General features: G+C 41.1%; 48 protein-coding genes (2 of these 48 cut by a window edge). 41 read left to right on the forward strand and 7 right to left on the reverse strand.

The features are described 5' to 3' along the window. On the reverse strand, positions 1 to 826 hold the 5' portion of the coding sequence (gene nadA / locus JMX50_RS05385) for a quinolinate synthase NadA (protein ID WP_201628746.1). Its footprint begins 314 nt before the window's first position; only the first 826 of its 1,140 coding nucleotides appear in the window; it begins with the start codon at positions 824 to 826; its stop codon lies off the left edge, out of view. 354 nt (positions 827 to 1,180) lie between these two features. Here nadA and JMX50_RS05390 point away from each other — a divergent pair, with 354 nt between their 5' ends. The 4 genes from JMX50_RS05390 to JMX50_RS05405 all read left to right on the forward strand — a co-directional run bounded on the left by JMX50_RS05390 (position 1,181) and on the right by JMX50_RS05405 (position 5,903). Further along, positions 1,181 to 2,281: an NUDIX hydrolase gene (locus JMX50_RS05390; protein ID WP_201628747.1), complete on the forward strand. Its 1,101-nt coding sequence runs from the start codon at positions 1,181 to 1,183 to the stop codon at positions 2,279 to 2,281. A gap of 203 nt (positions 2,282 to 2,484) precedes the next feature. Continuing rightward, a complete protein-coding gene (nadC, locus tag JMX50_RS05395; RefSeq protein ID WP_201628748.1) occupies positions 2,485 to 3,345 on the forward strand; it encodes a carboxylating nicotinate-nucleotide diphosphorylase in 861 nt (286 codons plus the stop codon). 249 nt (positions 3,346 to 3,594) lie between these two features. Further along, complete coding sequence (locus JMX50_RS05400; protein WP_183621221.1) at positions 3,595 to 4,236, forward strand: MarC family protein; 642 nt, start codon at positions 3,595 to 3,597, stop codon at positions 4,234 to 4,236. A 284-nt stretch (positions 4,237 to 4,520) separates the two neighbouring features. Continuing rightward, positions 4,521 to 5,903, forward strand: a complete 1,383-nt coding sequence (locus tag JMX50_RS05405; protein ID WP_201628749.1) for an NAD(P)-binding domain-containing protein — start codon at positions 4,521 to 4,523, stop codon at positions 5,901 to 5,903. Positions 5,904 to 5,996: 93 nt separating this feature from the next. On the opposite strand, the gene JMX50_RS05410 is transcribed toward JMX50_RS05405, so the two are convergent. Beyond that, the gene (locus tag JMX50_RS05410; protein WP_201628750.1) at positions 5,997 to 6,599 is read right to left on the reverse strand and encodes a LysE/ArgO family amino acid transporter; all 603 of its coding nucleotides are present in this window, start codon (positions 6,597 to 6,599) and stop codon (positions 5,997 to 5,999) included. Positions 6,600 to 6,825: 226 nt separating this feature from the next. On the opposite strand from JMX50_RS05410, the gene JMX50_RS05415 reads away from it, so the two are divergent. The 3 genes from JMX50_RS05415 to JMX50_RS05425 all read left to right on the forward strand — a co-directional run bounded on the left by JMX50_RS05415 (position 6,826) and on the right by JMX50_RS05425 (position 9,108). Beyond that, positions 6,826 to 7,584, forward strand: a complete 759-nt coding sequence (locus tag JMX50_RS05415) for a hypothetical protein (RefSeq protein WP_227670926.1) — start codon at positions 6,826 to 6,828, stop codon at positions 7,582 to 7,584. 232 nt (positions 7,585 to 7,816) lie between these two features. Continuing rightward, positions 7,817 to 8,512, forward strand: a complete 696-nt coding sequence (locus JMX50_RS05420; RefSeq protein WP_201628751.1) for a hypothetical protein — start codon at positions 7,817 to 7,819, stop codon at positions 8,510 to 8,512. 38 nt (positions 8,513 to 8,550) lie between these two features. Then, complete coding sequence (locus tag JMX50_RS05425) at positions 8,551 to 9,108, forward strand: hypothetical protein (RefSeq protein ID WP_201628752.1); 558 nt, start codon at positions 8,551 to 8,553, stop codon at positions 9,106 to 9,108. 125 nt (positions 9,109 to 9,233) lie between these two features. Here JMX50_RS05425 and rluB read toward each other — a convergent pair whose 3' ends face one another. Next, the gene (gene rluB, locus JMX50_RS05430; RefSeq protein ID WP_201628753.1) at positions 9,234 to 10,160 is read right to left on the reverse strand and encodes a 23S rRNA pseudouridine(2605) synthase RluB; all 927 of its coding nucleotides are present in this window, start codon (positions 10,158 to 10,160) and stop codon (positions 9,234 to 9,236) included. 410 nt (positions 10,161 to 10,570) lie between these two features. Here rluB and JMX50_RS05435 point away from each other — a divergent pair, with 410 nt between their 5' ends. The 19 genes from JMX50_RS05435 (at position 10,571) to JMX50_RS05520 (ending at position 33,812) form a co-directional block, all read left to right on the forward strand. Next, on the forward strand, positions 10,571 to 11,632 hold the full coding sequence (locus JMX50_RS05435; protein WP_227670927.1) for a polysaccharide biosynthesis/export family protein: 1,062 nt from the start codon (positions 10,571 to 10,573) through the stop codon (positions 11,630 to 11,632). 19 nt (positions 11,633 to 11,651) lie between these two features. Then, positions 11,652 to 12,083, forward strand: a complete 432-nt coding sequence (locus JMX50_RS05440; protein WP_201562491.1) for a low molecular weight protein-tyrosine-phosphatase — start codon at positions 11,652 to 11,654, stop codon at positions 12,081 to 12,083. Between the two features lie 45 nt (positions 12,084 to 12,128). Next, positions 12,129 to 14,393 carry a polysaccharide biosynthesis tyrosine autokinase gene (locus tag JMX50_RS05445; RefSeq protein ID WP_201628755.1) on the forward strand — a complete coding sequence of 755 codons (2,265 nt, stop codon included), beginning with the start codon at positions 12,129 to 12,131 and terminating at the stop codon, positions 14,391 to 14,393. A 51-nt stretch (positions 14,394 to 14,444) separates the two neighbouring features. Continuing rightward, positions 14,445 to 16,406, forward strand: a complete 1,962-nt coding sequence (locus JMX50_RS05450) for a polysaccharide biosynthesis protein (RefSeq protein WP_201628756.1) — start codon at positions 14,445 to 14,447, stop codon at positions 16,404 to 16,406. A 64-nt stretch (positions 16,407 to 16,470) separates the two neighbouring features. Then, positions 16,471 to 17,748, forward strand: coding sequence for a Vi polysaccharide biosynthesis UDP-N-acetylglucosamine C-6 dehydrogenase TviB (tviB, locus tag JMX50_RS05455; protein ID WP_201628757.1), 1,278 nt, complete (start codon positions 16,471 to 16,473; stop codon positions 17,746 to 17,748). Positions 17,749 to 17,771: 23 nt separating this feature from the next. Then, on the forward strand, positions 17,772 to 18,806 hold the full coding sequence (locus tag JMX50_RS05460) for an NAD-dependent epimerase/dehydratase family protein (RefSeq protein ID WP_201628758.1): 1,035 nt from the start codon (positions 17,772 to 17,774) through the stop codon (positions 18,804 to 18,806). A gap of 48 nt (positions 18,807 to 18,854) precedes the next feature. After that, positions 18,855 to 20,174 carry an oligosaccharide flippase family protein gene (locus JMX50_RS05465; RefSeq protein ID WP_201628759.1) on the forward strand — a complete coding sequence of 440 codons (1,320 nt, stop codon included), beginning with the start codon at positions 18,855 to 18,857 and terminating at the stop codon, positions 20,172 to 20,174. Then, the gene (locus JMX50_RS05470; RefSeq protein WP_201628760.1) at positions 20,171 to 21,388 is read left to right on the forward strand and encodes a polysaccharide pyruvyl transferase family protein; all 1,218 of its coding nucleotides are present in this window, start codon (positions 20,171 to 20,173) and stop codon (positions 21,386 to 21,388) included. The genes JMX50_RS05465 and JMX50_RS05470 overlap by 4 nt, the downstream gene beginning before the upstream one ends. 92 nt (positions 21,389 to 21,480) lie before the next feature. Beyond that, positions 21,481 to 22,569: a glycosyltransferase gene (locus JMX50_RS05475; protein ID WP_201628761.1), complete on the forward strand. Its 1,089-nt coding sequence runs from the start codon at positions 21,481 to 21,483 to the stop codon at positions 22,567 to 22,569. A 368-nt stretch (positions 22,570 to 22,937) separates the two neighbouring features. After that, a complete protein-coding gene (locus JMX50_RS05480) occupies positions 22,938 to 23,990 on the forward strand; it encodes an EpsG family protein (RefSeq protein WP_201628762.1) in 1,053 nt (350 codons plus the stop codon). A 108-nt stretch (positions 23,991 to 24,098) separates the two neighbouring features. Continuing rightward, positions 24,099 to 24,323 carry a hypothetical protein gene (locus JMX50_RS13180; protein WP_320157651.1) on the forward strand — a complete coding sequence of 75 codons (225 nt, stop codon included), beginning with the start codon at positions 24,099 to 24,101 and terminating at the stop codon, positions 24,321 to 24,323. A 39-nt stretch (positions 24,324 to 24,362) separates the two neighbouring features. Continuing rightward, positions 24,363 to 24,935 carry an IS630 family transposase gene (locus JMX50_RS05485; RefSeq protein WP_227670928.1) on the forward strand — a complete coding sequence of 191 codons (573 nt, stop codon included), beginning with the start codon at positions 24,363 to 24,365 and terminating at the stop codon, positions 24,933 to 24,935. Positions 24,936 to 25,240: 305 nt separating this feature from the next. After that, entirely contained in the window at positions 25,241 to 26,365 is a 1,125-nt protein-coding gene (locus tag JMX50_RS05490; protein WP_201628763.1) for a glycosyltransferase family 4 protein, read from the forward strand. A gap of 12 nt (positions 26,366 to 26,377) precedes the next feature. Next, positions 26,378 to 27,724: a phenylacetate--CoA ligase family protein gene (locus JMX50_RS05495; RefSeq protein ID WP_201628764.1), complete on the forward strand. Its 1,347-nt coding sequence runs from the start codon at positions 26,378 to 26,380 to the stop codon at positions 27,722 to 27,724. A gap of 162 nt (positions 27,725 to 27,886) precedes the next feature. After that, positions 27,887 to 29,017, forward strand: coding sequence for a glycosyltransferase family 4 protein (locus JMX50_RS05500; RefSeq protein WP_227670929.1), 1,131 nt, complete (start codon positions 27,887 to 27,889; stop codon positions 29,015 to 29,017). A 24-nt stretch (positions 29,018 to 29,041) separates the two neighbouring features. Beyond that, positions 29,042 to 30,577, forward strand: a complete 1,536-nt coding sequence (locus tag JMX50_RS05505) for a hybrid nucleoside-diphosphate sugar epimerase/sugar transferase (RefSeq protein ID WP_201628765.1) — start codon at positions 29,042 to 29,044, stop codon at positions 30,575 to 30,577. 38 nt (positions 30,578 to 30,615) lie between these two features. After that, the gene (locus JMX50_RS05510; protein WP_201628766.1) at positions 30,616 to 32,070 is read left to right on the forward strand and encodes a capsule assembly Wzi family protein; all 1,455 of its coding nucleotides are present in this window, start codon (positions 30,616 to 30,618) and stop codon (positions 32,068 to 32,070) included. 249 nt (positions 32,071 to 32,319) lie between these two features. Then, entirely contained in the window at positions 32,320 to 33,225 is a 906-nt protein-coding gene (folD, locus tag JMX50_RS05515) for a bifunctional methylenetetrahydrofolate dehydrogenase/methenyltetrahydrofolate cyclohydrolase FolD (RefSeq protein ID WP_201628767.1), read from the forward strand. Positions 33,226 to 33,329: 104 nt separating this feature from the next. Then, on the forward strand, positions 33,330 to 33,812 hold the full coding sequence (locus JMX50_RS05520; protein ID WP_201628917.1) for a phosphate-starvation-inducible PsiE family protein: 483 nt from the start codon (positions 33,330 to 33,332) through the stop codon (positions 33,810 to 33,812). Positions 33,813 to 33,942: 130 nt separating this feature from the next. Here the strand turns inward: JMX50_RS05520 and corA are convergent, their stop codons facing one another. Next, the gene (corA, locus tag JMX50_RS05525; RefSeq protein WP_201625275.1) at positions 33,943 to 35,166 is read right to left on the reverse strand and encodes a magnesium/cobalt transporter CorA; all 1,224 of its coding nucleotides are present in this window, start codon (positions 35,164 to 35,166) and stop codon (positions 33,943 to 33,945) included. Between the two features lie 109 nt (positions 35,167 to 35,275). Beyond that, the gene (locus JMX50_RS05530) at positions 35,276 to 35,665 is read right to left on the reverse strand and encodes a DUF2237 family protein (protein ID WP_201562997.1); all 390 of its coding nucleotides are present in this window, start codon (positions 35,663 to 35,665) and stop codon (positions 35,276 to 35,278) included. A 590-nt stretch (positions 35,666 to 36,255) separates the two neighbouring features. Between JMX50_RS05530 and JMX50_RS05535 the strand changes: the two genes are divergently transcribed. The 12 genes from JMX50_RS05535 to JMX50_RS05590 all read left to right on the forward strand — a co-directional run bounded on the left by JMX50_RS05535 (position 36,256) and on the right by JMX50_RS05590 (position 52,726). Beyond that, positions 36,256 to 37,572: an ATP phosphoribosyltransferase regulatory subunit gene (locus tag JMX50_RS05535; protein WP_201628768.1), complete on the forward strand. Its 1,317-nt coding sequence runs from the start codon at positions 36,256 to 36,258 to the stop codon at positions 37,570 to 37,572. A gap of 197 nt (positions 37,573 to 37,769) precedes the next feature. Then, positions 37,770 to 39,059, forward strand: coding sequence for an adenylosuccinate synthase (locus tag JMX50_RS05540; protein WP_183619033.1), 1,290 nt, complete (start codon positions 37,770 to 37,772; stop codon positions 39,057 to 39,059). A 379-nt stretch (positions 39,060 to 39,438) separates the two neighbouring features. Next, positions 39,439 to 39,870 (forward strand): nucleoside-diphosphate kinase, encoded by a 432-nt coding sequence (ndk, locus tag JMX50_RS05545; protein ID WP_193011877.1) that lies wholly within the window; start codon positions 39,439 to 39,441, stop codon positions 39,868 to 39,870. A gap of 377 nt (positions 39,871 to 40,247) precedes the next feature. Beyond that, positions 40,248 to 41,477: a 23S rRNA (adenine(2503)-C(2))-methyltransferase RlmN gene (rlmN, locus tag JMX50_RS05550; RefSeq protein WP_201628769.1), complete on the forward strand. Its 1,230-nt coding sequence runs from the start codon at positions 40,248 to 40,250 to the stop codon at positions 41,475 to 41,477. A gap of 277 nt (positions 41,478 to 41,754) precedes the next feature. Beyond that, complete coding sequence (pilW, locus tag JMX50_RS05555) at positions 41,755 to 42,699, forward strand: type IV pilus biogenesis/stability protein PilW (RefSeq protein ID WP_227670930.1); 945 nt, start codon at positions 41,755 to 41,757, stop codon at positions 42,697 to 42,699. Next, positions 42,696 to 43,514, forward strand: coding sequence for a helix-turn-helix domain-containing protein (locus tag JMX50_RS05560; RefSeq protein ID WP_201628770.1), 819 nt, complete (start codon positions 42,696 to 42,698; stop codon positions 43,512 to 43,514). The genes pilW and JMX50_RS05560 overlap by 4 nt, the downstream gene beginning before the upstream one ends. Positions 43,515 to 43,755: 241 nt before the next feature. Further along, a complete protein-coding gene (gene ispG / locus JMX50_RS05565) occupies positions 43,756 to 44,871 on the forward strand; it encodes a flavodoxin-dependent (E)-4-hydroxy-3-methylbut-2-enyl-diphosphate synthase (protein ID WP_201618878.1) in 1,116 nt (371 codons plus the stop codon). A gap of 104 nt (positions 44,872 to 44,975) precedes the next feature. Beyond that, the gene (gene hisS, locus JMX50_RS05570) at positions 44,976 to 46,274 is read left to right on the forward strand and encodes a histidine--tRNA ligase (RefSeq protein ID WP_201628771.1); all 1,299 of its coding nucleotides are present in this window, start codon (positions 44,976 to 44,978) and stop codon (positions 46,272 to 46,274) included. An 80-nt stretch (positions 46,275 to 46,354) separates the two neighbouring features. Next, positions 46,355 to 47,155 (forward strand): YfgM family protein, encoded by an 801-nt coding sequence (locus JMX50_RS05575; protein WP_201628772.1) that lies wholly within the window; start codon positions 46,355 to 46,357, stop codon positions 47,153 to 47,155. Between the two features lie 278 nt (positions 47,156 to 47,433). Further along, complete coding sequence (gene bamB, locus JMX50_RS05580; protein WP_201628773.1) at positions 47,434 to 48,642, forward strand: outer membrane protein assembly factor BamB; 1,209 nt, start codon at positions 47,434 to 47,436, stop codon at positions 48,640 to 48,642. 393 nt (positions 48,643 to 49,035) lie between these two features. Continuing rightward, positions 49,036 to 50,478 carry a ribosome biogenesis GTPase Der gene (der, locus tag JMX50_RS05585; protein WP_201546843.1) on the forward strand — a complete coding sequence of 481 codons (1,443 nt, stop codon included), beginning with the start codon at positions 49,036 to 49,038 and terminating at the stop codon, positions 50,476 to 50,478. Between the two features lie 241 nt (positions 50,479 to 50,719). Then, entirely contained in the window at positions 50,720 to 52,726 is a 2,007-nt protein-coding gene (locus tag JMX50_RS05590; RefSeq protein ID WP_201628774.1) for a sensor histidine kinase, read from the forward strand. Positions 52,727 to 52,872: 146 nt separating this feature from the next. On the opposite strand, the gene JMX50_RS05595 is transcribed toward JMX50_RS05590, so the two are convergent. Beyond that, positions 52,873 to 54,039, reverse strand: coding sequence for a D-alanyl-D-alanine carboxypeptidase family protein (locus JMX50_RS05595; protein WP_201562979.1), 1,167 nt, complete (start codon positions 54,037 to 54,039; stop codon positions 52,873 to 52,875). A gap of 749 nt (positions 54,040 to 54,788) precedes the next feature. Then, the gene (locus JMX50_RS05600; RefSeq protein ID WP_201562977.1) at positions 54,789 to 55,226 is read right to left on the reverse strand and encodes an MCR_0457 family protein; all 438 of its coding nucleotides are present in this window, start codon (positions 55,224 to 55,226) and stop codon (positions 54,789 to 54,791) included. Between the two features lie 470 nt (positions 55,227 to 55,696). Between JMX50_RS05600 and surE the strand changes: the two genes are divergently transcribed. The 3 genes from surE to JMX50_RS05615 all read left to right on the forward strand — a co-directional run. After that, positions 55,697 to 56,533, forward strand: coding sequence for a 5'/3'-nucleotidase SurE (gene surE, locus JMX50_RS05605; RefSeq protein WP_201628775.1), 837 nt, complete (start codon positions 55,697 to 55,699; stop codon positions 56,531 to 56,533). A 173-nt stretch (positions 56,534 to 56,706) separates the two neighbouring features. Further along, the gene (locus JMX50_RS05610) at positions 56,707 to 57,513 is read left to right on the forward strand and encodes a peptidoglycan DD-metalloendopeptidase family protein (protein ID WP_201628776.1); all 807 of its coding nucleotides are present in this window, start codon (positions 56,707 to 56,709) and stop codon (positions 57,511 to 57,513) included. Between the two features lie 145 nt (positions 57,514 to 57,658). Further along, positions 57,659 to 57,671, forward strand: partial view of a lytic murein transglycosylase gene (locus JMX50_RS05615; RefSeq protein WP_201628777.1) — the 5' end (the start) only. The gene runs 1,292 nt beyond the window's last position; 13 of the gene's 1,305 nt are visible here — the first part of the coding sequence; it begins with the start codon at positions 57,659 to 57,661; its stop codon lies off the right edge, out of view.

Here is a 57,671-nt window from a genome sequence, read left to right on the forward strand (position 1 = left end):
CGGTAGCGACAATAAAGGTATCGGCATCCATCTCATAAGTGGATTGCAACAGCTTACTGGTCGAGCCAACCACGTCGGCAAGCGCGACTACGCTATCAGGCGACTCAGGATGTACCAATACTTTAGCGTTTGGATGCTCTTCTTTTAATTGCAGCAGCTCAGTTGCTTTAAACTCGTTATGAACCAAGCAAGACCCTTGCCAAAGCAGCATATCGGCGCCAGTCTCTTGCGCGATGTATTTACCCAAATGACGGTCAGGGCCCCAAATGATAGGCTCGCCTTGCGCATGCAGATGACGCACGATATCGATACCAACGGACGAGGTCACAACCCAATCAGCACGAGCTTTGACCGCAGCACTAGTGTTGGCATAAACCACCACGGTACGCTCAGGATGGGCATCACAAAATGCGGAAAACTCATCAGCAGGGCAGCCTAAATCAAGCGAACACTCAGCTTCCAAGTCTGGCATGAGTACTGTCTTTTCCATGCTTAGTATTTTTGCCGATTCGCCCATAAAGCGTACGCCAGCGACGACCAAGGTTTGCGCGCTATGCGCTTGCCCAAAGCGTGCCATCTCAAGCGAATCCCCAACACAGCCGCCTGTAGCTAATGCTAAGTCTTGGATAAATGGGTCGACGTAGTAATGAGCAACTAATACGGCATTATTATCTTTTAATAGCTGCTTAATATTATCTTCAACTGCGAGACGTTCGGCACGTGGCAGGTCTGCCGGTATTTTAGCTTTGGCATATTCGATGTTCATTTGAGTTGCAATGCGATTGTCATTGCTCATGATGGGCGCGTCATAGGGATAAGTTTTCATAAGTGCAACCTTTAGTACATTAACGACAAATGAGGTGTCGTTAGGAATGAGACAGTTAAATATGGGAAATGAATAAAGTGTTTTAATTATGCTCATTTTGAGCATAAATACAAGTATTTTTTATAATTAACTTAAAAATTGAACTAGATGTGTGTGGGTGTTTTCTAAATAGCGCCGTTTCTTATACTGTTGTTCTCGCATTTATTTTCTAGTATTTATCACAGTGCCATTGGTGTATTTACAACGCCAGACTATGATAGTTTTAGATTCACGCTATACTAAGGCGTGTTATAAAAGTCATAATTTATAGCTTTTTCACTGCATTCTTCAAGATAAAGGATATTTACTAAAGCCATGACGTTGTCTTACTCACATGCACATCAACAGGGTAGTGGCACCACAGAAGTGGTCGCCGTGTTAGTGGCGATTACTGAGCATACCGCTCGGGTCTTAACTGTCGATCAAGGTAAGCTATTGCCCAATGGACCCCTGATGCCATTGCACCGCTCGTTGCAAGCTGGGGTGCGCCAGTGGGTTGAAGAACAAACCCAGCAGCCGCTCGGTTATTTAGAGCAGCTATATACCTTTGTCGATACCAATAGACGCAATGTCGATGGCCATGCGCTGGTGTATGTCAGCTACTTAGGATTGGTGCAAGAGACGCAAACGCAGCAGCTACAAAGCCAAGCGCTCTGGCGGGATTGGTATGATTATTTTCCTTGGGAAAATCACTTAGAGGGTAGGCCAAGTATCATCATGGATTTTATTGTGCCAGCACTATTAGAGTGGGCGAATAAAACAACAGATGCCATCGTTCAACAGCGTCGTCGTCAGCGCATTGGCTTGTGCTGGGGATTGAGTGAAGCGTTCTTAGCGGGCAATGATTTTGGAAATTGCGAAAATAAAGATGCTGGTATTGATAAAGCTATTGATAATAATCAGGACAATCGAGAGTGGGTTGCCGAACACGTACTGCTACGTTATGAGATGCTATATGAAGCGGGGCTGATCCCTGAAGCGCCGACCTATCCACCCAGTTATTCAGCCAATGCTCAAATTAGTACCCAAACCAGTACCCAAACTAGTGCTCAGACCAGACCTTTACCTGAAAATTGGTCGCAGCTGATAGGTGTGCCCATGTATTATGATCATCGCCGCGTGATTGCTACCGCCATTTCACGTCTGCGCGCCAAGATTGAATATCGACCGCTTATCTTTGGTCTGATGCCAGATGTTTTCACCTTATCGCAGTTACAGCAAAGCGTTGAGGCATTGTCAGGCGTGCGCTTGCATAAGCAAAACTTCCGTCGTTTGCTAGACTCACAAAACCTTGTCATGGAGACGGGGCAGAGTAGTAGCGCTCAACGCGGTCGACCTGCCAAGCTCTATCGCTTTCGCCACGACATTGAGCTACAAAGCCTACTCATGGATAGTAAATTGCCCAAACGCAAATAGTGCCGATAGTATTAATGCCTGCATAACGCTTCCCCCATTAGGTTTAAATATAAATTGTTAAATAAATAAAATAACGCCCTTTTCTTGCGAGGCTAGGCGCTTTACGTTATATTTATGCTCATTTTGAGCTTAATAAAATAAAGCTCGGATTAATAATGCGCATTTACCATGTAAAAGCCATCACACAAAAATAAGGGTAAAATATGACAGTTAAACAAGAGCCAGCATTGGATGAAGTATTACTTAAGCCCTTAGTGGAAGCCGCTTTAACTGAGGATTTGGGTAGACGCGGTGATGTCACCTCGCAAGCAACCATCCCAGCTACTATGCAAGCACAACTACAAATCAAAGCGCGCCAAGCAGGTGTGATTTGCGGTATAGATTTGGCACGACTGTCTTTTGCTTTGGTTGATGCGCAGATAGAGTTTATTGCTCAGGTTGTTGATGGCGAAACGGTTGCAGCGGGTACGGTATTGGCGATTGTCAGCGGCAATGCGCGTCATCTATTGACAGCGGAACGTACCGCTCTAAACTTTATGACCCATCTCAGTGGTATTGCGACGGCAACACGGCAAATTGTCGATAGTGTGGCAGAGTATCCCGCGCAAATTACCTGCACGCGTAAGACTATCCCAGGTCTACGTACGGTACAGAAATATGCGGTACGCTGCGGCGGCGGGCGCAATCATCGTTTAGGGTTGGACGATGCGATTTTAATCAAAGACAATCACATTGCCATTGCAGGTGATATAAAGACAGCTATTCAGCAAGCGCAAGACTTTGCAGGTCACCTGATTCCGATAGAAGTTGAAGTCGATACCTTGGAGCAATTAGAGCAAGCCTTAAAGGCTGGCGTGAGCTTGGTGCTGTTAGATAATATGTCGCCTGAGACATTATCGAAAGCGGTTACCATGTGCAAAGGTCGCGCCAAGACCGAAGCATCAGGTGGTATCACGCCTGAAACTGTGCAAGCCGTAGCAGAAACCGGTGTTGATTTTATTGCGATGGGTTATTTGACTCATAGCACAACGGCGCTAGATATCGGGCTTGATTTTAGCGCCTAACGTCAGCGCTTAGTCTGAGTTTATATCTGCTTTTATAGGTTAAATCTCGGACTAATAGTCTATTAAAAGGGCAGATTTGTATGGATATCCTATGGATTTGGTAAGGCGTAAGGATTAAGCGAAGTTAATGATTTAATTGGCTTATCTGCCTATGCTACAATGCCGCTGCTACCGACTATAAGGTCATCGTACACGCGCACGACGACCTTATCTTTTGCCTGATTTGCCCAATAGATAAGCGAGCGCTTAGTGAATACTGAAATCATCAAGATAATCTTAGCTTTTTTGGTATTGATTAATCCCTTTGGCGCATTGACGTTATTTTTGGATTCAACTCGCGGTTATTCGATGAATAATCGCCGTAAAGTGGCGCGCGTAGCTTGTTTAACCATTTTTATCACCATCAGCTTCTTCACCATAGTAGGCGAAACGCTACTAAAAGCTTTGGGTATCTCGATTGGCTCGTTCCAGTTGGCAGGCGGTATTTTAGTATTTTTGATCGCCTTAAACATGATGAATGGTGAAGGCAATCCTGTTAAACCGGATCAAGAAAATTTCGATGTTGACCATCTGCACGGTGCACCGCCAACAATGGCAGCAGCAGTCGTGCCTATAGCCATTCCTATGATGATTGGACCTGGCGGTATCTCAACAGTTATTATTTACTCCTCGCAAGTCTCTGGTATTTTGCAAGTCTCTGCTATTTTGATTGCGGGTTTGTTTATCAGTTTATTTTGTTATTTAGCCTTGATGGCGGCAGGTCGTATCAGTCGTTTATTAGGCGATACAGGCTTAAACATCATGAGCCGAATCATGGGTATGTTACTCGCGGCAGTTGCTATCGAAATCATCGTTAATGGGCTACGCACCTTATTTCCTGATTTAGTGTGATTAATTCCTAAGTGCTCATTGCTTTTATCTGGCTTTTTAATAACGGCTATTACAAGCTATATTCTATCAAAATTACAGCCTAGCACTCGCCAAAAGATAGTATTCATCAAAAACCTCCTGTCTATTTCCTAAAAAACTGCCTCCTAAAAGCTTATCTCCTAAGCAAATTTTAAAATTAATTGCTGATTTTAAGACCTACGATCAATTACCAAAAGTATTAGCAAAAAACGTCAATTATAAAATTATGTTATAATAAGGGTACGATAATTTCATAGGAGTTAGTTTTGAGTAAGAAAAGGATTGCTATTTTAGGTGCAGGTCCAAGTGGTTTGGCGCAGTTGCGCGCTTTTGAAGCAGCTCGTTTGGCTGGGGCAAAAAACTTGCCTGAGATAGTTTGTTATGAAAAGCAAAACGCTATCGGCGGTATGTGGAATTACAGCTGGCGCACAGGTTTAGATAGAAACGGTGAGCCTGTCCACGGTAGTATGTATCGCTATTTATGGTCAAACGGCCCTAAAGAGTGCTTAGAGTTTGCCGATTATTCATTCGATGAGCATTTTGGTGAACCTATCCCATCATATCCACCCCGTGAAGTCCTAAAAGACTACATCATGGGTCGTATCGATAAGCAAGATATTCAAAAATACATCCGCTTTGAGTGCCCAGTACGTTGGGTGTCATTTGATGATGAAACGCAAAAATTCACCGTGACGGTGATGAATCATAAAACCGATGAGCAAGAAGTGGAAGAGTTTGATTATGTCGTGGTTGCGACCGGTCATTTCTCAACGCCAAATATGCCATACTTTGAAGGTTTAGAAGCGTTCCCCGGTCGTATCCTACACGCTCATGATTTCCGTGACGCGTTAGAATTTAAAGACGAAGATATCTTACTTATCGGTAGCAGTTATTCTGCCGAAGACATTGGCACCCAGTGCTACAAGTATGGCACCAAATCAGTCACGATTAGCTATCGCACACAAGCGCTTGGCTACGACTGGCCAGAAGGTATTAAAGAAGTGCCATTAGTGACACATTTTGAAGATGATGTGGCACACTTTGCTGACGGTACGAGCCAAAGCTTTGACGCCATCATCATGTGTACGGGTTACTTGTTCCATTTTCCATTTATGCCAGATGAGCTGCGTTTGCAGACGCACAACTGCTTGTATCCAGCCAACTTATATAAAGGTATCTTTTGGCAGCCGAATCCAAAGCTGATTTACTTAGGCATGCAAGATCAGTACTTCACCTTTAATATGTTTGATGCGCAAGCGTGGTATGCACGTGATGTGATGCTGGGGGATATCGACTTGCCTGATTTGGCGACTCGTGAAGCAGATGAGCAAAAGTGGTTGGCGACTTATGCTAAGTGCGTGACGGTCAGTGATTCTATTGATTTTCAGGCTGCTTATATCCGTGACTTGACCAATGGCACCGATTACCCAGAGTTCGCGGTAGAAGAGCAGGGCGAAATCTTAAAAGAATGGCAAAAAGATAAAGCCGAGAATATCATGACCTTTAGAGAAAAGGCTTATCGTTCTACTTTAACTGGAACGCTATCTCCTGAGCTACCAGAGCCATGGTTGGATATTCTTGATGATTCGCTAGAGCACTTTTTAAACTTAACCTTTGTGAAGCCTAAAAAGCGCAAAAAAGCGTCCTAATAAGAAGTCATTAGTTTCAAAGTAATAAAAAACCAAACACGTAATGTGTTTGGTTTTTTCGTTTTATAAGCTGCGTTTATTTATTACGCTTCATTAACTTTGATATAGATGCCAAGCCAAATACAGCATTAAAATACCGACCAAGGCATCGAGTATATTCCACGCTTTTGGTTTGGCAAATAAGGGTCGAAGTAATCGCGCACCATAACCAAGCGCAAAGAAGAAAAAGAATGAAGCGCTTACCGCACCAGCGGCAAATACGACTTTGCTAGTTGCTCCTGTTGAAACCATGCCGACGAGCACCAATGTATCTAGGTAGACGTGCGGATTGAGCCAAGTAAAGCCAAAGCATAATAACAGTGCTTTTTTTAAGCTGGTGACGACTTGTCCATCGACGGTAAGCGCATGCGATACGCGTACACTGGCGTATAAGCTTTGCAGTCCATAGCCAAGTAAAAATACTACGCCTGCAAATTTGGCAATATTGACGGCTTGCGGATAACGTGCTGTCACTGCGCCAAAACCGCCAACGCCAGCGGAGATTAGCAGCGCATCACTGACCGCGCAAAATAAGCAGACGAAAAATATGTGCTCGCGTTTCAGTCCTTGTTTGAGGACAAAGGCATTTTGTGAGCCGATGGCAATGATGAGCGATAGCCCAAGTAAGAAGCCAGAAATATAATCAGGAGCATTCATAATAGTGCGCTTATAATTTTTTAAGATTTGGTGTTTTTAGGGTTTTGTCTTTCACATGATTTGAGAGGTTGCGATGTGAGAATCTTGACATTTTGCTTACTGGCAGCGCCGTAAAAAGCTGTTAAGATACGCTATTGAATAAATCGATGCAATATGAAAAAACGCAGTATGAATAAACGCACTATGAGCAAAATATGAATGCACTGGAAGAGAGGCAGAAGCGGTCATGGTCGTAAGTTTGACAAGAATGCTACAGTCATTTGGGCAAGCTCAAGACCTGCCAACACTCGCGGCTAAAAATGCTCAGAAAATGGCAAGTAGTGATGACGCGACTGCTAATGATAAAGAAGCAGCCGATAATGAGCAGACTCAAGCGAGCAGCCAACGTTCTACGCTTACGCCGCCTGAGCGTGCCGATCTTATTTGCGCTGCGTTAGCACAAGTAAACGATATCCGCTCGGCAACGCCATTGACCGATCGCTATTTAGCCAATCGTGCTCAGATGCGCCCGACCAATCGCCCTCCTTTTGACCCTGATACGTTATGGTATCTCAAACATGGACGCTGTCCGATTATGACTGAGCTTGTTGATGTGGTCGATGAAGCCACCCTAAATGCCATGCCTATTGAGGCCGTTGCGATACTAGACCGGATTAATGGTAAGTTAAAGCGTTACCGTGAGTGGAGTAGCGAGCTCAATGCTGAGCAACAGCAACAACATAATGAGCGTCAGTTTGTCATTGATAAGCTGGTGTCCGAAAGTATCCCTGAGGCCCTACATCACTATGAGCAGCTGCAACGCTTTAGTCCGCACCGTACCAAAAATAATATGGTGCAAGGAAAAATGACCGCAGGCGATATGTTGACCGATTTGTTTTTAGAGATTGATTATGAGCTTGATGAATTACTAGATGAGCTACACCAAACGGTGATGAATAAACTGGCTTCAACGCACCGTTATGTTAAAAGCCGCACCCAAAGCTAGTGGTTGCTTGCTTTTTAATTATGGGCTTTTACTCATGGACTTTCACTCATGAACTTTGAATTGGCGTTATAAAAGTTATATAAATCAGCATGATTAAACACAATTGATTCAATGTATAACAATATAGGGCTTTTATAGAGCCTTATTTTTTTGTTTAATGATAGCTATCGATTTTTATTTAGAATAATAAGAAATTTGCCAAACAATTTTGCTAAGCAATAAGGACAACCTAATGACCCAATTGACTGCGATGTTCGTAATGTTTGTTTTATATGGTGTGCTGCCAGCCGCCGGGTTGTACCTAGGATATCGTGGTATTAAAAAAGTGACGGCGCCCAAAATGCTTGAGTATAAAGCGATGCCGCAGTTGGGCTATATTCCTGAAAAGAGCTTACCAGTTGAGGTCAAAACAGCGCTCGACCAAATCAATGACAAAGGCGAAAAGCTGCGCATTATTTATGGCGATACCAATAATGATGGCAAAATCGATGATAAAGATACCGTCAACGAAACCTATGTCATGATTCAAAACCTAATGGATAGGCATGTTCCGCTAGCAGTAGCAGACTATCGCCGTTTGCATGACTTAGATGTGGGGGACGGCGCGCTTGCCGATAGTACTAAAATCAAACACTCCAATGTCACTGGTAAAGAAGCATTGCTAGATGTGTTGAGCACGATTAATACTCAGTTTGATGACTTATTGAATGCTTCCTATCATCAAGATGGGCAAAAGCTACTTGCAACCAACCGATATTTACAAAAACGTTTTAACAATCCTGCCGTTAATGCGGATATTCAAGAGGTTCAAAAGCTTACCAACAGTGAGGATACTGTTAATAGTAATGTAGATATCGAAGCGCTTGAAATTCCAACTGATGCAAGTGGCAAAAGCGCGAATACGAATGCTAAAGATATTAAATTGTAATTACCCAATCGTATGAGCTAAATAAAGGTTAGGCGTATATGAGTGTTTTAATTGGCGTTGGCATTGTGACGACGGTCACTACTATTTATTTAGGTAGAAAAGGCTGGCACGCATTGCATAAAGCGGTCGGCATTACCCCAGGTGTGCTTACGTATCAAGATAATAATACGCCATTGGCACTATCTGCGGTAAATTGGCAGCAGCTAACTTTAAATAAAAAGCACTTAAAGGTATTGCCAGATAACCAACTACGTCAATTGCAGCGTATCGATGAAAAGGTCAGCAACTATCAATCTTATCAAAAAACACGACAAGCTCAGAATAAAATGCCTGCGGTCACAGAACAGCAGTTTGTGTTAAATAAAATGTTGCATACCCGTTTACCTGAAATGTTGGTTAGTCATTATCAGCTAGTAAATATGAATAGAAGTAATAATGAGATGAATCAGCAAAAAAAAGCTGAAGCTAGGGAGTTATTACAAGATGCATTAAATAATATAGAGCACCGTCTAGATGAACTATTAAAGCAAATAGAGGTTCAGCAGTTGCAGGAATTACGAGTCATGAAGAACTATATTAATAGTCATGATAGCTAAGCTTTGGGGTAATAACGTTATTAAGAAAACGCATAAAAAAGCGGTCAATGAATGAATCATTGACCGCTTTTTTTATTAACTACTTCAAATTTATAAAAACTCAAAGTAAGGTTAAATTAATCCGATTAACGCTTGTTGTTACGGTCACGGGTATTACGGGTGCCGCGACTGGCAGGGCTAGCACTGCTCTTAGGTTTTGCGCTGCTAGGACGGCTATCGCTACGAGTGTCCGTACGACGTGCCTTAAGCGGTTTATTTTTAATACGTTCTTGCTTCTCTTTAGCTGCACCATGCAGACCTGTACCGTGACGGGGACGTAAGCTCACCAAATCCGTCAAGGTATTAATTTCTTTTTTATCAAGCTCTAAGAAACGACCGGTACGTAGCTCTTTTGGTAAGATAATCGTACCGTAACGTGTACGCAGCAGACGGCTAACTTTAAGACCTTGCGACTCAAATAAACGACGTACTTCGCGGTTACGACCTTCTTTTAACTTGACGTGATACCATTTATTGACGCCTTCACCGCCGCCTTCTTTGATATCTTCAAACTGTGCCATACCATCTTCTAACATGACGCCAGACGTTAACGTACGAGCGATATCTGGTGTCACTTCACCAAGCACGCGCACTGCATATTCACGTGTCACTTCGCTAGAAGGGTGCATTAAGCGATGCGCCATTTCGCCATCATTGGTAAATAATAGCAGACCAGTCGAGTTGATATCCAAGCGACCAACCATTACCCAGCGGTCATGAGTCAATTTTGGCAACCGCTCAAAAACGGTTGGACGGCCTTCTGGATCATTGGCAGAACACACTTCGCCTTCAGGCTTGTAATAGGCTAAAACGCGACGACGCTTTTCATTTTCGGCAGTGTATTTGATCTGACGACCATCAACACGAATCTCATCGCCTTGTTCAACACGGTCGCCGATAGTCGCTGGACCATTATTAACGGTCACGCGACCTGCCTTGATCACTTCTTCCATCTGCCGACGTGAACCAAGTCCCATACGGGCGAGGGCTTTTTGGAGTTTTTCATCTTTCATAACGATATCCTTGAGTCGGTGGGTTTACATTTCTCAATGTATAAATTTGGACTGACTATTATACGCTATTTATCAAGGCTTTGTTTAAGATAAAATTTTTAAGGCTATTATTATTTATAATAAGTCATGTTTTATTATATAGTTATGAGTTTAAACAAGGTCTCTATATTTGGCGAAAGCGAATATAAATTGATTGTTACTCTTACGTAATTTTTGCTAAAAACGACCTAATATTATTCAATATTTAACCACCTATGTTATTATGGCTTTGTTTTTTTGTGGCTAATGTAGCCATTTAGTATAGTTGTCTTAATTGGTTTAATCAGCAGGCGCTACTTATACCTATGATTTATAAAGGTTTTTCTATGTTTTTCAATTCATCAAAGTTATTAAGTGTAGCGTGTCTACTCATGATTAGCCTATTATCAGGTTGCTCAAGCATCAATTCGGGCCTACAATCTGGCGACTTACCACCTAGTGGATCGTTCTTGGCTGCAAGTGGTATACAGTTCAATGTTCAACCTTTAAGTCTAGCAACGCTGCCACCTAAAAAAACTATAGCTCCTAGTAGTGAATTAGCACGTTTGATAAAGACATCTGGTCGAGTGGATTATCGTATTGCTGAAGGGGATATTTTGGGTATTACGTTAGTAGGGTATCCTGAGATTGCACCTCCTTTAACGAACAGTAGTAATACTGCTAATCCTTATGCATTAGGTTTTCCTGTCGACCAACAGGGTTTCGTTCAATTTCCACTAATTGGGCGTATCAAAGCCAGTGGTATGAGCGTGCCGCAATTTACCGCTAATTTACAAAGACAGCTTCAACGCTATCTTAAGTATTCAGATCCGCAGGTTAAAATCGTTAACTATCGTGGTAATAATTTTTTTATTGATGGTGAAGTAAAACAGCCTGGCGAATTTGCTATTGCTGATGTACCAGTGTCGCTATATGGTGCGATTTCTATGGCAGGTGGTGCTACTCCTACGGGTGACTCAAACAATGTCGTGTTGAATCGTAACGGGGTTAGCTACAATATTGGATTACAGTCGCTCAGACAAATGGGTGCTTCTGCAAATCAGATTTATTTGCAAGATGGTGATTCTATTCATGTGAACAGCCAAGATCGTAATAAGGTGTATGTTCTAGGGGAGTTTGGACAAGTAGAGCCTGTACCTATCTTAGAGCAAGGTATTAGCTTAGCGCAGGTCTTGGGGGAGTCTAAAGGGCTTAATTCCAGTACGGCAAATGCTGCTAAAATATATGTGGTCCGTGATAATCTGAATACGAGAGCGACGGATATTTACTATGTAGATATGCAGACCATTACTAGCTTTGCGCTTGCCAATCGTTTCGAGATGCAGCCTAACGATATCGTTTATGTTGATCCAACTGGCTTGACGCGTTGGAATCGTGTTATTAGCTCTATTCTACCTTCCACATCAGCCATCAGAGCGCTCTCAGGGTTATAGATAATAGGTGATAACAGTTATGGCGTTTGATAATATTTTAGTCGTATGTGTTGGTAATATTTGTCGCAGTCCCATGGCAGAAGCATTATTAAAACAGCGTTATCCACATAAGAATATTGATTCTGCAGGTGTTGGCGCTTTAGTCGGTCACCCTGCCGACCCTGCTGCGTTAGAGATCATGACAGCGCAGCAGCTTGATATCACTAAGCATATAGCAAAACAGATCGATGAAACTTTGGCAAAAAAGGCTGACATTATTTTTACCATGTCAGAAGGTCAAACGAAATGGATTGAAGAACGCTGGCCGTTTTGCCGTGGTAAAACCTTTAAGCTTGGTCATTGGATGAATAAAGACATTGCTGACCCTTATAAGCATGAAATGAGTGCTTTTAAAACAGCATATCAAGATATTGTTGAGAGCCTAGAACAGTGGGCCGATAAAGTTAGCTAAATAGCTGCCATTAAACGACTAACCTTAAGTGATGAACATACAGTTATGAATACAGATTCAAAGAATTTATCAAACTCTGCTTCTAAAGAAGATAATGACGAAATTGATCTTATGGCGCTGCTGTTTGCCATTTTGCGTGGCTGGAAAGTCATCGTATTTTTTGCTGTATTGGGCTTGGTAATAGGAGTGTTATATAGCAGATATGTCAATCCTACCTTTAAGTCAGACGCACTTATTCAAATTGAGGAAAACTCTAAAGGGGTTGCTGCCTTAGGGGCAGATATTTCTGAGCTAATTGGTTCAGAAGTGAGTAAAGCTCAAGCAGAAGCAGAGCTGATAAGGTCGCGTATGATCTTAGAGCCTGTGGTCAATTTATTGCATCTACGTATCCGACTGTCTGATCCTAATATTGGTGCTTTAGATAGAATAAAAAGTAATAGTACGGATACTCAGATCAATAAACCGGAAGGTGTCTCTCTTAAAACTGAGGATGGTGAAGTACAAGTCAGTCAGTTTAATGTTTCGCGAGAGTATCTAAACCAACCATTTACCTTAACGCGCTCTGCGACAGGGTTTGTGTTAAGTAATGGCTTTGACGATTTTAAAGGTCAGTTTGGTAAAGCTCATCAATTCAGAGGGACGGAAGGTCAGATTCAAATCACAGTCAACGACCTGCCAGCTGGCGGATATCCAATTAATATTACCAAGCAATCGCTCCAAATAACGACTGAGCAGATTAATAGTGCATTATCTGTGGTTGAAAAAGGCAAGCAGACAGGCATTATTCAGTTGTCTATGACAGGTGCCAATCAGCAGCAGACTAGTTTGATATTAAGACAAATCGTTTTATCTTATATTGATCAAAACCAGTCTCGTGGCTCTGAAGAGACCACCAAAACGATTAGCTTTATGGAAACTCAGATTCCAGCCTTAAAGAAAAAACTAGAAGACTCTGAAGCCATATTCAATGAGTTCCGTAAGAAGTATGGCACTATCGACGTAGGTAAAGAGGCAGAGCTGTTATTGACAGAAAACTCTCAAATCGATGCTCAGCTTAATGAGTTAAAGCTCAAAAAAGCGGATCTTACGACCTACTACACGGAAGAGCATCCATTGGTTATCCAAATCAATGAGCAGCTTGCAGTACTTAACGATAGAAAAAATGAGATAGACGATACGATTGCGGGCTTACCTGAGATACAAAGAGAGTTTTTACAACTGTCAGCCGACAGTACGATTAACAGAGAGATTTATTTAACTCTACTCAAAAACTATGAACAGCTAAAAATCGTTAAAGCGGGTCAAATTGGTTTCGCACGTATTATTGATTTGCCTATTAGTACCTATCGAGCAATTGCACCTAAAAAATTGCAAATTATAATCTTGGCTACGTTGTTAGGAGCCATGCTTGGAACGATGCTCGTACTGCTTAAGAACATGCTTAGAAATGTGGTCAAAGATCCTGAACGTATTGAAGCTAAAACAGGTGTTCCTGTGGTAGCGACAATCCCACGCTCTCCACTATTAACAAGACTGCGTAGAAACAAGAAAGCGCCTAACAGATTGCTGGCTTACGTGGATAATAATAGTCTGAGCTATGAAGCCATCAAGAGCTTAAGAACGAACCTGATGTTTGGTATGCCAGTGCAGGGTCGAGCAGGTCAACGAGCCAAAGTTATCCTCATCACGGGTGAAAGCCCTGGTGTCGGTAAATCCTTTATTTCTTCTAACTTAACTGAGGTATTTGCCCAGTTAGATAAAAAGGTTCTTATTATAGATGCCGATATGCGCTTGGGCGAGCTGCATAAGACGTTTAGTATGAGCCAAGATAATGGTTTGGCAGATTATCTATCACAAGATACGACTCATTTATCAAGAGATAACTCTGAAGTATCAAAAATTGTTGCTACTCAAGACGCTAATAGTTTGGCAAGCTTTATTCATCCGACTGGTATAGATAATATCGATTTCATGCCACGCGGTCAGCATCCACGTAACCCAGCATCACTATTGGCTAATGGCAGTTTTGATCATTTAATGACAGAACTAAACCTGCATTATGATTATATTATTATTGACTCACCACCTATCTTAGCGGCCTCTGATGCCATGATACTAGCGCAGCACGCTGATAAAGTGTTGATGGTCACAAGATACGATGACTCGATAGAAGGGCAGTTGGTTTATGCAGTCAATCAGATGAATAAAGCCAATATACAAGTTGATGGTATTATTCTCAACGATGTACAACAAGGGATTATGAGCAAATATAGTTATCACTATAGTTATGCTTATGGTAACAATAATTAATTATTTTTAGAGTTTTTACCTAAACTAATATCCTTTAAGTAGTTGAGTGTTATGTTGATAAAGTCAGAAACCAAAAGTGCGTACCAATCACTGAACGGTAAAAGTGGTTGGTTACAACGTATAGCAGAATACTTGTTGTCGTTACCTCGTGGTGTCAAGCGGGGAATCTTGCTTAGTATAGACTTTGCACTGTCATTGATTTGTTTGTTCTTAGCCTTGTCTTTACGCTATGGCTATCTTGGCAATCATATTGGTCTATTGGCACTATGCTTTTATGCCATTATCCCTATCGTAGGGTTGTATGCGATAGGGTTTTATAGAGGTGTGGCTAGAGGTTTCTTTGATGCCGTTATGGCCAATGTCTCACAGCTGTTTTTTTTGCTGATTGTATTGTATGAAGTCGTTCTGTTCATTGACTTCTTTCCCACCATGCCGCGCTCAGTCCCTATCATCTTCTTATTTCTATTCTTTATATGGTTGTGGAATAGCAGACTGACTATCCGTGAGTTTTTAACTCGTCTCCAGGGTAAAAGCCAGCAAAGCGCTAAAAACAAAGATGGCTATGAGAATATCGTTATTTATGGGGCGGGAGAGGCTGGTCGAGACTTATTAGAAGGATTAAGAAACTCGCATAAATATAATGTCGTGGCTTATATTGACGATGATCCTCAACTTACGGGTGCTTATTTGCTGGATAAAAAGATCTATGCTGCTGATGAGTTAGTAGGCTTGATTGATGAACTAGACGTTGCACAGGTGTTTTTGGCCATTCCTTCTATCAGTCGCGCGCAAAAACGCCAGATTATAGATAAACTTTCGGGCATCGCTATAAAAATTAAAGAACTGCCAAGTTTAGAGGAAATCGCTGACGAAAAAGTGACCGTCAGTAGTATGCGTAAAGTAGATATCTTGGATGTGTTAGACAGACAGACTGTCGAACCTGATGCGGACTTGCTGCAGATGAATATCAAGGGTAAGTGCGTGTTGATCACTGGTGCAGGTGGCTCTATCGGTAGTGAATTGTGCCGTCAGGTAATCAAGAACCAACCTAAATGTCTTGTACTTTATGAGTTGTCTGAATTTGCGCTGTATAGTATTCATCAAGAGCTGACCATCAAGCAAGCCAATACGCCTGCCTATAAAAATATTGAAATTATTGCGGTCATCGGTAACGTCACCAATGAATCGAACCTGCTTAGAATACTGAATCTCTATAATATACAGACGGTTTATCATGCTGCCGCATACAAGCATGTGCCTATGGTTGAGCACAATCCATTTGAAGGCGTTATTAATAATACCAAAGGCACTTATCACTGCGCCCGAGCCGCGATTGCAGCAAATATTGAGACCTTTGTTTTAATATCGACCGATAAAGCTGTAAGACCGACCAATGTAATGGGCGCTTCTAAGCGCTTGGCAGAGTTGGTTTGCCAAGCACTCAGCCAGACGGATAGCCAGACCTGCATTAGTATGGTGCGTTTTGGTAATGTTCTAGGCTCATCAGGATCTGTAGTACCGTTATTTACCAAGCAGATCGAACAAGGTAAGCCGATTACGGTCACCCATCCTGATGTGACTCGTTACTTTATGACGATTCCAGAAGCGGCAAACTTAGTCATCCAAGCAGGTGCAATGGCATCAGGTGGTGAGGTGTTTGTCCTAGATATGGGAGAGCCGGTCAAGATTGTTGACTTGGCACAGCGAATGATTCATTTAAGTGGTTTTGATATTAAAGATGCTGCCCATCCTGAGGGCGATATAGAAGTCATCTTTACTGGACTTAGAGATGGAGAAAAGCTTTATGAAGAGCTCATCATCGGTGAAGATAATGTTGAATCAACTGATCATCCCCTTATCATGCAAGCGCTAGAACACCACTTTCCATTGGATGAGCTTGAATCAGTATTGTTTGAGCTGACTGAAAAACAAAAACAATTTGATGTCCCTTGGCTAAAACAACAGTTTAAGCAGTTTGTAGCAGGTTATCAAGAAGGCTCTAAAGCTGCATAACTCTCAATAAATACCCTAAATACTATTTTTCAACTAAAATTGGTTAGATGAACAAAGGAAAATTATGCTAGATATTAACAATATAAAAATAGCAGTTATCGGACTTGGCTATGTAGGTCTGCCTTTAGCCGTTGAGTTTGGTAAGCATCTGCCAGTAGTAGGCTTCGATATCAATGCCAGTCGTATAGCAGCCCTGCGTGCAGGTACAGATCATACCTTGGAAGTCAGTGATGAAGAGCTGACCCAAGCATCACATTTGAATTATAGCTCCGATATACAAGCGCTTAAGGATTGTAACTTTTTTATTGTTACGGTACCGACGCCTATCGATGATTATAAGCAGCCCGATCTTACGCCTTTAATTAAAGCCTCAGAAGCTATCGGTAGTCTGCTTAAAAAAGACGACATCGTGGTTTATGAATCGACCGTTTACCCTGGTGCCACAGAAGAAGTTTGTATTCCGGTGCTAGAGAAAGTTTCTGGATTAACCTTTAATCAAGACTTTTATGCCGGTTATAGTCCTGAACGTATTAACCCAGGCGATAAAGAGCACCGCGTTACCAATATTTTAAAAGTAACGGCGGGCTCAACACCTGAAGTCGCTGATTTTGTGGATGAAGTATACAATTTAATTATTACAGCCGGCACTCATAAAGCAGCAAGCATCAAAGTAGCGGAAGCGGCAAAGGTGATTGAAAACACCCAAAGAGATGTCAATATTGCTTTAATTAATGAGTTAGCCGTTATTTTTAATAAAATGGGTATCGATACCCAAGCAGTCTTAGAAGCGGCTGGCACCAAGTGGAACTTCTTACCGTTTCGTCCAGGTCTCGTCGGTGGTCATTGCATCGGTGTAGATCCTTATTACTTGACTCATAAAGCGCAAGCGATTGGTTATAATCCAGAGATTATATTGGCTGGTCGCCGCTTGAATGACAGCATGGGTGAGTATGTGGTCACGCAGTTGGTCAAAACCATGATTAAAAAGCGTATTCAAGTTGAAGGGGCCAAAGTTCTGGTCTTAGGGCTGAGTTTCAAAGAAAACTGCCCCGATGTGCGTAATACCAAGGTCATCGATATCGTCCATGAGTTAGAAGAATATAATATCGAAGTTGATGTCTATGACCCTTGGGTAGATAAAGCAGAAGCTGAGCGTGAATATAATGTGACGCCTATCAGCAAGCCCGCTATGAATAACTATGATGGTATCATCTTAGCGGTCGCGCATAATGAGTTCGTCGAGCTGGGTGTAGATCAGATTAGAGCATTTGGAAAGAATGAACACGTGCTTTACGATTTAAAGTATGTTTTCACTAAAGAAGACACTGATATCCGCTTATAAATTTATAAAAGATACGGAAAGTAATGGTTATGACGTTAACTGCATATGAAAAAGTTCAAAAAGTATTAATTAATGAACCAAAGACATGGCTGATTACTGGGGTAGCGGGATTCATTGGCTCTAATTTACTAGAAGAGCTATTGTTACTAAATCAAAAAGTAGTCGGTCTAGATAATTTTGCGACGGGCTTTCAGCATAACCTAGATGAAGTACAAGGTTTGGTAAATGAAGATCAGTGGCAGAACTTTACCTTTATAGAAGGCGATATTCGTAATCTAGATGACTGTCAGGCAGCATGTATAGGCGTAGACTATGTATTGCATCAAGCGGCACTAGGTTCGGTGCCGCGCTCTATCGCTGATCCTATCAATACTAATGATACCAATATCTCAGGCTACTTAAATATGCTCGTTGCCGCTCGTGATGCTAAGGTTGCTAGCTTTACGTATGCGGCGAGCAGCTCAACGTATGGCGATCATCCTGCATTGCCAAAAGTCGAGGATGCTATTGGCAATCCGTTATCACCCTATGCAGTGACTAAATATGTCAATGAGCTGTATGCAGATGTATTCTCACGTACTTATGGCTTTAAGACGATTGGTCTGCGTTATTTCAATATCTTTGGTAAACGCCAAACACCTGATGGTGCATACGCGGCGGTAATACCAAAGTGGACGGCTGCTATGATCGCAGGTGATGAGGTGTTCATCAATGGTGATGGCGATACCAGTCGCGACTTTAATTTTATAGAAAACGCCGTACAAGCTAATGTTTTAGCCGCGACTGCTAATGATGAAGCCAAGAATCAAGTATATAATGTAGCAGTGGGTGGTCGTACTACTCTTAATACGCTGTTTTCAGCATTACAAGAAAACTTAAGAAAAAATGGTGTGGACTACAGCCAAGAGGTGGTTTATCGAGACTTCCGTGAAGGGGATGTACGTCATAGTCAGGCAGATATTAGTAAAATACAGAACTCATTAGGCTATAGTCCGCAGTTTGATATTGTTCAAGGAATTGAAAAAGCGATGCCTTGGTATGTAACTAGTTTAGCCTGATATAGTAACTGATTAAAATTCCACTACTGAGTTTAGGCTAAAAAATATATGAATATCAAGAATATTCTTACATCTTCATTTTCAAAAACACTTGGAGGTACTTTTTTAGTCAGAGTATTATCTGTTGGAGCTACTTTTCTTTGTTCTGTATTATTAGCAAGAACGCTTGGAGTTGAAAATTTTGGTATTTATTCTTATGTGCTAGCAATAGTCAGTTTACTTGCATTGCCAGCTCAAGCGGGAATGCCTACTTTGATTTTGAGAGAAACCGCAAGAGCAAAAGCATTAGCTGATTGGCCAAAGATGAAGGGTATATGGCTTTGGAGTGGTTCTACAGTTTTGACTATATCCTTTGTAGTATATTTCTTTGTCATAGTCATGAAAAAGACGTTTTTTAAAGATGCGATGAGTGGTTTCGAATATAGTATACTTAGTTTTGGCTTATTAATGTCCTTGTTAGTTGCTATGGGCAATGTCCGTGGAGCTGCACTAAGAGGTCTTGGATTAATCATACAAGGTCAATTACCTGAAAGCCTCATTAGACCTTTATTGTTAGCTATATTACTACTAATCACTGTATGGCTCAACGTTAGTATAAATCCAACATATGCGATGGCACTTCATCTGATAGCAGCTATGATTGCATTTTTCTTCGGTACTTGGCTATTATTTAGAGCGAGACCAAAAGAGTTAAAACAATCTAAGCCCACATTTCAATCTAAAGCTTGGTTATTTACGATTCTACCACTGGCAATGATGACAGGTATGCAGTCTCTGAGTGGGCAAGTTGATATTTTAATGCTCGGATTTTTAAGTACAGTTAGTGCCGTCGGTGCGTATAAAGTTGTGGTATCAGGCGCTGCATTAGCGATATTTGGACTACAGGTTGTTGGTATGGTAATTACGCCTAAATTTGCAAGTGCCTATGCCAAAGAAAATTATAAAGAAATGCAAAGAGTTGCCTCTATAGGTTCATTACTTAGTTTTATCATGACTTTACCAGTAGTAATCGTATTCTATTATTTCGGTATTGAAATATTGAGCTTTATTTACGGCAATGAGTATAGCGTAGGATATCGTGCATTAGTAATAATATCTATTGGACAGGCTATTAATGCTTTTTTTGGATCTTCAATAGCTATTTTAACTATGTCAGGTAATGAGAAATTTGTAATTAATGGTATGTTCTTGTCTGTTGCTATTAATATAATACTAAATATAATGTTGATACCTAGGCTTGGTATTGATGGAGCAGCCATAGGTGTAGCTGTTTCAATGCTAGTCTGGAATCTTTATTTATGGAGCTCTATTAAAAAGCAAATAAACATTGATTGTACCTTTATTAGTTATATTTTGAGAAAAACATGAAGAAAAATAAAATTGTTGTTGCGGCAGAAGTGTTTAGTTCCAATCTTGGCGACTATGCTATTTATGATAGCTTAAGTAAACTTCTATTATCGCAGAATATCGAAGCCATACCTCTAGATATCTCATTCAGACGTGAGTTTTCTATGAATACGGGTGATGATTCTAGCTTGCAGTCAGCTCGTAGTACTTGGAAATCACTAATTCCCAAGAAGATAAAACATCATAGATTTACACAATATATGGTAACTCGTACTATGTGGCACTTAGTACATCGAAAAAATATCATTACCTATTGGAGCGAATTAATTCGTAATTGTGATGCTGTTATAATCGGAGGTGGGCAGTTGTTGACAGACACCTCTGCTAACTTTCATACTAAGATAGCCCTAATAACTGATATAGCGAATAAGTTTAATAAACCTGTATGTATATTGGGTTGTGGTGTTGGGAGCTATCTTGATCCTAAGGCGCAAAAAAATATCAAAAAGGCTTTGGATTATGCAAGCTTTATCTCTTTAAGAGATTCTGATTCCGCAAATAGGCTTAAGCCCCTTATGCGAAATGATATCTCATTAAACGTTTATCCCGATTTAGCATTCGCACTTAGGCCAACTGCTAATAAAACTTCAGAGGAAGAAAGTCTAAAACAGAAAAAAAAGGTCTGTGGCTTTAATATTATGCCTATAGATGCTTTTAAAATATATAATCCGAATCTCAAAGATATCACCTCCAAAACATATATTGATTTTTGGAAGCGATTAGCTTGTGAAGCTAATAAAGAAGATATGCAAGTTCATATCATGACGAACGGTAGTATTCAAGACTATGAACAAGCAAAATCTATATATAAGTCTATGCTATTAGATGATATTGATGTAATGCTAACAGATAGACCTATATCCCCTTTAGATTTATACGATCAGATATCTGATGTAGACTATCTGATTACCATGCGTATGCATGCTGGAATAATTGGTCAAGCATATGATAAATCAGTATCAACATTAATTTGGGATGATAAAATTCCTGGAGTTTGGAAAGAAGCTGGTGATAAACGAGTAGCTATTAACAGTGATATTATCCTAAGTCTAGAGCCTTGGAAAGAGTTAAAGATAGCCTTTGAAGCTTCTAAGAACATTTCTTCAGATGACCTAAATAAAAGAATATCTATTAGTCTAGATAAGTGCCTGAAAGTAATTTACCCTAAAAATTGATTGATATCTATCAAATATAATAGCATATCGATGTAAACCCAAGTACCCTGCTCAAATAGTAAAGTGTCAGTATATAATTAATAGGATCATTCATGAAAAAAATTGCCTTATATATTCCTTCAATGGGTGGGGGCGGGGCTGAGCGCGTCATGCTAGCACTTGCTAATGGCTTAGCGGAAAAAGGTATTCAGGTTGATTTAGTATTGAACAGAGTAGATGGACCATATATAAAGGATGCTTCTCCAAAAGTTAATATTGTCAACTTAGGTACATCGAGAGTACTGAATAGTATCATCCCTTTGTCAAAGTACTTACATAAAGAAAAACCTGATGCCATTCTTTCAGCTATGAATTATGTCAATATTGCCACAATACTGGCCCAGTTAATTAGTGGTTCAGATACGAAGGTCATTTTAAGTGAGCATAGCATCTTTACAGAGTCAAAGAAGAATCTTGGAAAGGTAAAGGGCTATATTATAACTTCATTAATGCGTTGGGCTTATAAGAAACCTCATGCGATTGTAGCTGTTTCAAATGGGGTTGCAGATTCTTTAGTTAATGAAATTAATATTGAACGCAGTAAGATTACGACGATTTATAATCCTATCTTCTCAGAAGAGCTTGTCAAGCGCTCAAAAGAGTCACTCTCTCACCCATGGGTGAATGGTTCACTTCCTTTAATTTTGGGGGTAGGTAGGCTGACTTTTCAAAAAGATTTTAAAACATTAATTCATGCTTTTAAAAAAGTGCGTGAAAAAAAAGACTATAACTTGATAATTCTGGGTGAAGGACAGCAGAGGCCTGATCTAGAACAGCTAATCGAAAGTTTAGACCTAAATGATAATGTAAAATTACTAGGCTTCGTTGATAATCCTTACGCTTGGATGTCTCATGCTAATTTATTCGTTTTATCATCTATAGATGAAGGATTTGGTAACGTAATAGTAGAAGCTATGGCATGTGGCACCCCAGTTGTAAGTACAGACTGCCCAAGTGGACCAAGTGAAATCTTAGAAGAGGGTCTTTGGGGGGAGCTAGTACCTCCACGCAATTCTGATCAATTAGCCAAAGCTATAATAAATTCAGTAGAAAACCCAACTCAAAAAGACATAACAACTAGAGCCAAATTCTTTAGTGTGGACAAAGCTGTAAACCGTTACTTTGATATTTTCCAGCTATAACCTAATAGTTAGAAGTACCATATTAAGCTAAAAAAATTAACTAAGCTGATAGAATAATTGATATAAAACATTCAGATTTGTTTGTTTCAATATCTAAAAGTGAAGGCTTTAGTAATGCAATAGCTTAAACAGTAGTGTGGAGGCTAACGATAATTGCTACAGACCATTATTCGAAGCTTTCAATAATTCTAAAATATAGTGTTTGAGATAATTTGATAGCAAAGGAAAGTCTACAAATATCGTCTAATACAATAGTTAGTTCATTAAGTACATAAAATAAGCTTAATGTGAGAGAGTGAATTAAATAATTTTCAATTGACGAAGTAGTAAGTCAATACTACCAGCTATCAAATACTGAAATATAAACTATGCTAACAATCAAAGCTAAAACACTAATGCTATATCTCTCTATTATTATTGCTGGGTTTTATGCATTGCACTTATCTAGCTTGCCTCATGAATATTTTAAAGATAGAAGTAACTATCTTGTTTTTATTTCAAACACTGATTTATTAATGCAAGCACGTTTTAAACCTGACAGCATAGTTAGTACACTAGCGAATGAACCTCTATTTTTGCTTATAACTCAGAGTATTCAATCACTATTTATGTTTGATCCGGAGACTACGTTGTATGGTTATGTTTTTTTCATTTGTTTTACAGTATGTTTGTTTTTATTAAGAGTAAGAAATAACTTATTAGTTGGAGTCTTAGCCATTATATTGCTTCTCTGTTTGCCTGAAGGTTACGGTATTCAATTAGGATCTATTCGGCAGTCTTTCGCAATGGGTTTTCTGCTTATAGTTCTATTAATAAAACCTAATATACATAGTAAGGCATTTTTATCAACTGTTCTAGTACTAGGTTTCATCCATTCTTTCTATTTTCTAATTTTTATTATATTGTTTTTGGATAAAACTGTTATAAAAATACATGGTGATAAGATATTTTTTAGGGTGTTGTATACTACATTATTTGGTTTGCTAATTTCATCGGTTGGCTTGATAGTTGGGAGTCTTCTAGGATTTAGACAAAGTGAAGGGTATGATTCACTTTCTACAGATACAAGTGGCTTTGGGTTTTTAGTATGGTCAATAGCATTAGTCTTTCTTCTAATTAACTATACCAAGTCGTATTCTTCTAAATCTCAAATACGAAACAACGTAATGACTTTTGCTATTATTGGAATAACCTTTTATTTATCACTATACTGGTTTTCTCCTATAGCTGGAAGAATAATCTCATTCTTTTCATTGTTTACAGTTTTTTCTGTATTTTATCGTTATAATATGACGTCATTTTTTTTAGCTCTTTTTTTAGCCGTTTATGGTATCTCTACGATTTTTCTTCTAGAGAGGTCTAATAGTATGACAGTAGACTTCATTGTTATGTATGATTATTTGATACCGTTTGCAATATGAGAGTATAACTAAAATTCAAAATTGTGTATCTCATTGATATAGTTATAGTAAAGCCCACTTAAAAGTGTTATAAGCTAATTATCAAATCCAATTGTTATTATAAAGACCATGACTTACTCACTAGATTTTCGTATGCAAGTTCTAAAAAGCTTAAACGAGGGTATGACCTTTGCCAAGGCGGCTGAGTTCCTACCCACTATACAGAACTGGAAGCGGCGTGTTCATAGTAAAACACCCAGGCAAACCAAACCTTATAAAATACCAGATGACGTGCTACTTAATGATGTCAAAGAGCATCCGATGATTACCAGTATGAGCGAGCACGTCGTCTAAACTGTAGTAAAACAGGCATTTATCATGCCCTAAAGCGTCTTGGTATCAGTCAAAAAAAAGACCTTAGAACATCCAAAAGCCTGTCCGATCAAAAGAGCGATATATCAGAGTAAGCTTGATACTTTTAAACAACAAGGCTATCCCATCGTCTATATGGACGAAAGCGGCTTTGAGCACGAGACTATTCGCTCTCATTGTTATGCACCGATTGGTAAGCCTTGTATCGATAGCTACAACTGGCAAGGTAAAAAGCGAACCAATGTCATCGGGGCTCTCTATGAAAAGATGCTATTTGCGCTTGAGTACGTTGAAACAAATATCAACAGCAATATATTTTATGATTGGTGCAAATTCACACTTATTCCAAGCCTTAAAACCAAATGCGTGATTGTGATGGATAACGCCAGATTTCATAAGAGTAAGCGTATTCAAAAGCTACTGAACAGGCACGGTCATTGTATTCTATGGTTGCCACCGTACAGCCCTAATCTGAACTATATCGAGAAAAAATGGGCACAAGTGAAGTTTCTACGCCAAGGCTGGTTGGAAAACGACTTATCCAAATTGTTTTATGATGTTTGTCCAAGGCATAACAGTTTTATTTTGAACTGACTATAGTTATGAATAACATTTAAATAATTTTAACGAAGTTTGCACTTATTTTATGGAGTCAATATGTGAACAATAGAAAGTTTATATAATAAATTTCTATCACTACTATCTATAAAAATTTTAGTTAAATCTTTATAAAATCGATACAGTCCATATCATGAAAACCTTCCAATAAATTGCTATTAACTTATCCTTAGTATAGATAATAGTTGACTAAGAATTTTCATGATATGGACTGTGTTTCTGTTATTTTAAACTGACTATAAGTATGCTTTTTAAAGCGTTATCAAGAGGGTTTATAAGAGATGGTTAAGAAAGTAGTACATATAATCATAGGTTTAAATGTAGGTGGGGCTGAGCTAATGCTCAAGCGCTTAGTGTTGCATAGTCAAGAAAAAAAAGAATTCCAGCATTCAGTTATCTCTTTGACTGATATTGGAGTAATCGGATCAGAACTAAAAAGTAAAGGGATACCTGTATATAGTTTGGGCATGCAGTCAGCAGTATCTACCCCTAGTGTTTTATTAAAAATCAGAAAGCTACTAAAAGAATTGCAACCTGATGTGGTACAGACATGGATGTATCATGCAGACCTTTTAGGAGGCTTGGCTGCCAAAAGTTTAGGTATAAAAAAGATCATTTGGGGTATTAGAAATTCTGAAATAGATAGTAACAGTGGTTTGATCAAAAAATCTATCCGTAAATCTTGTGCTAAGTTATCACGTTCTATTCCTTCAACTATAATATGTGTCGCTCATAAGGCCAAAGAAGTTCATGCAAGAGACGGTTATGATCAAAGCAAAATACAAGTTATACCTAACGGTTTTAACTTAGATAAATTTACTCCTGACAAGAGTAAAAGATTAGCTCTACGTTCTCGTATCGGTATACAAGGTGAGGATTTAGTAATAGGTAACATAGGTCGCTTTACACCAGCAAAGAATCATCTTAACTTCATTAGAGCTTGCTTGATTCTTCTTGATAAAGGCTATGACTTTAAAGTACTAATGTGTGGTCGCGAAGTAGAACTAAACAATCCAGAAATATTTGATTTATTTGCAGATAATAATCATAGCAGTCAGTTTGTTTTCTTAGGCGAAGTATCAGATACCTCATCATTCTATAATGCTATAGATGTATTTTGTTTATGCTCATATACAGAAGGGTTTCCAAACGTACTTGGTGAAGCCATGGCTACAGAAAAGGTTTGCTTGACTACGGACGCTGGAGACGCTCAATTAATATTGGATAACTGTGGTTTTAATATTGAATCTAATAGTCATATCGATATCGCCCGAGCCATAGAAGATAACATACTTAAAGGTTCTAAAATTGAACTTAGAAATATTGCAACAGAAGCTCGCACTATCATTCAAGCGAAGTATTCACTAGATAAAATAGTCTCAGAGTTTGAGAAGTTGTATACATAGTTGAGAAAAGATATGTCTTTTAAAGAGAAAGCAATAAAAAAAATGCCATTTATTTTACAGAATACAGCAGTAAGCTTGTTCAATGCTTACCAATATAAAGTTCGTCATGGTGGTGAATATAAGAAGCTTAAAGAATACTACTCTGAGGTAGATAGCTTTACCGAAGAAAAATTACATCAAGCTTTCATTGATAAGAAAAGTGATTTTTTTATATATATAAAAAGTCATTCATCTTGGTATAGGAATTATAACTTTGAAGATATGAGTCTAGTTAATGTCTTGAATAAACAAGATATCATTAATCATCTTAATGAAATAACAACAATAAATGAAAAAGATGGATTGGTTAGCTTAACAGGAGGCACTACTGGTGCTTCAATGAAAGTTATCTACACCAAAAGTGATATGCAGGAGCGGTTTGCCATTCTAGATCATTTTAGAGCAAAGCATGGGTATGAGCTTGGCAAAAAGACAGCTTGGTTTTCAGGCAAGAATTTAATATCAAAAAAAGATATTAAAAAAGGTATTTGCTCTCACTACGACTTCATTAATAAGATTAGATTTTATTCTACTTTTCATATTAATCAGAATAGTTTTGATATTTATTGGAAGTCGATAAATGAATTTAAACCAGAGTTCATAGTAGGTTTTCCTTCTAGTGTTTATGAGATATGTGAAATAGCCGATAGCAAGGGTCTTAGATTAAGCCATAAAGTCAAAGTTTTTTTCCCTACTGCTGAGACAGTACTGCCTAAACACAGAGAAGTTATCGGTCGAGTGCTGGGTTGTAAACTAGTTGATCAGTATGCTTCATCTGAAGGTGCTCCATTTATATTAGAATGCACAAAAGGTAATTTACATATACACCCTCTCACTGGTATTTTTGAAGTGGTTGATGAAGATATGCAGCCTGCTGAAGAGGGTGAGCTATTAGTGACGTCTTTTACAACTCATGGGACACCTCTGGTACGCTATAGAGTTGGAGATCGAATAAAGCTTGCTTCACCTCATAAGCAATGTGATTGCGGATCATTTTTTCCGCTAGTTGATAAAATCGAAGGGCGATCTACTGATTATGTTCTCTCACCAACACATGGCAAAGTAAACTTGGGTAATATTAGCAATAGTACTAAAGATGTTATAGGGATCATTCAGTTTCAAGTTATCCAACAAGAATTAAATCACGTGAAAGTATTAGTTGTTGCGACTACTGACTTCACTCTTGCAGAGAAAAACAAATTTAAAACATCTCTGACTGAACGATTTGGAACCCAAATAACTATAGACTTACAAGTTGTAGATGAAATAGCAAAAGAGAAAAGTGGTAAATTTAGACTTGTTAAAAACTTAATTATTTAACACATTTACAAAGTAGCTTCTAATAACAGTCAGCTATCCTGCTTCTATTATTAAGTTTCATGGTGCACTGATTGCTGCGATTAAAGACTTTGGGTTTGAGATTCACATCGCTACGCTTGAATTTTAGAATTATTTGGAAGAGTGAAATCAGCTCGAATCCTTATGGGAATTACATTGAAAATATTATACATAGTAAATGAGCCTTGGTTTTTCTTATCTCACCGCTTACCTATTGCTCTAGCGGCTCAAGAGCAAGGGTACACTGTACATGTGGCGACTAGAGCTGGAGAAGCGGTTTCAGAAATATTAGATAAAGGTTTTATTCATCATGAGATAACATTATCACGTAACGGTAGCAGCATACCAAGTGAGCTAAATAGTTTATTAGCGATTTGGAAGCTTATAAATAATGTTAAGCCAGATGTATTGCACTTAGTGACTATTAAACCTGTTTTATATGGCGGTATAGCTTCTCGCTTTATATCAGTTAATAAAGTAGTGGCTGCAGTATCAGGGCTAGGAACTTTATTTTTGGCTGCAGGCGCCAAAGCAGACTTAAAACGAAAAGTTGGAGTAGGCTTATATCGTCTTGCTTTACACTCTAAAAAAACCACAGTTATACTGCAAAATCCTGATGACAAGCAGTTATTAATAGATCTAAAAGCTGTCAAGGCTGAGCAAACCACACTCATACGTGGTTCAGGCATAGACCTATCCACTTTCCAAGCTACTCCTGAAAACCTAACGGGCACTCCTGTAGTGACTTTCGCAGCACGTCTGCTATTCGATAAGGGCTTATCAGAATATATTGAGGCTATCAAACTACTGAATAAAAAGGGCGTAATAGCTAATTATCAGATAGTGGGAGATTTAGATCTAGGTAACAATACTAGTGCCACAGAGCAAAATATTGAAGAATGGAAAGCCATTCCCAATTTAGTTGTTTTGGGGTATCAAAAGGATATGTCTACTGTATTTAGAGACTCTAATATAGTAGTGCTACCGTCTTATCGTGAAGGATTACCCAAAGTTTTAATTGAGGCTGCCGCATGTGGTAGGGCTGTGATTACAACAGATGTGCCCGGATGCCGTGATGCTATAGAAGAAAATAAGACGGGATTATTAGTTCCAGTCAAAGACTCACAGGCATTAGCTGATGCTATAGAACAGCTAGTGACAGATACTGAGCTTCGAGTAGAGATGGGTATTGCTGGACGTCAGCTAGCAGAGCGGGAGTTTGCGATTGAAAAAGTGATAGAACAGCATCTCTCTATTTATCAGCAAACAAATTAATTTTTTTATTTAGGGTATTTGTCCATGAATAATAAACATAGATTACTTCTCACTGGGGCAACTGGATTCGTTGGCAGTGCTATACAAAAGCGTATTGTAGCAGATGGGAACTATGATTTAACGATTGCAGTACGTTCCATCAAAGAGCAATCAGAGGCTGTACGCATCGTTAAAGTTGATGATTTAAATACTAAAACTGATTGGAGCGAGGCATTGAAAGGTGTCAATGTAGTCGTTCATTCAGCTGCTCGCGTGCACGTGATGGATGACAAGTCCACAGATCCTTTAAATGAGTTTCGTAAAGTAAATGTAGAGGGAACTTTGAATCTAGCTCGTCAAGCTGTCAAAGCAGGCGTAAAGCGTTTTATATTTATCAGCTCAATTAAAGTGAATGGCGAAGACACAGAGCTTGGTAAACCGTATACAGAAGACTCTAAACCTAATCCTATTGACCCTTACGGTATTTCTAAATATGAAGCGGAGCAAGGTCTGCTTGAATTAGCAGAAAATACACCTTTAGAAGTGGTTATTATTCGTCCTACTTTAGTATATGGTGAAAATGTAAAAGGTAACTTTCATTCTTTAATGAAATGGACTTACAAAGGTGTTCCTCTACCAATAGGTGGAATTAAGCATAACTTGCGTAGCTTAATATCAGTAGACAACTTGGTTGACTTTATTGTTACTTGTATAGAGCATAAAGATGCTAAAAACGAAGTGTTTTTGATATCTGACGATGATGATATATCTACCGCTGATTTATTGAAAGAAATATCTAAAGGTTTAGGCGTTAAAAATAAAGCGGTAAATATACCTGCTAAATTTATTAACACGGCGGCAAGTGCAGTTGGCAAATCAAGTGTAGCTCAAAGGCTATCCGGCTCATTACAGGTGGATATCAGTAAAGCTAAAACCTTGTTAGGCTGGGAGCCTAAATACTCAACTAGTGAGTCGATCCAAAAGACTGCTAGGTTTTATAAACTAAACTTAGCTGCTCCTAAGTCTATGACTTTACAAAGACCTTTGGATATTATGTTTTCAGCGACCGGTCTAGTAGTAGCCTCACCATTGTTAATTGGTGCAACGGCTATTGGTTACTTGGATACAGGTTCACCTTTGTTTATCCAAGAGCGGGTAGGAAAAGATAAAAAACCATTTAAACTGATTAAGTTTCGTACTATGAAAGTAGATACAGCTTCTGTGGCTAGTCACTTAGCTGATAACAGTTCAATCACTAAACTGGGCAAAGTACTGCGTAAGACCAAACTCGATGAATTACCACAGCTTATTAATGTATTAAAAGGTGAAATGAGCTTGGTAGGCCCAAGACCTAACTTGTTTAATCAAAAAGACCTTATCAAAGCTAGAGATGAGATGCGGGTTTATGACGTATTACCAGGTATCACCGGTCTGGCTCAATTAAGTGGCATCGATATGTCTACGCCTGAACGCTTAGCAAAAAAAGACAAAGAAATGATTGATACTATTAACCTTAAAAACTATTTTTCTTATATACTGAGTACCGCTTTAGGTAAAGGTAGTGGCGACGCAGTTAAATAAAAAACAATATAATTCAAGTTATTTGGAAGTGATCTATCATGTATAAAAAGCTAAGTCTGGTCCTAAGTTTGAGTGTCTTATCCTCAGTGTCGATGCTAGCATCTGCACAAAACCTGTATATGAACGATCTAAAGCTTAAGGCCGATCTTGACTGGCTGAATACTCAAGGAGTCGCACAGATTAGCACCAGTACTTGGCCGCTGACTGCCAATGAGATCAAGCGTGCTTTAAATACAGCTAATGCTCAGACGCCAGCGCAGCAGCAGATCCTGCAGTCGGTACAAGCGCGATTGAGTCAGAACCGCAACTCAGTGGTAAAAGGGTCTGCCGCCCTGCATATACAAACCGATAGAGATCAGCTACCACAAAAATTTGCTGACGATCAACTTGCCGGTCAACAAGCAAGCGTTGGGGTATCGCTTAGCGAAGTAGAGTGGGAGTTTAATTTACAAGCCAACTTGAAAAATGACAAACTTATCGATGACAGCTCAGATGTTAGCTTTGAGGGCTCGTACCTTGCTGGTACTGCTGCCAATCAGTGGTTGATTGCGGGTAAAATTCCGACGTGGTGGGGACCTGGGCATGATGGTAGCCTTATTCGAGGCGATGCAAGCTTGCCGGTTGCAGGTTTTACCATGCAACGTGATCAACAAACAGCGCCGACGTCTAAGTATTTATCGTGGGTTGGACCTTGGCAGTATCAGCTATTTGCTGGTCAGCTAGAGGATTATGAGGCGATTCCTGATGCTAAGCTATTTGGTATGCGCCTAACAGCTAATCCTACAGACTGGTTAGAATTAGGGGCTTCACGTACCTTTATGTGGGGCGGTGAAGGTCGTCCCCAGAGTTTCAGTTCTTTTACTGATGCTCTACTAGGAACAAAAGATAACGAAGCAACTAATAGTATAGAGGCGGCTGATGACCCAGCTAATCAACTTGGTGGTTTTGATGCGCGCTTAAATTTAGCACCATTGGTGAATATCCCTGCAGGCGTTTATGCTCAATATGTGGGCGAAGATGAAGCAGGGGGTTTGCCAGCGAAAAACATGTATTTAGCCGGTGTTGATTATGCTTCTGCTGCCTACGGAAAACCCTATCAGCTTTATGCAGAGTATACAGACACTCGTTCTAGCGGTGAGGTAAAAGGCGTTTCTTATGACCACTTTATCTATACGGACGGCTATTATCAGCAAGGTTTCCCATTAGGTTATGCACTAGGCGGTGATGCGGAAAGTATCGCGCTTGGTGGACGCTTATGGCTCGACAACCGTAACTTTATCAATGCAAAAGTACAGCATGCCAAGGTGAATCAAGCGGATGAAGCTATTAATCAAGCATTTCCAACGACTGACAAGCTGACTGGTATCGATGTTGCTTGGGAGCATCAATACAACCCCAAAGCACTTATCTCCAGCCGAATTTGGGCCGTAGATTCAGATATCCAGTCGACTGATGTCGGCGTAGGTGTAGGTATAGAATTTCATACTTATTAAATGACTGTTTAATAAGTTTATGAACATAAAAAGTCGGTCTATTATAATTAGTAGGCCGATTTTTTATAGTGAGTTTACAGATTTTAAAGTCTCGACTGTCAATAGGGTGCTAGGATTTTTTAGCCCAGACAGGTACAATATCAGTCTCAATCAACGGTCAAAAAGAATTGACCGGGCATAAGACAGGCATGCAAAAATACTGCAGGCGCTGTCTTTACTTTTTTTATTGCACCCTCTATTGGAGTTACTATGTCAATTGCGTCTATTACGTCAACTGCCCAAGGATATGCTACCGTTTTGGACGGTAAAGCACTTGCTAAACAAATAGAGCAGCAACTGAGTACGCGTGTAGACGCTATTAAAGCTAAGACAGGACGTACCCCAAGCTTAGCGACGATATTGGTCGGTGACGATCCTGCGTCTGCGACTTATGTGCGTATGAAGGGCAATGCTTGTAAGCGTGTCGGTATGGATTCTATACGGGTTGAAATGCCAAGTGCGACAACGACTGCAGAGCTGATGGCAAAAATAGACGAGCTTAATAGCAATCCAGACGTTCATGGTATTTTGCTGCAGCACCCAGTACCGGCTCATATCGATGAGCGTGTTTGCTTCGAGCAGATTGACTTGGCAAAAGACGTCGATGGTGTGACCTGTCTTGGCTTTGGTCGTATGGCGATGCAGCAGTCCGCTTATGGCTCATGTACCCCGCAAGGTATCATGCATTTACTAGAGCATCATAATATTGAGCTGTCAGGTAAAGAGGCCGTGGTCGTAGGTCGTAGTGCAATTTTAGGTAAACCAATGGCAATGATGCTATTAAATGCCAACTGTACCGTAACGATTTGCCATTCAAGAACGCAAGATTTAGAATTGCATATTAAGCGTGCTGATATCGTGGTTGGGGCAGTGGGCGTACCTGAATTGATCAAAGCTGATTGGATTAAAACCGGCGCGGTAGTCATCGATGCAGGTTTCCATCCGACTGATAATGGCGGCGTCGGTGATATCGAATTGCAAGGCGTAGAAAATATCGCTAGTGCTTATACACCAGTTCCAGGTGGCGTTGGCCCTATGACGATTAATACGCTTATTCGCCAAACCGTTGATGCGGCCGAAAAATCTGCTGGTTTAGACAACAGTGCAGTCAGCTAATGAAGCCGCTGTCAGAGCAAGAACCAGAACAGCAATCGGAACAGAAAAATAGTAAAGTCCATCAAGCCCAACAAACCAATACCGCTCATGTACCAAAGCCAAATATGGGGATACATGAGCGCATGCAACATATCGGCCGTGAGTTTGTCGATATTTGCCACTATGTTATTTTATTTTTGATTAGTGTGGTGGTGGTTTGGACAGCGGGCAAAGAGTTTTTTGTGATTTTTCAAAAAGGCTCAGCAGATTTAAAAGATATTTTACTGCTATTTATTTATCTTGAACTACTGGCGATGATTGGTATTTATTTTAAAACCCATCGTTTGCCAGTGCAGTTTTTGATATTTATCGCGATTACCGCTTTGTCACGACATTTGGTCGTCGATGTACAAGCGGTATCAGATAACTTCCATTTATGGTTATTGGCAACGATTTCCTTTGCCATCATGGTGCTCAGTGCGTCAATTGTGATATTAACGTGGACGGCGAAGATGTTTGGGCGACCAGAAGATTATTTGGATGATCATCAAGTGACCAGTACCGAGCATCATCTGCCGAGCGTTGATAGCATCCATTATCGTAAATAAGGTCTTTCGATAAATATTATTGATAAAGTGATTCATTGTTATTAATGAACCTTTGATAATTAATAGCTGCTAATAAAAAGGGTTGCCAATGGCAGCCCTTTTTCTGTTTTAAATGAAGACATGCTCTGACTTATAGCCAACCCAACCTTTTAAAGTTAAAGTACAAAAAGCTACATAACGAGATAATAACTGCCATGATAACCAGATAAGAGTACTGCCAATGTAGCTCTGGCATAAAATCAAAGTTCATTCCATAGATACCAGCAATCGCCGTTGGTACCGCTAAAATACCAGCCCAAGCGGCAAGCTTACGTACCACCTCATTCTGTCCCATATTGACCATAGCAAGATAGGTATTCATGACCACGCTTAGCATCTCATTTAAGCCGTTAATGGCATCCAAAGAATGTAGCAAATGGTCATTCACATCTCGAAAGTAGGGTTTCGCAGCGTGAGAAAAGGGCGAGATTAAGTCGCTTTTATCGTGATTGATAAAGAAGCTACAGATATCTTGCACCGGTAAAATCACCGCACGCATATGTACCAGCTGGGATTTTAATTCATATAAGTTTCTAAGCGTTTCTTTATTAAACTCATAAGTAAAAATATTGCGTTCTTGCTCGCGTAGATAACTGCCCAAACGATCGGTAATCGGCATATAGTTATCGACGATAAAATCGAGAATGGCATGCAGGACAAAGATAGGTCCCATGCGCAGCTTTTCTGGGCGACGATGACAGTGCTCGCGTACCGGCATATAAGAGTTAGATGGACCATTTCGAATGGTAATCAGGTAGTTTTTGCCCATAAATATCGCGGTAGTGCCATAGCGAATGATATTGTCTTCGAGCTTGGCGGTACGTAGTACTACAAATATCATGTCATTTTCGTAGTTCTCAACCTTGGCGCGCTGATGTTCGGCAAAGGCATCTTCAATCGCCAGCTCATGTAATTCAAAAGCATCTCTGACTTTGACCATGGTCTCTAAACTAGGGTCATAAAGTCCAAGCCAGATAAACTGACCACTATTGCTTAAAGCGCGACTGACATCATTCAGCGCCACTTTATTTACTTTTTCGCCCGTTTTACGCGAGTAAGCATAGCAATTGACCACTTCATCATCGCTGGATAAATCGATATCTTCATAGCGCTCAGAGTCGGGGTCATAGACGGTCATCGTCTCAATCGTATCCTCGACCGTCGCGTCCGCATCGCCATAAATATAGCTGTCATAGCTATCATAATTGTCTAAATAAGAGCGCTCATCGCCCATGTTAGGGTCGATAAGGCTGACATTAGAGTCAGGTGTGATACGAGTTGTCGGTTTGACAATCAGGTCATCATCTTGTTTCATACCTTCTCCTTTAGTCTGTGGCTAATATTAAATAAAATAAATATTAATTAAAATAGATTATGACATGCGACCAAAATGAATTTTTTTCTGCAAGTTACTTGTCTGCAAACTACAATGCAAAGCGTTTTAGCGTTTCGATATCAACCAGACTTAATAAGCTTTCGTGACAGGCTTCAAGTTTTATTTGCGGAGCAATATCGAAGTCCAAGGCTTCAACCCAGCGTAGCGCACAAATACACCAGTAATCACCAGGCTGTAGACCGGCAAAACCATACTCAGGCAGCGGCGTAATCAAGTCATTGCCGCGACTGGCAGAAAAGTTTAAAAATTCACTGGTCATCTTAGCGCAAACGGTATGCTGACCAACATCGTGGTTGCCAGTATGACAAAAGCCATTGCGATAATAGCCAGTAAGGGGGTCAAAACAACAGCTGGCAAGGGCAGTGCCGAGGACGTTGGTTTGATTAATGGCAGGATTTGGGTGGTAATCAGTCGACATAAGGCTTTCCGAGATAAAATATGTGTTAGTGTAACATGAGTCTACCGATAAGGCGTTAGGCAAGCAACAGACTGCAAACGCTTCAGGCTGACAGAAACAGTAATGCTAATAAGCAGTGATGTTAAGAAACGGGGTTCTAGAAAATAAGTAAAAATCATGAAAGATAGTTAGCATAAATAACTCCGTGTTACTCTTATCAATGATAGGTATTACTTTTTATTTTCATTTATTCGTTCTGAATGCATACCTTATTAATAATGAAGGCTATAAACCTTTTGACCAAGAATTAGATAGTAATTGGGGTTAATTGTCACTAGGCGAAGCTTGGCTGCTATGCTAAACTAAAGCATAAAGTGCCTTGATTATTTATCATAGTTTTCTAGCGCATAAAGATACTCGTCTTATCATCCTAACTTATACTTATTACTCACCCTTTTGCGGTCACCTAGTTTGCTTATAGATAATTGGGTCAGTGATGTTGCGCGTCAAAAATACAAAACGCCTTACATCCCTGCAATTGTAAATACAACCTTTTAGTACCGCATCAGTACCGCGTTTTTGGTAAGCGATACGCCAAACAAGGATTCATTGTGTCTGCCAGTTCTGATTCTGCAAAACCTGCCCAGTCAAATACGACAACACCAGCGGCGACTCAGCCTGCTGATAATCGTGCTACCGCTAATGGCCTGCCATATCTAAGCAATTTTGCCAGCGATGTTGCCAATAACAGCTGGCTGCTGCCTGATGGGGTCGTCGATGTGTTGTTTGAAGATGCACATAAGCAAGAAGTACTTAGACATCAATTGATCCAGCAGCTTATTAGTCATGGCTATGAGTTGGTCAATCCGCCGATGATTGAGTTTACTGAATCTTTATTAAGTGAAGCCTCAGAAGATTTAAAGCGCCAAACCTTTAAGATTATCGATCAGCTGACCGGTCGTTTGATGGGGGTGCGCGCTGATATTACCCCGCAGATTTTGCGTATTGATGCCCATCACGGCGGTAATGGTATTGCGCGTTATTGCTACGCAGGGGACGTGATTCATACCTTGCCTTCTGGATTGTTTGGCTCGCGTACACCGCTACAGTTGGGTGCGGAGATATTTGGTTGCGGCGAACTTGCAGCCGATATTGAGCTGATAGATGTGCTGTTTAGTATGGTCAATAGCTTGGATATGAGCGCCGCCCTACATATTGACTTGGGTCATGTGGCTATATTTAAGCGTTTAGCGGCACTGGCTGAGTTGTCTGATAATGACACCGAGCAATTGATGCATCTTTATGCCAATAAGAATTTACCAGAGCTAAAACGTGTCTGTCAGTTACTGACAATGGGTGATGATTTTTACGCATTGGCGCGCTTTGGTCATGATATGGCAAAGTTATTAGACACACTGTCAAATACTGCTAAGCAAGATACACACATTGTGACGGCTGTCAATGAGCTACAACGTCTAAAAGCACACTTAGAATCGCAGTGGCAGACGCCAGTCAGTATCGATGTGACCGAACTGTCGGGCTATCATTATCATACCGGTATTATCTTTAACGGCTATATCAATAGTGAAACTCAGCCACTGGTACGTGGCGGCCGCTTTGATGGTATGCAGAGCGTGGGGCAATTAAGTGCGAAGCAGCCACGTGAAGCGACAGGCTTTAGTATGGATGTCAGCCGTTTGCTGGCGCATACGCAGCTTGAATCACCGATTATTGTATTGGTTGATTATGAGGCCTTAAAGCAGGCTAATGCTGATAAAGCACAAATGCAAATATTATTGCAGCAGGTCACAAGCTTACGTCAGCAAGGTTACCGCGTCACTATGCCATTAACGTGCGATGACCGTCCAGCGGCTATGACGCATCGTTTAAACTTTGCGAATAATCAGTGGCAGTTAGAAGCTATCTAAATTTAAACGCTATTTAATTTTAAAAGCTATTTAATTTTAAAAGCTATATCTTGAATCTAAAATCTATTTAAAGAAATATCATTAAATGACTGAGTTATTAAATCGCTAAAGAATGACTTTTAATTATATTTTTTAGCATAATTTCAGTTTTAAACCGTTATTGCACACACCTCAATACATCAAGGTAAGGATTAATCATGGGTAAGAATGTCGTAGTTTTGGGTAGCCAATGGGGCGATGAAGGTAAAGGTAAAATCGTTGATTTACTGACCGAAAAAGCCGCAGCAGTTGCACGCTTTCAAGGCGGACATAACGCTGGCCACACCCTAGTCGTTGATGGTAAAACCACCGTTTTACATCTAATTCCATCAGGTATCTTACGTGAAGGCGTGACTTGCTTCATCGGTAATGGCGTGGTGTTAGCACCGGACGCATTATTAAAAGAGATGAAAGAGTTAGAAGACAACAACGTGCCAGTACGTGAGCGCCTACGTATTTCACCGAACTGTCCACTCATCATGCCATATCATGTGGCACTTGACCAAGCTCGTGAAGCAAAACGTGGCACTGGCAAAATCGGTACGACAGGTCGTGGTATTGGTCCAGCTTATGAAGATAAAGTTGCGCGCCGTGCGATTAAGCTTGCTGACTTGTTCCGTGATGACTTAGAAGAAAAACTACGTAACTTAATCGAATATCATAACTTCCAACTGACTCAGTATTATAAAGTTGACGCCATTGATTTCGATGAGACGTTTAAGCTTTGCCAAGAGTGGAAAGAAGAAATCAAAGGCATGGTTACTGATGTGACCGAAGACCTAAATCAATTACGTCTTGCTGGCAAGAATCTGATGTTTGAAGGTGCGCAAGGTACGTTGCTTGATATTGACCATGGTACTTATCCGTTTGTCACCAGCTCTAGCGTAACCGCGGGTGGTGTATCTACTGGTACGGGTATCGGTCCATTATATTTAGACTATGTATTGGGTATCACTAAAGCGTATACCACGCGTGTTGGTAGCGGTCCGTTCCCAACTGAATTGTTTGATGATGTTGGCGCGCATTTAGCCAAAGTCGGTCATGAGTTTGGTGCAACGACTGGTCGCGCCCGTCGCTGTGGTTGGTTCGATGCTGAATCATTACGCCGTGCTGTGGTACTTAACTCTATGTCAGGTATCTGCTTGACTAAGCTTGACGTATTAGACGGTCTAGAAGAATTGCTAATCGGTGTCGGTTATAACCTACCTGAAACTGAATGTGCTGGCGCGCATGATGCTGAATTCTATGAGTCAGTAACGCCTAAATACGAAACCCTACAAGGTTGGAGCGAGTCAACCGTTGGTATAACCAACTATGACGACCTACCAGAAAACGCCAAAATATATATCAAACGTATCGAAGAATTGATTGGTTGCCCTGTTGATATCATCTCAACCGGTCCTGACCGCGAAGAGACGATTGTATTGCGCGATCCGTATGATGCTTAATTAGTTAAACAGCTATGTTATAAGTAATTCATAAAACCCTAATGCTCAGCATTGGGGTTTTTTATTATAATAATGAATGAGTAATGATAGATAAATAAGTAGCGGTTTTTGGCTCTATACAAGCGACTTTCCTAAATTAACCCTATCATTTATAGCCTCAATCATTATAATAGGCAGCAATCCTGTGTTGGCGCTCATACTACCTGATGTTACTTGATTTTATGTTTTCGTATTGGTAAAGCATAAGTCATCTTGGTCAGCCTAAGTCAACATAGCGGTCAGAGATAAAATTAGTGGTTAGAAATAAAATAACCCCTTTGCTATTTCATTTCTTATTTTAGTTCAATTTTTTAACCCCCTCATCCATTAGGAGCTTTTCATGGCTAACGAACGTACTTTATCTATCATCAAACCTGACGCAGTTGCTGGCAATAACATCGGCGCTATCTACGACCGTTTTGAAAAATCAGGTCTAAAAATTGTTGCGGCTAAAATGATGCAACTTGATGATAAAAAAGCAGGCGGTTTCTACGCTGAGCACGCTGAACGTCCATTTTATAATGACCTAGTTTCATTTATGACTTCAGGTCCAGTATTGGTATCAGTATTAGAAGGCGAAAACGCTATCGCTAAGCATCGCGATATCATGGGCGCTACTAACCCAAAAGACGCCGCTGAAGGCACTATCCGTGCTGACTTCGCTAGCAGCATCGATGAAAACGCCGTTCATGGTTCAGATTCAGCTGAATCAGCAGCACGTGAAATCAGCTACTTCTTCAATGAAGATGAAGTTTGTGCACGTACGCGTTAATAGCAATAATTATTGATATCAGCTTATGATGTTGGTTATTAATAATTAGTGTGGCGAGACGGCTTATATCTTAGGGTATAAGCCGTTTTAGCTATTATAATATTCCGGTATTTTATTATGAATCATTAAAATGACTCATTGAAATTTCTAGTCACTTGCCTCATTATTAGTTTTACTGAGCATTATCAATCCCTTATCAGCATGTTTTCATCAGGTTTTTATGCTTTTTAAGTATTTACCAATGCCTCGATAAAAAATGCGCTCATAATGGATTGCTCCTGCACTCATACATAACGTATATACATAATGTATGACTGGCAACGCCCATCTCAATAATTGCAGCGCTTATCGCAATGGCTGCAAAAAGGTTCCCTATTATGTCGACTTCTCAAACACCCATCCAACATATCCCAACAAAGCCTGCGAATAGCATTAAGCTCGTTGATGAGGCGCAGGCAAAAACCAATCTATTGGGCATGACCCAAGCGCAACTGGCGGATTATTTTAAGAGCATCGGCGAAAAGCCGTTCCGCTCGACGCAAGTCATTAAATGGATTTATCAGCAGGGTGTAACCGACTTTGAGCAAATGACCAATTTGAGCAAATCATTGCGTGATAAATTGTCAGCCAATGCCTGCGTTATTCCACCAAAAGTAATTCATCGTCAATATAGTGATGATGGTACGCGTAAATGGGTTTTTGAAGTCACGGGCGGCTCATTGGTTGAGACAGTTTTGATTCCAGCCGACGACAGCAAGTTAAACGGTCGTAAAACTCTCTGTATCTCTTCGCAGGTAGGCTGTGCATTAGATTGTAGCTTCTGTAGTACCGGTAAGCAGGGTTTTGAGCGTGATTTAAGCGCCGCTGAAATCATCGGACAATTATGGGTGGCCAATGCCTCTTATATGACCGATGACAATGACAGTTTAGAAAACGTTGACCATAGTTTATGGGAAAATAACGTCACTAACGTCGTCATGATGGGCATGGGCGAACCATTGTTAAACTATAAACCCGTGGTTGGTTCGATGGAGTTGATGCTGAGCGACCATGCTTATGGGCTATCAAAGCGCCGCGTCACCTTATCAACGTCGGGCGTGGTGCCAAAGATGTACCAATTGGCGCAAGATATCGATGTAGCCTTGGCGATCTCCTTACATGCGCCAAATGACGAGCTGCGTAATGAGCTGGTGCCTATTAATAAAAAGTATCCGCTAGAAGAACTGATTGCTGCAGCGAAAAACTACGTTTATGATGTCAATCCGCGTCATAAAAAGCATGTGACGATTGAATATGTCATGCTTGATGGCGTCAATGATCGTAATGAGCATGCGCATCAATTAGTAGCATTATTAGAAGGCTTACCAAGTAAAATTAACCTAATTCCGTTTAATCCGTTCCCACATGCGCCGTATGACAAATCAAGCAATAATCGTATTCATGCCTTTAGTGATATCTTAAGCCAAGCGGGTTTTGTTTGCACCATTCGCCAAACGCGCGGTGATGATATTGATGCTGCTTGTGGTCAATTGGTTGGACAAGTCGCTGATAGAACGCGCCGCTCAGCGGCTTGGCAGCAAAGTATTAAAGATCGGGAAAACATTTAGTGCAGCGTTAATAATGCAGGACTAACATTGTAGAGTTAAATACTACAGCGTTAACTATTTGCTGATTGAGCATTTGGATGTAGTAATGGGCTTAAGCATTCAGATTAAATGCCTAGCTGTCGTTTTTGTCTCACAACAGTAATAAAATGTAGTCATTGGCAGTAATAATTGAGTGCGGCGCAATTAATCACAATAAATTGTACTTATGGGGGCTAAATCTATTAAACTGATGCCTCGAAGATCGAACGCATTGAACCTCAGTTTTATGATGGCGGCTATGATGACTTTTAAAAATCTTTGTCAGTTCAAATATCAAACATTTATTTCTCAGACGGCGCAGCAATCGAGTGTCAATGTTGTCCGTATTACCAAAAAGCGCGGCGCAAACGTTATTTGGTTAGCCAGTGCTTTAAGTGCCTTGCTACTTAGCGGTTGCCAGAGTACAACGACCACGGATTTAACCGGTGGTACGCCTTATCAAACCTCGACGCGGCCGAGTGACAATCGTAATTTGGATCAGCAAGAAATTGCTCGCGTTCGCACCTCACTTGCGGCACAATATATCCGCAAAAATGAGCTTGATACCGCTCAGCGTCAACTTGAAAAAGCCTTTGCTGCCGATAGCCGTTATGCGCCAGCCTATGATATGATGGGCGTTTTGTTGCAGCAAGAGGGCAGTCGCCTTAATCTTGAAAAAGCCGATCAATACTTTAAAAAAGCCATTATGCTTGATAAAGATTTTGATCAAGCCCACAACAATTATGGCGTTTATCTGTCGCAGATGAAGCGCTATAAAGAGGCGGCGGCGCAGTTTGAAATTGCAGGGGCAGCACTTGGTTATGAAGGTCGTATTGGGGCGTTAGAAAACTTAGGACGCACTTACCTTCAGCTGAATGATCATCCAGCCGCTGCCAAAGCGTTTTTGCGTGCCTTAGATGGTAACCGCAATAGTGTGATTGCACACATTGAATTGGTCGATTTATTACTCGAGCAGCAGCGTGTGCAGCAAGCACAAAGGCTTTATGACGAAACTTTGATGCTGGTACAAGGGCAGGGTATTAGCCCGCGCTTGCTATTGCAAGGTATCAAACTTGCGGCAGCACAAAATAACATAGCAACCCGCCAGCAATTGGCACAGCAGCTTTTATCCGCTTATCCACTAAGCGATGAAGCAAAACAACTTAAGACTTGGCTTAACAATCCAGAGGCACCATGGAAATGACCACCCCATCATCAAACACTCAATCTAACGCTCAGGGATCATTTGGTGCCATGTTGCAGCAAGCCCGCAAAACTAAGCAAGTCAGCTTGGAGGACGCGGCCGCCGAGTTATTTATTTTAAAACGACATTTGCAAGCTTTAGAAAATGAAAATTTTGCAGATTTACCGCAGGCGGCGTTTGCGCGTGGTTTTGCGATTAACTACGCAAAGTTTTTGGGTTTAGATCCGGTAAAAATAGCCAATAGCTTCGATGCTGCTTACCCAACTGAGCTAAAGTCGCGCTCAACCAACAATATTGAGTCGCCACTACGCCCGATGGGTACCCTGCAGCGTGATACTCATAACCGTATCCGTTTTAATCCATTACTAATCATCGCGGTCATTGGTGTCATTATCTTAGCGATTTTCCTATTTCGTATGGTCAGTAATGCCAGTAAAGACAATAATCAGCAGCCAGTAACCAGCAGTGAAGACATCTCAGCGCTAGAACAAGCGCAAGGTGCGGCGATTGATACCGATACTAATGGCGTTGGTGCTTCTGGTTCAGCACTTAACTTGGGTGGCGATGCAAGTATGGCACCAGCTACGCTGGATGTTAAGCTGACAGATGCCGCTGTCGTCACTATTACTGACGCTACTGGTAAGAGCTTGATAGCTGGCTCGCAGACTGCTGGTAATTATCAATTATCTGGTATGCCGCCCTTTAATGTACAGATTGATAATGTTAAAAATGTCAGCTTGATGCTTAATCAAGAAGCGGTAGCTTTAGACAGTTATGCTACAGGCACACAAGCCAGTTTTGAGCTCGCGCCTTAGTTTTTAAGTAATTGGTTTATTAGTTGGTCAGTTTATTAAATAACTGGTTTTAAAGTGAGCGCTAATTTTTCCAGTGATTGCTATTTCTAAAACCGTTATTGTTAGTGTTAAATAGTAATTAGTCTTAAGAAAATTATTGGTGTTAAAAAGCTATTGGTCTTAAAACTTTATTAGCGTTATAAAAGCGATGTTTGTTTCCAGTTTTTTTCGTTCCAATTTGTTCCAATGAAAGGGTTTGTCTATGTCAACGTCAGCGCCTATTAACCGTCGTCTTACTAAAAAAATATATGTCGGTGATGTCGCGATTGGTGGTGATGCACCGATTAGCGTGCAAAGTATGACCAATACTGATACTTGTGATGTGGCAGCGACCGTTGCCCAAATCGAGCGCTGCGTTGAAGCAGGGGCTGATTTGATGCGCGTATCGACGCCGACGATGGATACGGTAAAAGCCTTTGCGGAAATTCGTAAGCGTGTCAGCGTACCTTTGATTGCTGATGTGCATTTTGATCATAAAATTGCCTTGGCCGTTGCTGAAGCCGGTGCAGATTGCCTACGTATTAACCCAGGTAATATCGGCAGCGACGCCAAAGTACGTGAAGTAGTCGCTTGTGCTAAGCATTATAATATTCCTATTCGTATTGGCGTCAATGCAGGCTCATTGGAAAAGGATATTCAGCGTAAATATACTGAGCCAACCGGCGCTGCGATGCTTGAATCAGCCATGCGCCATATCGATATATTAGAGCGCTTGAACTTTGATCAATATAAAGTGTCGGTGAAAGCCAGCAATGTGTTTTTAACGTTAGATGCTTATCGCCTGATTTCTGCTCAGATTGATAATCCACTACATTTAGGCGTCACCGAAGCGGGTGTTTATCGTACAGGCGCGGTTAAATCCGCAATTGCCTTAGGTGGGCTATTACTAGACGGCATCGGCGATACCATTCGTATCTCCTTAGCCGCAGAGCCGGAAGAAGAGATTAAAATCGGCTTTGACATTTTAAAATCGCTAAACATTCGCTCAAATGGCGTGAACTTTATCGCTTGCCCAAGCTGCTCGCGCCAAGAGTTTGATGTCATTAGAGTGATGACGGCGTTAGAATCACGTTTAGAAGATATCCGTGAACCGATGAATTTGTCGGTGATTGGCTGTAAAGTAAACGGTCCGGGTGAAGCAAAGGAAGCGGACATTGGTATTGTCGGCGCGGCACCAAAATCACTGGTCTACCGTATGGGCGAAAAAAGCCATTTGATTGATACCAATAATTTGGTCGATGAGATCGAAGGCATGGTACGTGCGCATGCTGAAGATTTGGCGAAAAAACGTGAGAATGAAATCATTCGTGTAAAGTAATAAAGTAATACGCTGAGCTCTTAAAAGCTTAATGTATAAACGTCACGACAAAAATAATTAGTAATAGAGTACTTTGTTAAAAAATTTAAGGATGCGACCGTACCATGATTAAAGCGATCAAAGGGTTTAATGATATTTTGCCTGAACAGTCTGCAAAATGGCTGCACTTAGAGTCGATATTGGCTGATGTGCTGGGCAGATACGGTTATGAGCATATTCGTCTGCCTATCGTTGAGCAAACCGATTTGTTTGCCCGTGCTATCGGCGGCGCAACCGATATCGTCGAAAAAGAGATGTATAGCTTTACCGATAAGTCTGAGCCACCAACGCCATTGGCATTGCGTCCAGAAGGTACGGCAGGGGCAGTACGTGCAGTGATTGAGCACAATTTGCTCCGCGGTGATACGCCGAAACTTTGGTATATCGGTCCGATGTTTCGCTATGAGCGTCCGCAAAAAGGTCGCTACCGTCAGTTTCATCAATTGGGTGTCGAAAGTTTTGGTAGTGCGCTACCGGATGCCGATGCCGAGCTGATTGCCATGACGCATCTAATGTGGCAGGAATTGGGTCTAAAAGACGAGATGCGCTTAGAGCTTAATAGTTTGGGTGAGCTTGATGAGCGCCATGCTTATCGCGAAGCACTGGTTGCTTATCTGACTGATAAACAAGATCAGCTAGACGATGACAGCAAACGCCGTTTAACGACCAATCCGCTGCGTATTTTGGACAGTAAAGAGGCGAGTACCCAAGCGTTATTGGTAGATGCGCCAAAGCTTGCTGAGTTTTTGGGTGCCGAGAGCAAGGCGCATTTTGAGCAGGTGCAAGCGTATTTAACCGCACTTGGTATTGAGTTTGAAATTAACCCGCACTTAGTACGCGGTCTTGATTACTATAATAAAACCGTTTTTGAGTGGGTAACTGATAAGCTTGGTAGCCAAGCGACCGTTTGTGCGGGCGGTCGTTACGATGGTTTGATTGGGCAATTAAAATCTATCGGTAGCCCTGATGATAAAGGGCATAATAAACCAGTGAAGTCTGAGCCAGCCGTTGGTTTTGCGATGGGTCTTGAGCGTCTGTTATTACTTATCGAAGCCGTGGCGCCGATTGCAGAGTTGCCAGCTTGTGACGTTTTTGTGGTTGCTCATCCAGAAGTTTATAGTGCGGGTATTGGTTATGCGCAAGCGTTGCGCTACAGCCGTCCTGACCTACGGGTAAAAATGGCGAGCGCAACCAGCTTAAAAGCACAAATGAAAAAAGCGGATAAGTCAGGCGCTGCATTAACAGTGATTATCGCCCAGCAAGAGCTCGATGATAATACCATTAGTATTAAAGATATGCAGACGGGTGAGCAACAAACGGTTGCGACAGATTGGCTATCGACTAAAGAAAACTTTGATCGTTAGTAAAAGAAAACTTGGTTCGCCAGTAATGGATGGTGGCTTTAGCATTCGCATTTAATAACACTTTTATCAGGTAAAAATATATGGCTCTGACACCCAATTCGCCAAACACAGACAATTCAATGCAAGCGTTAAAGCAGTATGGCAGCTATATTGTCACCGCGATTTTATTGGCGTTGGCCGCCTATTTCGGCTGGACGTATTGGCAAAATAACCATGCGCGCGTCGATACCGTCGCAGCCGACCATTATGCCGATATTCAGCGTTTAAATGAAGAAGTCAGCCTAGCGTCGCAAAATCCAGATTTAGAAGCAGAGGCGCAAGCGTCACTGGCGGAGAGCCGTAAACAGTTAGACAAAGATATTGATGCTTTAGTAAGCACCCATGGTAACTCTGTCTATGCATGGCAAGCGCTGATGATTAAAGCCCGTCAACAAGTGGATAACGATGACTTTAAAGGTGCGGGTGAGACCTTTAAAAAGGCACTAGCAATCGATTTGGGCGATGCAGGCTTAGAAGCGATTACCCGTCTGCGTTATGCGAAGACGTTACTAGCGGCTGGTGATGCCGATGCAGCCTTGGCTGAAGCCAATAATGATATGCCAAGCTCGTTTGAAGCGAGTCAGCAAGAGCTATTGGGTGATATTTATCTAGCGCAAGATAATAAAGACTCAGCGGTTAAATCTTACAATAATGCTTGGGAATTGTTACGTAACCGTCAAGAAACACGTGCAGTATTGGCATTAAAGATGGAAAGCTTAGGTATCGTACCTGAACCTATTGCAGCGCCAGCCAGTCTTATCCAAGAACCTGCGGTAGCTGCAGCACCTGCACAACAGCCATCAATGGTTGAAGATGAAAACACGGTAGTTACTGCTGAATAGTAGATGTTGAAAATAGATAGTAAAAATATTTTCAATAATAAACGCTGCTGCTAGATATGAGCGCTAACGCTTTAATAAGTATTTTAACAAAAATTGTCATACCTCAAATCGTTCTACAAACCGTTTTAAAAAACTGTTTTAAAAACTAAGTAGCGCAGTAAGTCAGGAGGGTAGTATTAATAATGAGTGCTTATTTATGTGCTGGTTATTATTGTTCACCGTTTACTTGCTGATAGCTAATTTATTAATGATTAATTTATTGCTAGTGAGACCCTATAATGACTCAAGCTATTCGCTCTAACAGAACTATAAACGCTAAGACTCTCAAAACGACGGCCATGCATGTCGCCGTTATCGCAGTGATGGCAACTGCAGTCGTTGGGTGTAATCGAGGTATCAAACCAGTCGTCAATGACCCTGTCAAATTGGTGCAAATTGCGCAGCCAATTAGTGTCTTGCAGCCGGTTTTTAGTACCGATGTTGGTAGCAAAAAAGCCAGTAGTAAAGATCCGCTTGACCTGCAAGTGGGCTATGCCAACTCGCAGATCGTTACTGCATCACGCGGTGGTGATTTAATAGGCTTTGATAATGCAGGTCAACGCCTATGGTCAGTCAATGTTGGTGATCAAATTACCGGCGGCGTTGCTTTAGATGCCTTGAGCCAAACCGCTATTATCAGTACCCGCGGTGGTCAAGTGATGGCGTTTGATAGTGCCACTGGCGCTAAACGCTGGCAGACCCAGCTTAGCGGTTCGGTACTAACGCCTGCTTTAATCAGCAATAACCGGGTGGTTTTATCAGCTAACGATGGCTTCTTACATGGGTTATCGCTACAGAACGGTCAGTCGGTTTGGCAGTTTGCCACCCAAGTACCTGCTATCAGCATACGCGGTAGTGCAGCGCCAACATTGCTAGATGCGAAAACCGCACTATTGGCCACGGCTGATGGTCGCTTGCATGCCGTTACTATCGACAATGGCTTACCGCAGTGGTCACGCCGCGTTGGCGTCGGTGCAGGCAGTAGTGAAGTTGAGCGTATGAGCGATGTCGATGGCATGCCTATCGTCGATAAGAACCAATTGTTTGCCATCAGCTATAGTGGTCAGTTGCTAGGTATCGACTTAGCTTCTCGTCAAGTGCTTTTTGTCAATGAGCTTGCGAGCTTAAAATCACTGGCGGTGAACAATCAGCAAGTCATTGCAACCAGCTTAGACGGCAAAGTAGTTGCTTATAATCGCAGCAATGGTGAAGTTTTGTGGGAAAGCGAAGAGTTGGCTTATCGTCATTTAACCAACCCTGTAATGATTGGCAATTATATTGCTGTCGGTGATTTTGATGGTGTAGTACATTTATTTGACCCTGCTAGCGGCAAAATTGTCAGCCGTGTACAGACTAAAGGCGCATTAAGTAGCCTACAAGTACAAGGTAGCCGTTTACTGACCCAAAGCACCTCAGGGCAAGTTGCTATTTGGCAATTGGCGCGCTAGATTTTTATAAGTCATTGCTTATTTGATTGTACTGATTAAATAAGCCTGCTTATAGTGACATCAATACAAAACGCTGCTCAGTCAGCGTTTCGTGCCTTGTGTAAATTGCTTGTTTAAGCGGTCGCTTTCGCGTACTCTATGCGACCGCTATGTAGTAGGCGTTATTCATATATAATAGCGTTATCTATATAGTCGATTCATTTTAGAATTTATATTTATAGCCCGTGGCCATTAATATCTCGATATTATTTCGCACTGACTATATTTGCTATTATCTAATTTTATCGTTTTATTTCTATAATTTATTTAAATTTGCGGTCAAGTGCAGCTATTCATCTTTATGATAAGAGTCAGCGACCTGTCCGCCATTGTGCCCTTCACTGAGAGTAACCCATGAGTATCAAGCCTGTGGTCGCCTTAATTGGTCGTCCAAACGTCGGTAAATCTACCTTATTTAACCAGTTCACTAAAAGTCGGCAGGCATTGGTTGCTGATTTATCAGGGCTGACTCGTGACCGCCAATACGGTGATGCAACCTATGAAGACAAATCTTTCATCGTTGTAGACACCGGCGGTATCGGTGAAGCGGATGATGGTAGCGGCAATATTGATGACTATATGTCTGAGCAGTCGCATACGGCCATTCATGAAGCCGATATTATTGTCTTTGTGGTCGACGCCCGTGCCGGTATGATTGGTGCCGATGCTGAGATTGGCAAGTTTTTGCATACCCTTGGTAAGCCTGTTTATGTCGTTGCGAATAAAGTTGATGGCGCGCACGATGCCGCGCCTGCAGAGTTTTATGCCTTAGGATTGGGCGAGCCGTATCCGATGGCAGCCAGTCATGGGCGCGGTGTTGGTAACTTGCTAGAAGTTCTGACTGCTGATATGCCAACGCAAGAAAACGTTGTCGAGCCAAAAGGCTTAAAGCTGGCTATTATTGGTCGTCCAAACGTTGGTAAATCAACACTGGTTAACCGCCTATTGGGTGAAGACCGTGTGGTGGTATTTGATATGCCGGGTACCACGCGTGACAGTATTTATATTCCTTATACGCGCGAGGGTAGAGACTACGTATTAATTGATACCGCCGGTGTCCGTCGCCGTGGCAGAATCGATGAAAAGGTAGAGAAATTCTCAGTCATTAAAACCTTGCAAGCAATCGACGATTCTAACGTCACGGTTATTGTGATTGATGCTCAAGAAGGTATCGTCGACCAAGATTTGCATATGATTGGTTATGCGCTTGATGCGGGTCGTGCCTTGGTAGTCGCCATCAATAAATGGGATGGTCTCACTGCAGATCAAAAGAACTATATCAAGATTGAGATGGATCGCCGTTTCAACTTTATCTCTTACGTAAAAGTCCATCAAATCTCAGCATTGCACGGTACCGGAGTGGGTAACTTATATCCTTCTATCTTGCGTGCTTATCAGTCGTCGATGTTTGAGGTGTCAACCAACCGTTTGACGCAGATTTTACAAGATGCTGTGGCTGCCAACCCGCCACCAACGGTTGCTGGTCGCCGTATCAAGCTGCGTTTTGCGCATATTGGTGGTCATAACCCGCCGGTGATTGTCATTCATGGTAACCAAACGTCTTCGCTACCGAAGAGCTATCAGCGCTATCTTGAAAATCAATTCCGCCAAGTATTTAAGCTTGAAGGCACGCCGCTGAATGTTATCTTTAAACAAAATGATAACCCATACGCCAATAAAAGCGATACGCCAACCAAAGCAAAAGCGCAACAGCTACGCCAACGTGAACGCAATCGTGCACAAAAATTTACCACCAAAGATAAGCCGAGATTTACTAACAAAGATAAAAAACGTTAATTTTGCAAGATAGTGAGCGTCTTTATATTTTTTAGTCAATAAAGACCGTTTTATTTTATCTTTGCTATTTTTCCATCCTTGGCTTTTCTGTAATATAATTTGCCATGATGACTATACTAGCCATCATGGTATTTTTTAATTTAATAGATTCTTAAGTTACATTAAAATGTCGCATTCCGATCATCACCCTTATAGAATACCTGTACTATAATCAAAAGTTGTCTTAACTCAGTTGAGTGATATGAACAACCGCCCACCACAAACCCTTCCTATGCTTGTTTGGCAATCTATCGTACAGACCATGATTTTGGCTGTATTGGCAGGTTTTCTATTGTCTTTTGTTTATGGTTTGGTGCAGCACTATAAAGAAGAGCGTCAGCATATCCAGCAATTGGCGAATTTGCTGACGATTAGTGCGGCGAGCATCGATGGTGACAAGATGGTCGCGGAGCAAGTGCGCTTCTTGTTAGAGCATGAGCAGAGTGTTGAGAGTATTTTGTTTTATTCAACTTCTCAGCCTATTGCCGATAGCAATCAGTCCAGAGATGATTGGAAAAACGCCTTATTTGCCAATACGGTTAGCTTTAACTATCCGGTGGTCGGCGATTATATTAATGGCAGCAGCAGCCTATCTATGGTTAGCGATACGCTAAACCCCGCACAAAAAAGCATCGCCGCGCAGAATATCTCCCAGAATACACTTCAGCTAAATTCAAGCCTGCAAGCTGCAAGTAGTCCGCTGAGTAATAGACATGAATCAAATTCAGCCAGTGATTTAAATACTGAAAATACCTTGGTCGGCTATATTAATATTACCTTAGATGTGGCGACCCTACGTTCAAATTGGCTACAAAACAATCTATGGTTGTGGTTAATGACCACAGCATTGGCCATTATTTGGGCGCTGTATATTTTACGTAAATTAAACTGGCCGTCACAAGATATCGCCGTGCTTACGGAAGTTTGTGACATTGTCATCAAAAACCCTGAGCTTGAGCAGCTGCCCGTGATTCCACAGCGCTTTAAGTTTCAGGAGCTGGTGCAGATTAAGCAGGCTTTTACGACGTTGTTCAATCGTCTGCAAGAATCGAAACAAGATTATGAAGCGCTTGCCGCTTTCGAGCAGCAATTGCATCAAAAGGATTTGTCTTTAGATGTGCAGCTGCATAATTTTCAAAGCATGATTACGCATGAGCTAAAAACCTCGCTTAATGCCATTGTCGGCGGCTTACAGCTGTTAGATGATGAGCACCTCAATGATGAGCAAAAAGACGCGGTTGATATCATTCATAATGGCAGTAACAAACTGGTTTTGGCATTGGATCAAATCATTCAGCTTAATCAGATACAAAAAGGACAGGTCAGCCTACAGATAAGTGCGTTTAATCCACTGCAATTAATTGCTGATTTGTTGGCAGATTTTGAGCCTATTGCCAGACAAAAAGGCTTGGCATTAATCAGTCATATCCATCATATTGATTATAGCCTTGAAGGTGATGTCGGAAAAATACAGCAAATATTATCGATACTGCTGAGCAATGCGATTAAATTTACCCCCGTGGGTGAAGTCAGTATTACCTCGCAATTGACCCATTTTGATAATAGCAATCGTTGGCAGATTCGAGTCAAAGATACGGGCATCGGTATCGATAGTGGCTTTATAGACGATATTTTTAATCCGTTTTTTCAAGTAGATTCATCGCAAACTCGTCAGTATGAAGGCACGGGCATTGGCTTGCCAGTCGTCAAACAGATGACGCAGTTGATGGGAGCCAGTATTAGTGTCGAGAGCACGCTTGGCGTCGGGACTGAGTTTGTTATTACTATTCCGACGTCAAATCAACGTCAATCGCGCCAGCAACAGCTGCTGACGGGACTGGTCGTTGTCTACTACTATGATCAAGATAGCGGTGCTTTGTTGGATGAATTGCAGCGTTTAGGCGCGCATGTTATCTGCTATCAACATGAACAGCTCGTTATTGACGAGATGCAGCATAGAAAAGTCGATATGGTGATGTTTGCGGAAGACGTATTAGCAAGCAAAGCGGAATTAGTGGCCAAGCGTATTCGTGCCTCTGAGACCGACTATCGGGCTTTATTGGTATTTTGGTATCCACAGCAGCGTGCACGACATTTAGACAGCTTTGAGCATAGCTTAAAAGCGGCCGGAGTGGATTACTGTCAGGTGGCGACCTATGAAGATAAAGCGCTGAGTAATTTATTAAAGAGCTGGCTCGCTTGGTCTTAATGATGGCGGTAGGCATGAACATAGTGATAAGCATAGACAAATAAAAAAGACGCCCATAAACAGGCGTCTTTTTTAATACTAAAATCACTGCTAACTATTATAGTTACATGCAGACATATTTTTATGCAGGTTGTTAAATAACGTGCTTAAAATAAGTTTTGTGCCCAGCGGGTAAAACGTTGCCAAATACGGCTCATAAAGCCTGATTGTTCGATATCGCTAGTGGCTACGATAGGTACTGAAGCAACTGCCTTACCATCAATGACCGCCATCATTTTGCCAATTTCTTGACCTTTTTTGATAGGTGCTTCTAAGCTCTCAGGAATATCGACCACAGTAGTGATTTTATTCTTTTGCGTTTTATCGGTCAGAATTTGCAAACTGTCGCCAGTCGCAAGCTCTACTTCTGTCGCTTCGCCAAACCATACTGGTACTTTACTAACAAACTGTCCAGCAGGTGCTTTAGTTACGGTAGTAAAATGACCAAAACCCCAATTGAGTAGCTCACGTGACTGATCGGCACGGGCTTGCTGGCTTTCTGTACCCATAATAACAGAGATTAGGCGCATGCCATCACGATTACTAGAGGCGGCTAAGCAGTAACCCGCTGCATCGGTATGACCTGTTTTGAGACCATCAACCGTAGGGTCAGTGGCTAGTAGGGCATTACGGTTACCTTGGGTAATACCGTTATAAGTGAACTCTTTTTCCGAATAAAGACCGTAATAGTCGCCACTGTTTTTGATAATTGCACGTGACAATATGGCCAAATCTAACGCTGATGCTTGATGCCCTTCGTCTGGCATACCTGTCGAGTTGACGAAATGGGTGTTTTTCATCCCAAGCTTTTCTGCCTGCTCATTCATCAAGATTGCAAATGAGGCTTCGCTACCAGCAATATGCTCAGCCATCGCTTTTGAAGCATCGTTGCCTGATTGAATAATGATACCGCGTAACATATCGATGACGCTGGCGGTTTTATTGACCGGCACATACATACAAGACTGACTGCTACTACCACGGCACCAAGCATTTGGGCTCATCAAAACTTGTTCGTCTTCTTTGAGGTCACCTGATGCTAAGCGCTGCTCGATGATGTAACTGGTCATCATCTTGGTCAAGGACGCTGGTGGTAGTGCTTGATTGGCATTTTTTTGTGCCAATATTTCACCAGTGTTGTAGTCCATTAATACATAAGCCGTATTTTCCATCTCGGGTGGCTGTATGGCTGCGCTCGCCATCATTGCACTCATAGAAACACTGACACCCACTACCAGCTGTACTAACTGTTTTTTTACACGCTTTACTGTCATAGATTGTTACACCGCATCATAAAACCAAATGTATCTATCGCTTATATTTCGTGCGGAATCCCAAAGTTAATCTATTGTGGCATGCTTTAAAGCTGACTCTAAAGCTAAGATTTAAAACAGATTTTTGATGAGAGACTTAACGACTAAGCGATGGACATAAAATTAACGCCTTATCTTAGCAAAATGCCGACCGATGGGGAATCGATAAATACAATAAAATAGGACGCGACCAAAAACAGCGCATCATTGTGATAAACCACAGCGTTTAGAAGGGCAAAAATATGGGCATATAAAGCCCTTAGCTATGGATTATATTTCGATGCGCGAATACTTTTCTAACTGCCACAAAAAAGCCTGCTGCACCACCTGCGATACGCAGACCAGATGACAGCAAGCTTGATACTTTCTATAAGACTAATTAATAAACTTATAGCGTTTTTTAGTTGATTAACATTGATATAGTAAAAATCAGCGACCTGACGGTGATATGAGCAGTAGTTTTATTATGGTTATTTATCGCTACTTATCATGCATATAAAGCAAATGCTAGCTTCTGTTTATATCAGTACGGTTTATATCAACGCTTTTTATATAAAAAATGCTTGGGCTACTACTTTATTTATATTTTTCTAAAAAACAAGCTTCACTGTTTTTTATAATAGCTTATGAAGAATGCTTTTTAGGAAGATACTTTTTAATAGTAGCCTTTATGAAAGGCAGCTTTATTGAAAGCACCTTTTATTAATTTCTTAAGAATACTCAGCATTCGCCAAATCTTCACATAAGGCTTTGTTATCTTGTCTAGAGAAACCCATCGTCCAACTGCGGATACCTTGCAATATCTGACGGTAATCTTGCTGGGTAGATAGATACTGAATAGCCGCTTTTGGGTCTTCTAACGACGGCATCAACTCATGCAACTGCACGTTATAAGATTTATAAAAACGCTGTTTTTGTTTGCCCGTCAGCATCGGTGGACATATCTCTGATAGCACTTGCATCACTGCAATTTCATGCTTGGTGATGTTAATACCAGATAAATCCAGAGGAATGGTCGTCGCTGAATTAGACGCGGCATTGGTCGCTTGAGACAGCATAGCAATAGACGTTATCAGTCCTGCTAGACCTACTTTTGAGGCGGTCTTCGCTATCACAGAAGCTATAGATAATATCGATTGATTATTCATTCAGTATTACACTCGCTTATCTTTGTTTGATGGTGCTATGTTAATCGGTAAAAAAATAAAAGTCACATAAAATATTGATTTATGTGTAGATATATTGTGAGCTAAGCCACGTTTACAGCAACATATCAGTAGTATGTAGTACTAAGTTACCTCAACATAAAAATATTCATTGATAATGTTGTACCTTGTTGCCTACTGTAACTCTATCGCCATGTTTTTATACTAAAAAATGCTCATTGTTGCTACTGAAAATCGCCTATAAAAAGTCGTCTATAAAACCGAATATCAGGAAAACTCTAGCCCAAGACTGGGTTCGTCTCGTGGCACTATTAGGGTATAATCGGCCAAAATATTTTGGGTATAGCCACTGACATAGTCTCGATAAGAGGGATTATAGCAATTTTACGATAACAAAGTAGCTAAGTGGACAGACGGTCATTAATAACTGTATTGGGCAGAATTGAGCAAAAATGAAAATTTTAATGAGTAATGATGATGGGGTGCATGCTCCAGGGTTGTTGGCACTGTATCACGCGTTGTCAACCATTGCAGAGGTGGTGGTGGTTGCGCCAAGTAATGAGCAAAGCGGCTGCGCAAGCTCCTTGAGCATCTCAACGCCGCTATATACTCATGAATTGGAGTCTGGTTTTATTGCGGTGAATGGTTCGCCAGCAGATTGTGTATATTTGGCGTTACATGAAATTTACCGTCATACCGATTTTGACTGTGTGATTACAGGTATCAATTTAGGTGCCAATCTTGGTCAGGATGTTTTATTTTCTGGTACATTTGGCGCCGCATTGACCGCGCAGCTTTTTGGCTTGCCAGCGATTGCCACCTCTTTAGTGGGCGGCGGGGTCAAAGGTGCAGGGCAGGAGCAGGTAAGTCATTATCAAATGGCGGCTAATGAGATTGTCAAATTATTGACCGAAACTCCGATATTAGATGCTTGCAAAAATTTGCCCTATCATGTATTAAACGTTAATATTCCTGATGTTGATAGTGCCGATGCGATTAAAGGTCGAAAAATCACGGCTTTAAGTCACAGTGAGATTGCACGTCCTGTGCATCATGTGGTCGACCCACGCGGCCGCGATGCCTACTGGTTATCGCTACGCAAACGTCAACGTACATTATCCAGTGAGCTATCAAGTGAACTATCAACAGAAAATGTAGACGCTCAAACATCGTCCATAGAAATGACGGATGACCAAGCGGTGGCAGCAGGGTATATTAGTCTATCGCCTGTGCGCCTGCATCATACGCCAGCTGCTACCCTTGATACGCTCTCGGCGTTGGTGCTGTAAATTGATAGGTTTATCCGTGGTGATATTTATTAGTGGTTAAAAATCGCTAAAAAACCATTGGTTATCCAATAATTAATCATGGTATCTGAGACATTAAACGTTATAACCGTTAGCAAAATGCTTGTGAGTAACACAAGGAATTTGTGAGCAACATAAAGAATAGGAAATCTTGTATGAAGAAGCTTATTGCTGGATCGCGCTTGGCAACAGTGGCCTTGATGGGTACGTTGACAGCAGCCACATTAACGATGGTCGGCTGTGCCACCAAGCCCACTTATCAGGCAGCCAACCAAGCAGGACCTAAGATTATCACCAACGGACAAGGTGTTCCCAATTATCATCGCGTCCAGCGCGGTGATACGGTCAGCCAAATCGCGGCGCGCTATCGTTTAAATTATCGTCAAATTGGTGCGCTAAATGGCTTAGATAGTAAATATACGATTTATAGTGGTCAATGGCTCAAATTATGGCAAGGTGAGCCAGTACGCGCCACCAATAACAATCGCTATAACGCCTCTACACCAACGCAATCACAGCCAACCTATACGCCGCCTGTGACCAACACGCCCAATTATTCACAAAATCCTGTCTATGAAGTGACAGCCAACGCCACTTCAGGTTATGAATATCCGAGTCGTAACCAAGTGACGCGTAACTTTGATGCCGCCGCCGGTAACATGGGCATGTGGTTTGCTGGCACCATGGGCGATCCGGTACTTGCGAGCCAATCAGGAACGGTGCTTTATTCCGGTAATGGTCTGCCAGAATATGGCAACCTGATTATGATTCGTCATAGCGATAACTATATCACCGCCTACGCGCATAACAGTGCGCTGCTGGTCAAAGAAGGTGACGCGGTACAGCGTGGTCAGCGTATTGCAAATATGGGCAGCAGCGGTCAGACCAATCAAGTAGGCTTGGAGTTCCAAGTACGCTTAAATGGCAATCCTATCGACCCACGCGCGGTATTGGGTCGTTAAAAAAGCTCGTTGAAAAAGACAGTAATCAAGGCGTTAAAAAGGACGTTAACTCTTAGCAGCTTTTATAATAACTTGGCTATTTTAGTTAGTTTTATTAAAGCTGCGCCCATTAAGCTACTTTACTTATTCATACTTGAGATCTCTTATGTTATTAAAAA

Source organism: Psychrobacter maritimus, from assembly GCF_904846345.1.
Taxonomy (GTDB): domain Bacteria; phylum Pseudomonadota; class Gammaproteobacteria; order Pseudomonadales; family Moraxellaceae; genus Psychrobacter; species Psychrobacter maritimus.

What these genes read in the sequence shown, in the direction of transcription:
- JMX50_RS05390 (WP_201628747.1), top strand. Translation starts at nt 1,181, where the DNA reads ATGACGTTGTCTTACTCACATGCACATCAACAGGGTAGTGGCACCACA.
- nadC (WP_201628748.1), top strand. Translation starts at nt 2,485, where the DNA reads ATGACAGTTAAACAAGAGCCAGCATTGGATGAAGTATTACTTAAGCCC.
- JMX50_RS05410 (WP_201628750.1), bottom strand. Translation starts at nt 6,599, where the DNA reads ATGAATGCTCCTGATTATATTTCTGGCTTCTTACTTGGGCTATCGCTC.
- JMX50_RS05415 (WP_227670926.1), top strand. Translation starts at nt 6,826, where the DNA reads ATGGTCGTAAGTTTGACAAGAATGCTACAGTCATTTGGGCAAGCTCAA.
- JMX50_RS05420 (WP_201628751.1), top strand. Translation starts at nt 7,817, where the DNA reads ATGACCCAATTGACTGCGATGTTCGTAATGTTTGTTTTATATGGTGTG.
- JMX50_RS05425 (WP_201628752.1), top strand. Translation starts at nt 8,551, where the DNA reads ATGAGTGTTTTAATTGGCGTTGGCATTGTGACGACGGTCACTACTATT.
- rluB (WP_201628753.1), bottom strand. Translation starts at nt 10,160, where the DNA reads ATGAAAGATGAAAAACTCCAAAAAGCCCTCGCCCGTATGGGACTTGGT.
- JMX50_RS05435 (WP_227670927.1), top strand. Translation starts at nt 10,571, where the DNA reads ATGATTAGCCTATTATCAGGTTGCTCAAGCATCAATTCGGGCCTACAA.
- JMX50_RS05440 (WP_201562491.1), top strand. Translation starts at nt 11,652, where the DNA reads ATGGCGTTTGATAATATTTTAGTCGTATGTGTTGGTAATATTTGTCGC.
- JMX50_RS05445 (WP_201628755.1), top strand. Translation starts at nt 12,129, where the DNA reads ATGAATACAGATTCAAAGAATTTATCAAACTCTGCTTCTAAAGAAGAT.
- JMX50_RS05450 (WP_201628756.1), top strand. Translation starts at nt 14,445, where the DNA reads ATGTTGATAAAGTCAGAAACCAAAAGTGCGTACCAATCACTGAACGGT.
- tviB (WP_201628757.1), top strand. Translation starts at nt 16,471, where the DNA reads ATGCTAGATATTAACAATATAAAAATAGCAGTTATCGGACTTGGCTAT.
- JMX50_RS05460 (WP_201628758.1), top strand. Translation starts at nt 17,772, where the DNA reads ATGGTTATGACGTTAACTGCATATGAAAAAGTTCAAAAAGTATTAATT.
- JMX50_RS05465 (WP_201628759.1), top strand. Translation starts at nt 18,855, where the DNA reads ATGAATATCAAGAATATTCTTACATCTTCATTTTCAAAAACACTTGGA.
- JMX50_RS05470 (WP_201628760.1), top strand. Translation starts at nt 20,171, where the DNA reads ATGAAGAAAAATAAAATTGTTGTTGCGGCAGAAGTGTTTAGTTCCAAT.
- JMX50_RS05475 (WP_201628761.1), top strand. Translation starts at nt 21,481, where the DNA reads ATGAAAAAAATTGCCTTATATATTCCTTCAATGGGTGGGGGCGGGGCT.
- JMX50_RS05480 (WP_201628762.1), top strand. Translation starts at nt 22,938, where the DNA reads ATGCTAACAATCAAAGCTAAAACACTAATGCTATATCTCTCTATTATT.
- JMX50_RS13180 (WP_320157651.1), top strand. Translation starts at nt 24,099, where the DNA reads ATGACTTACTCACTAGATTTTCGTATGCAAGTTCTAAAAAGCTTAAAC.
- JMX50_RS05490 (WP_201628763.1), top strand. Translation starts at nt 25,241, where the DNA reads ATGGTTAAGAAAGTAGTACATATAATCATAGGTTTAAATGTAGGTGGG.
- JMX50_RS05495 (WP_201628764.1), top strand. Translation starts at nt 26,378, where the DNA reads ATGTCTTTTAAAGAGAAAGCAATAAAAAAAATGCCATTTATTTTACAG.
- JMX50_RS05500 (WP_227670929.1), top strand. Translation starts at nt 27,887, where the DNA reads ATGGGAATTACATTGAAAATATTATACATAGTAAATGAGCCTTGGTTT.
- JMX50_RS05505 (WP_201628765.1), top strand. Translation starts at nt 29,042, where the DNA reads ATGAATAATAAACATAGATTACTTCTCACTGGGGCAACTGGATTCGTT.
- JMX50_RS05510 (WP_201628766.1), top strand. Translation starts at nt 30,616, where the DNA reads ATGTATAAAAAGCTAAGTCTGGTCCTAAGTTTGAGTGTCTTATCCTCA.
- folD (WP_201628767.1), top strand. Translation starts at nt 32,320, where the DNA reads ATGTCAATTGCGTCTATTACGTCAACTGCCCAAGGATATGCTACCGTT.
- JMX50_RS05520 (WP_201628917.1), top strand. Translation starts at nt 33,330, where the DNA reads ATGGGGATACATGAGCGCATGCAACATATCGGCCGTGAGTTTGTCGAT.
- corA (WP_201625275.1), bottom strand. Translation starts at nt 35,166, where the DNA reads ATGAAACAAGATGATGACCTGATTGTCAAACCGACAACTCGTATCACA.
- JMX50_RS05530 (WP_201562997.1), bottom strand. Translation starts at nt 35,665, where the DNA reads ATGTCGACTGATTACCACCCAAATCCTGCCATTAATCAAACCAACGTC.
- JMX50_RS05540 (WP_183619033.1), top strand. Translation starts at nt 37,770, where the DNA reads ATGGGTAAGAATGTCGTAGTTTTGGGTAGCCAATGGGGCGATGAAGGT.
- ndk (WP_193011877.1), top strand. Translation starts at nt 39,439, where the DNA reads ATGGCTAACGAACGTACTTTATCTATCATCAAACCTGACGCAGTTGCT.
- rlmN (WP_201628769.1), top strand. Translation starts at nt 40,248, where the DNA reads ATGTCGACTTCTCAAACACCCATCCAACATATCCCAACAAAGCCTGCG.
- pilW (WP_227670930.1), top strand. Translation starts at nt 41,755, where the DNA reads ATGATGACTTTTAAAAATCTTTGTCAGTTCAAATATCAAACATTTATT.
- JMX50_RS05560 (WP_201628770.1), top strand. Translation starts at nt 42,696, where the DNA reads ATGACCACCCCATCATCAAACACTCAATCTAACGCTCAGGGATCATTT.
- ispG (WP_201618878.1), top strand. Translation starts at nt 43,756, where the DNA reads ATGTCAACGTCAGCGCCTATTAACCGTCGTCTTACTAAAAAAATATAT.
- hisS (WP_201628771.1), top strand. Translation starts at nt 44,976, where the DNA reads ATGATTAAAGCGATCAAAGGGTTTAATGATATTTTGCCTGAACAGTCT.
- JMX50_RS05575 (WP_201628772.1), top strand. Translation starts at nt 46,355, where the DNA reads ATGGCTCTGACACCCAATTCGCCAAACACAGACAATTCAATGCAAGCG.
- bamB (WP_201628773.1), top strand. Translation starts at nt 47,434, where the DNA reads ATGACTCAAGCTATTCGCTCTAACAGAACTATAAACGCTAAGACTCTC.
- der (WP_201546843.1), top strand. Translation starts at nt 49,036, where the DNA reads ATGAGTATCAAGCCTGTGGTCGCCTTAATTGGTCGTCCAAACGTCGGT.
- JMX50_RS05590 (WP_201628774.1), top strand. Translation starts at nt 50,720, where the DNA reads ATGAACAACCGCCCACCACAAACCCTTCCTATGCTTGTTTGGCAATCT.
- JMX50_RS05595 (WP_201562979.1), bottom strand. Translation starts at nt 54,039, where the DNA reads ATGACAGTAAAGCGTGTAAAAAAACAGTTAGTACAGCTGGTAGTGGGT.
- JMX50_RS05600 (WP_201562977.1), bottom strand. Translation starts at nt 55,226, where the DNA reads ATGAATAATCAATCGATATTATCTATAGCTTCTGTGATAGCGAAGACC.
- surE (WP_201628775.1), top strand. Translation starts at nt 55,697, where the DNA reads ATGAAAATTTTAATGAGTAATGATGATGGGGTGCATGCTCCAGGGTTG.
- JMX50_RS05610 (WP_201628776.1), top strand. Translation starts at nt 56,707, where the DNA reads ATGAAGAAGCTTATTGCTGGATCGCGCTTGGCAACAGTGGCCTTGATG.